Raw genomic sequence first — 55351 nt, 5'->3', positions numbered from 1 at the left:
CCGATGAATTGGTCAAAGTCACCAGCTTGATACCCGATTGCTTGAGAGTTGTAAGGGCTTTTACCACTTCAACATGGGGCTGTAGGTCGCGAAACGGAGTGGCAATGGCTTGTTTAGCTTGCTCGGGTGTGAGGTCTATTTGGTGCTGTTGTGCCACCAGTTGTAGCGCTGCTACACCGATCTCACCAAAGTGGTGGTAGTCACCAATGGCATTGCTGACCAAGGAGTAGTGCAGCATGGTGGTAAACCATGGGCCGACCAAGTCGTCGCGACCGTCCAGTGCACGAGTGACCGACTGAGCTACGTTGCCCAAGTCCAACAAGGTTTCGTTAACGTCGAAAAAGATAACTTTGGGTTGACTGGATGGCTCAATCGCTGCGCTGCTAGGGGTACTTACCAGGCCGGTGGCTAGCAGCAGCGATGCCAGTAGGTTTTTTTTCATGATTCTAATTCCTTAAATGTTGTACATCCATTCGGGCAGCAGCTCCAGCGCCCACATTTCTAACACTCGGTCAAAGCCGCTAAATATGCTCAAGCTCAGTACTATCAGCGATACACCCATGACCTTTTTGGCGATTGCGCCTGTGCTGATCCAGCGACTCAGTGAGTTTTTCATCAGTAAACTAAAGCCCACGAGCGGAATGGCAGTGCCCACACCAAAGGCCAACATCACCACAAACGCACTGCCCATGCTTTGCCCGGTGGAGGCCAGTGCAATGGCTGCGCCTAACGTAGGCCCGACACAGGGAAGCCAAACCAGGCCAAGCGAAGCGCCAACGGTAAACTGTGTGGCCACACCATCGCCCTGAGACTGACCTTGCGGCACTCGACTGGTCAGTTGCGACAGCTTGAACATCAGCCAATCGCCTGCGCTGGGAATCAATAAGGTGGCGGCAATCAATAACAATAAGCTGGCAGAGAAGTAGCGCAGTACATCAGGAGACATACCTGTGCTAATCAGTGCAAACGTCAGTACTGTGCCTGCCAGTGCAAACGACAAACTCAACCCTAGCGCCAAGGTGTAAATACCTTTCTTAGAGCTGCGCACCGCTGAGCTGGCAACTACCGGCACCATGGGCAACACACAGGGTGACAACAAGCTAAGCAGACCGGCGGCAAAGGCCAGTGGTATGGCAAAGGTATCCATTACATCTCCACGGAATTTAGGGCGCTAAACAAAGGTTTCTGACGAGTTTCGGCAACGCTGAACCAGAGTTGCTCGCCGTTTTGGTACAAGTACAAGGTCGACTGACGCGGGGCTTTAAAGTGTTTTACCCACTGCTTTTGATTGTCGTAATCCACCACTAATACCTGCACAGGGCTTAGTGGGTGTTGAGCAAAGTACTCGGCCAACACCTTTTGCTGTTTTTTACAGGTAGGGCACCAAGGGGCGTAAACATCTATCAGCACGGGCGTGCCTTGTGCCTGCAATTTGTCGAACAGGGCTTTGTCGAAGTCTCGCTTATTAAAGTCACCTGCTAACGCGGCAAAACTGAAAACAAAACCGGCGGCCAAAGTGATGGTTGAGCGAATAGTATTGCGAAAAAAGGACATGCTGTTCTCCTGTTGAGTTGTTAGGAAGCAGCATAAAGTCACTGGCTATTTGTTTAAATACCGTTAAAATCGAATTCACTTTCAACGAAATATTGAAAATGATGCTGAAATTTTTCGACGTAAAAGTGTTCGTATTGGCATGTGAGCTTAAAAACTTGTCGGCGGTGGCACGCGAACTGGGGATTACTCCGGCCGCCGCCAGTGCCGCGCTCAAGCGCTTAGAGCTGGCGTTGGATACTCGCCTACTGCAGCGCTCAACTCGAAGCCTGACCCTGACTCAGCAGGGACAGAGTTATCTGCCCCACGCGCTCAAAGCGCTGGAAAGTTTGGAAGTGGGGCGCCAGGCGGTTAGCGGTGAGCAGCTCAAAGGCAACATCACCCTGTCGGTACCATCGGATTTTGGCCGCAACAGTTTGCTGCCAATTCTGCTGGAGTTTCAAAAAGCTCATCCCGACATCGCTTTGAAAGTGCGCTTGAGCGACAAGTACGTGGATTTTTACTCGCAGGCGGTGGATGTGGCGCTGCGCTATGGCGAGCCGGAAGACTCTTCACTGGTTAGCTTGCCCTTGGTCCGCGATGGCGAGCGCGTCTTGTGCGCCTCGCCCGACTACTTGGAACGCTGGGGTACACCGCAGCACCCGCAAGACTTAATCAAGCACAACTGCTTGCACTACAGCGGCGATGACACTTTGGATTTTCACTGGCGCTTTTACAAAGACGGCCAGCGCCTGTCGGTCAAAGTTCAGGGGGATCACCTGTCCGACGACGGTGATTACATTCGCCAGCTGGCGATTGCGGGGGCAGGGATTGCCTATAAAACTGGATACGATGTCAAAAGCGAGTTGGCCGATGGCAGGCTGGTGGCGCTATTGCCGGATTATCAAAAGGAGAAGGCGCCGCTGCACATGGTGGTTGCCCATCGACTCAATTTTGACGCCAGCCTGATGGCGTTGCGGCAACATTTGCTGACAGCGCTGAAGGATGCATAATCTGTTTTTGCAATCAGCTTTATAGATTTAATTAACTTTTTAGAATATAGGGGCGGGCGTATTCTGGATTTATTGCAAAGCCACCAGGAACTGAGCCCATGAAAAAATCACTCACTTTTACTTTGATGCACTTTAGCATCGCCTTTTCGGTGGTTTACCTGCTCACCGGTGACATCATGATTGGCGGTGCAGTGGCCCTGATTGAGCCGGCGATCAACAGTGTTGGCTATGTGATCCACGAGAAACTCTGGGCCAGATTCGACGCCGAACAGGCATCGCTGGCCCCAGCTTAATTCGACTCTATGCTAACGCTTGCGACTGGCCACAAATTGCGAAACTGCAGTATCCATCGAGTGAGTCACCTGATGAATCGATTGGCTGCTGTGCTGAATGGCTTCAACCTGCTGCGCTTGGGTAGCCGCGCTGGCTTCAATGGTGCGCATGTTGTTGTTGATATTACCAATGATCACCGACTGCTCTTCGGTCGCGGTGGCTACCAAGCGACTGATGTCCACAATTCGTTCGTACAGTTCGGCGTTACTTTGTTGAGTGTCGTGCACCGACGACATGCTGTCTGAAGTGACTTTAGCTTGCTCGACAATCGCCTGCATTTCCGAGCGTGCGGTATTTGAAGCGGTTTGCAGGCGCTCCATGATCTGATGAATGTCTTCGGTAGAGGTCACGGTTTTTTGCGCTAGATTGCGTACTTCATCAGCCACCACTGCAAAGCCTCGACCGTGTTCGCCGGCGCGCGCCGCTTCAATGGCGGCGTTGAGCGCCAGTAAGTTGGTTTGCTCGGAAATGGCGTTAATCACGCCTAAGGCATCAACAATGGTGTCGATGTTAGTGTTGAGCGAGTCCACGACTTCAGACACTTTATCGATGCGAGTCCCAAGCCCATCCATGTCGGACTTAGCGGATACAATCACGCGATCCACACTGTTGGCGTTGGTGCTGATGTCCCCGGCCACTTCGGAAGCTTGTACAGCGTTTTCTGCAACCCCTTCTACAGTGACGCTAACCTCCGCCAAGGCTTGCGCCATTTCTTGAGTGCTGTGTTGAGAGCTGGCGACATCACTGCTGGCTTGATCCACTTTGTCACTAAGTTGAGTGGCTACTTGTTTGAGTTGCTCGCTGTCGTGGGCCATTTGATTGAACATGTGTTCTAGCTTGTCGGCAAAGGCATTGTAGCCCTTGGCTACCTTGACCAATTCCGCTTTGCCCGATTCCGGCAGGCGAGTGGATAGGTTAGCTTCGCCTTGTCCCATCTCGCGAAACAGCGCGGCCAATTGCTCAATGGGTTTGGTAATGCCATTGGCAAACATAAACGCCACCAGTACTGCCACGGCGATGACAGCTAAGGTCCACAACAGAATGTAGTTTTGCGCATCGTTCAAGCTGGCAAACAATTCCGCTTGCGGTACTTGGGCAATGACGTACCAATCTAAGCTCTCGATGTAGCTAGAGGCTAACATCATGGTCTGGCCTTGATGCTCGGAGATCGCCCAGCTAAAGCTAGCGCCTTGGAGCAGTTGAGCGGCGGTGGTTTCACCATAGTGTTGCCCCAGCGAAACACTCTGATTTCTGTCTAAGTCCGGGTGGAATTTGAGCAAGTCCTTTTGGTCCACTAGATACACAAATCCCGAGTCGCCGATAGAGAAACTGGCTAAGCGTTTGAGCACCGCGTCAAATGACTTACCACTGCCAGCTAGCGCGCGCCCGTCGAGCTGTTGAGTGTTAACGAACAAGGTGGTGTCTTGAGTTCGAGAAGAGGTGTACAGGCTTACCGAGTCTTGTTGAACACCATCGCGATAGTCGAAATACCAGCCATCGTTTTCTGGGGTCATCACTCGCAAAAAGCCATCGGTGGCGGTCCAAAAACGGGCGGTTTGGCGGTCTGAAAAGGAGAGCTTGTTAACACCGTGCGCCTTGGCGAGGGATTTAAGGTGGGCAATCAAAAGTTGCTCGCCATTGGCGGGCTGGCCGGTTGTGAGCCAGTGTTGAATGAATGCGTCGTTGACCAGATCCTTGGCAATGGCTTTCATCAGCTGAATGTCTTGGTCGATTTGAGCCCCGACCCCTTGAATCAAGTAGGGTAGCTCTGACTCGACAACGCGTTTTTCAATGGTCTCTCTGGCGGTCCACTGGCCTAGAACACTAGTGATAATCGCGCTCAGGAGTACAAACGAAATCAGCACAGCGCTGATTTGTTGCTTGATAGACAAACTTTTCATGTGACGGGTCCGGCAAACTTAGCTGATACAGAAAAACGATTAGTCTGTTTTATCGGCCGCCGATGAGCTAGTTTGAGTACAACTGGCTAGGGTTTGAGCGATCTGGCGCAACTTTTTTTAGACGCTTGTGTAGGTGTCTGAAATTCCCAATAAAGGAGAGAAGTATGAGCAAGTGTATTTTGATCACAGGTGCGACCGATGGCATAGGTTTGGTCACAGCTAAGGCTTTGCATGAGTTGGGCCATCGAGTGTTAGTGCACGGGCGAAATCCAGACAAGCTGGTCAGTGTACAAGAGTCGTTGGGCATAGGTGCTGACGCTTGTTATCAAGCGGATTTGTCGGACTTAGAACAGACCCGCGCGCTTGCTGCCGAGCTTCTTGAGCGAGAACCCCAATTAGATGTGGTGATCAACAACGCCGGGGTGTTCAAAATGGCCGACCCAAGCTTGGCGAGTGGGCTGGATGCCAGATTTGTGGTGAATACTCTCGCGCCTTTGGTGCTAACTCAAGCGCTTGCGAGCCGCTTGGGTAAAAACGGTCGAGTGGTTAATCTATCCTCTGCGGCGCAGGCGCCGGTGAGTTTAGCCGCTCTGCGTGGCCAGCAAGCCCTTAACGACAATCAAGCCTATGCCCAAAGCAAGCTGGCGCTTACCAGCTGGACTCGGACTCTAGGCGAAGCTTGGCGCGAGTCTGGTCCTATGCTGGTGTCGGTAAATCCAGCATCCTTGTTAGGCAGCAAAATGGTCAAAGATGCTTACGGTATGGATGGGGGCGATCTGAGTGTTGGCGCCGATATTCTGGTTCGCGCAGCCGTGAGTGACGAGTTTGCTAATGCCCATGGCGCCTACTACGACAACGATGCCAAACGCTTTGCCAATCCGCACCCTCAGGCGTTGGACCAACGAGCGGCACAAGATCTCTGGAGTGCGCTTCAAGAATTGATATAGCGCGTCGCTCTTGCTTTACATGATGTAAAAGATTTTTGACACAGATGAAAAGTTAGCCTAGGTTTACATGGTGTCTAATATTTTTGACATCAAACCGAGGGTTACCCATGTCATTCAACTACAAAAACACTTGGATACAATTGCTGATCGGCGTCGGAGTACTTGGGTACTACTGGTGGAGTTTGGCACAAGCGCAAGCCAACGGCAGCTTGTCAGATACTTTGCTCACCGGGTTATTGGTGCAGCTGGTAGTGATTTACGTGGGCCTGCAAATAGTATTGGTGGTTGCCGCTGCAGTGTTAAATCCAAAAGATGCCGAACGCGGCGACGATGAGCACGATAAGCTTTTTAATCTTTATGGCGACCAAGCGGCTTACCATGCGCTAGCCGCTCTTGTGACAGTGTGCATGATTTTGGTTTGGAGCGACACACAGCTAGGGCTACCGCTGAGCTTCGACAGTCTGTCGACCACCGGCAACTTGTTGCATCTGTTGATGCTGTCCTTTGTGGTGGCGGAGTTCATTAAGCATTTGCGTCAGTTGTTTCATTACCACAGAGGGTTTTGACAATGGCCAAGGTGTTGACCAATCAAATTCGTCGCTTGAGATTTGATGCCAACGAAATGACCCAGCAGAGTTTGGCGGACGCCATTGGCGTCTCGCGTCAGACCGTGGTGGCGATTGAAAAGGGTAAGTACTCACCCTCGCTAGAAGTCGCGTTTAAAATAGCCGATGTATTTCAAGTAGAGTTAGGGCAAGTGTTTCAGTACCAAGTGAGCGAGGCGGCTCGATGACGCTGTTTGCACAAGGCCCAGTGGTGCTCGACGGCGGGCTTGCCACTCAACTTGAGGCACAAGGGCATAACCTGAATCACTCGCTGTGGTCGGCTAAGTTGCTGTTGAGCGAACCCCAAGCCATCGTTGATGCCCATTTAGCTTACTTGCAAGCCGGCGCCAACTGTATCATTAGTGCCAGCTATCAGGCCTCACTTGACGGTTTCCTAAACATGGGGTTAGCTGAAAGTGAAGCTCGAGATGCCATGGCACTATCTGGGGTATTAGCCCGCCAAGCGCTAGCCTTGGCTCGCGAGCAAGTGGACCAGCCGGTGTTCTTGGCGCACAGCGTCGGGCCTTATGGCGCGATCTTGGCCAACGGAAGCGAATACCATGGTCTATACGGAGTGAGCGACCAGACCCTATTCGATTTCCACAGCCATCGCTTGCCCTTGCTTGCTGCGAAACCCAACGAGTTATTGGCCTGCGAAACCATTCCTTGTCTGCAAGAAGCTCGCGTGTTGGCTCGTGTACTTGAGCAGCAACACAATCCGGCGTGGGTGAGTTTTGCCTGTCAGGATGAGGCCCGCTTGAATGATGGGTCGCCAATTGAAGCGGCAATCGAGCTTTACGGTAAACACGCCAAGGTCGTTGCGCTTGGTATTAACTGCACCCCTATTCAACACGTAAGCGGTTTAATTGCCAGAATCGCTAGAGTGACCGACAAGCCAATTCTGGTTTACCCAAACTCTGGTGAATGTTTTGATGCGTGCACTAAGACCTGGCACACGCCCAACCCATCCCCCAAGCTGGCCGAACTAGCACTTGAATGGCAACAATTAGGTGCAGTCGCGATTGGTGGTTGTTGTCGCGTTGGACCCGAGCAAATCGCCGAGTTGGCTGCAAAGCTCGAGCGTTGAAAAAGGCGCCCAGAGGCATGTAACCCATGGGCGCGCTAACTTATTTCATGATGATTTCGCGGAAGCGATATTCACCGGTCAAGGTTCTCACCTCGGGGTATTTGGCGGATATCTCTTGCGAACGCTTCTGATTAGCCTCACCCCATTTCTTCATAAAGGCCTGATAGCGTTCTTGGTTAGGTTCAAGATCGGCGGCACTGTCAAAGTAGACCACTAGCAACATGTTGAAGTCGCCGCTTTGTGGCAGCTCGCTAGCGAAAATTCGATAATTTTTGATGTAGCCCATCTCCTTTTGAATGGTCACGGCTTTAACCCAACTCTCTTTCAAGCCTGCCAGATACACATCACCCATATTGGCATCAACTTTCACCGTGGTGACCGTGATGATCTCTTTGCCAATGTCGTAGTCGGTATACACTTCTAAACGGTCTTTGGCCTGAGCGGATAGGCTCACCAACACCAAAGCTAAGCCAGCAATCAGCTTTTTCATCTCTCTCTCCTTCGCGTTTCGGAATGTCCTTATGCCACCGCATTCCATGCATAAGGGTGCCGGAAGTATAGTTGAGCACCACAGGCTTGCTCGTTTGTTTCAAAACACTTTGATTTATAACCCTATTTTTATTGAGGTTTTAATGGCTGCTTGCTAATTTAGTGGAGCTATGGTGTTTTTCAAGGAGGAAATATGGCGCGCAGACTGTTACTGAGCTTGGGTTTGGTGCTTGGCTTAGCCGCTTGTTCGGACGATGTTAATGAGTTCGATCGCGTAAGCTTTACTAGCCCAGATATGCAGGCGGCTTATCAACAAATTGTCGATTCCGGCAATTACGAAACTCTAGAGCACATCACCACATTTCGCTGTACTGGCTATTGCGGAGATTTACATGAGCTGGCTCAACTTCCCAATTTAGGCAGCTTATATCTGGACAAGGGTCAGATCAGAAACAGCGATGATTCAAAAGTTGTGGACTTGTCCGAGTTGCCCAATGTGTTCGACTTTCATTCCGATGGATTTCTCTTTGAAGAACTCAAACTTGCCGATGGTAACCGCTTGCATGAGATAGAGTTGGTCGGCACCGGCGTGAATCAAATGGATCTTTCCGAGACGATTAATCTCAGTCGTCTAACCATCCACCAAAGTACTTTGGCTTACTTAGATTTAAGCAAGCAGTTCGACCTGTGGAAAGTTGATATTCAACACAGTGACTTAAAAGTTCTCAAATTCGATATACACCCCGACCTTCTGTATCTGACTGTAACTCATTCGCCCTTGAGCACGCTGAATCTTGAAGGTATGCCCTGGCTGAATTGGGTGGACCTTAGCGATACTCGTATACGCACATTGAACACAGAGTTTAATCTGGAGTTGTCTCGCTTCATTGCCAACAACACTTGGTTAAGAACCATTCGTTTCTACCAAAACAGCTATCTGTACCGTGTCGAAATGAAAAACAGTCGCTTCCTCGACGATGAAACCCTGTTTTACTTGCAAAATGAATTACCTGAGGATGTAGAGGTAATACTCGAGTAGCTCGAACTATTCTTTAAATACAAAAGGTCGGCATCAAGCCGACCTTTTTAGTTGCCAACTCCCTAGGGCAACTCTGCCCCTCGAGCGCTTTCCCACAGTGCGTACCAATGTTCGCGACTCATCTGAACTTGGGTCGCTTGAGCGCAGGCTTTAATGCGCTCCAAATTAGTACTACCAATCACTGGCTGAATTCGCGCCGGGTGACGCATTAGCCAACCCAGTACCACCGCCTCAGGACTAACCCCATACTCTTCGGCTAATTGGCTTACCAAGGCCGCGGTGTTGCGCTGGTCTTGGCTGGCATTGTCCAGCGATGCACCGCTGAACTTACCTTGCGCCAAGCTGCCCCATGCCTGCAGTTGCACGCCGTGCTGGCGGCAATACTCCACAGTGCCTGGCGCGTAGTTGACTGGATTGTGGCCAGAGTTGCCGCTGCTAATCCCTTCTTCGATAAAATCCAGATAACCTAGGCTCAGCTCCACTTGATTAGCCACTAGCGGCGTGGATATAGCGTGTTGTAGGAAAGCCAGTTGTGCCGCTTGCATATTGGATACGCCAAAGTGCTTTACCTTGCCACTGCTTTGCAATCGCTCGAATGCTTGGGCTACTTGCTCGGGTTCGCACAGTGGATCGGGGCGGTGCAGCATGAGTAAATCCAGTTGCTCGACGCCCAACCGAGTTAGAATGCCGTCCACGGAAGACTCAATCCACTCAGGCGAGAAGTCATAGCGCTTAGGACCTTGGTGGTCCTCAAATCGAATCGCGCACTTAGACTGGAGTTGAATTTGCTGGAGTAATTCAGGGCGTTGCTTTAGCACCTCGCCAAACACAGATTCAGCTTTGCCAAAGCAATAAATGTCTGCGTGGTCGAATAGGGTAATTCCCTGCTCGAGCGCAGTATCGATAATTCGACGAGCCTGTTGAATATCGGCTTTGTCGATTGGGTTGTCGTCCCAGCGACTTAACATCATGCAGCCAAATACTAAGGGGCTGGCGTTCGCTAGGTATTGGGTCAGGGGAAATTTTTGAGGCATGGGGCTTGGGTTTTATTTGTTGTAGGCCAACTATCTATTTTTATTGAGCAACTATCTATTCTTCTACGCCCACTATGCTGGCGCTAAAATGCCAGCTTGTCCAGCCCAGCCCCAAAAAGCGTCCGTTTAGGCCTGATACTTTTGCAAGAACATAGCAACCAGCTCGTCGGCTAGTCGGTCACAATGGTCATCGGAGAGCGCGCCGCTGAGCAGTGCCGGCCAGAATAGGTTGCCGCTGACCATGCCGTAAAACAGATCCGATGCCGTTTGAGTGTCACAAGCCACAATTCGATTGTCGGCAATCGCCGCGTCTAGCCATAGGGCCAATGTGTTTTCCATAGTAGCGATCTTTTGCATGGTGGTTTGCGCCACATCCGGTTGGCTTATCAGCACGCCCATGGCGATTTTCATCACCCCCATCATTTGCGGGTCGCGGGTGGCAGCGGCTTTGGCGACGGCAAACTCTTTTAACTGAGGTGCCAGTTCAGCCTCGCTGTCGTAGCCAATTTGCTTGAGCTGACGCATTTCGTCTAAGCAGCGGTCCATCATGGCCTGAAATAAGGCTTCTTTCGACGGGAAGTGATTGTAAACCGTGCGTTTAGAGGCGCCGGCGACTTCTGCGACATAGTCCATCGAAGTGTTATCAAACCCTTTTTGCTGAAAGGCATGAATGGCCGCGTCTAAAATCGAATTACGTTTTCGACTGGTGTCTCTCTTTTTAGGTTCCATATCAACCGCTTAAAAATAAATTACACTACTAGGTGTAATTTACCTTGTTTTCGTGAAAGCTAATAAATACACTATGCAGTGTAATTTAGTCAGCGCTCGAGGTAAAGCGATACCTAAGCTTGCTAGTATTGTCTTGGGCTGGTGTTGTAAAAAGAGCAGTGAAAAGGGTAAAGAAAACATGCGTGTATTAATCACAGGTGCATCGGGAATGGTGGGTCATGGAGTGCTATTGGAATGCCTTGATAGCCAGGCGATTAGCCAAGTGCTGTTGGTCAACCGAAAGCCGCTTGCGATTAGTCACCCCAAACTCGAGCAACTAACCCTCTCCGACTTTACCGATTTTACGTCGCTACAATCGCAACTTAATAACTTAGACGCTGTATTTCACTGTATGGGGGTGAGCTCTATGGGGCTGTCCGAGGCCGAGTTTCACAAACTCACTTTCGATATCACCCAATCCTTGGCCGACGCCGTGCACGCAGTCAGTCCGCAAGCGGTAGTGACCTATGTCTCTGGGGAAGGCACGGATTCGTCCGAGTCGGGTTCTAGCATGTGGGCTCGAGTAAAGGGTAAAACCGAAAACTATCTGCTCAACAAGGGCTTTAAAGATGTCTATTTGTTTCGCGCTAACGCGATTATTCCCGAGCGAGGGGTGAAAAGTAAGACGACATGGGTCAATTGGGTTTACTGGTTAACTCGCCCCTTGTTTCCATTGATGCGTCGGCGCGACAGTATCACCACCAGCCGTCGTCTAGGGCACGCCATGATTCAAGCCGTACTTCAACCACAGCCACTTAAGCATTTAGAAAATCGCGATATTAATGCGCTGGCGCGAAGCTATCGGGGCTAACACTAGTTTTGGAAAAACCCCTTTGGTTACTTTATGCTAAATCAATCGGATAGCATTCGTATCTCCTAGGGCAAGCATGAGTAAAGACTCGCTTCCGCTAGTGTTGGCGGGTCCAATACTGCGACGCACCACTTCAGACAGAATCACTTTTTGGATGGCGACTTCCAAACCGGTCGCTATCGAATTAAGCCTGCATCCTGAAGGCGAAAGCGCCGTTCATCTCAGCACCGAACAAATGGAGTCGCACCTACAGCGAGTCAGTGCCAGCGAGCATCTGTATTTTTATCTGCTGGACATTCAACTCGAGCAAGCGCTACCGCTAAATAGCTGGATAGGTTACGACTTTCAGCTGACCCCCAAGGGTGCTCAACAAAGTCAGGGATTTGAGCTGTGGGCGCCAGATATCTGCTATCCAGAACGCTCGCTGCCCGGATTTGTGATAGCGCCCAAGGTTAGAACCTTGCTCCACGGCAGTTGCCGTAAACCCCACCACGACAGCAAAGATGGGCTGTTAGCCGCAGACCAACACTTAGCTGATACGCCAGTAGCGGAATGGCCGAGCTTGTTAATGCTCAGTGGTGATCAGGTGTACGCCGATGATGTTGCCACTCCAATGCTAGTGGCTATTCATCAAGTGATAGCTCAACTGGATTTGCCGGTAGAGAGCTTTGACGATGCCGACTGGCTAAATTCGGATGATCTGCACGGCGAACGAGCCTACTATTTACGTCGCCAAGAGCTTTTACCCGCATTGAAAGCCGGTGGGGCAGTGGAAGTCTTATTCAGCGGCGCTCGCAAACCCATCTTTACCTCAGATCACGCTCAAAATCACCTGGTGTCAGTTGGCGAGGTGTTGGCCATGTACTTGTTGGTTTGGTCGCCTGCTTTGTGGCAGGCCGAGCAGACCCAGCCTTTACTTGGGCTAGTACCGCCGCCTGGGCTGACAGAGAAGCAACTGCAAGAGTATCACTATCAGTTAGAGGTGATGGGCGAATTCGCCCAGGGACTGGGCTCAGTGCGACGTTTATTGGCCCACATACCCACGGCCATGGTGTTTGATGACCACGATGTGACAGACGATTGGAATTTATCGGCCGCTTGGGAGCAAAGCGCTTATGGTCACCCGTTTTCTAAGCGCATCATAGGCAACGCCCTTTGTGGATATCTGCTTTGCCAGGCTTGGGGCAACGCCCCAGAACATTTTGATAGCGAGCTAATTGACAAGCTAAACACAGCGCTGCAAAACCCAGGTGATACGACTCATCAAGCCTTAATCGAACAGTTGCTGAGTTTCGACCAATGGCACTACCAATGGGATACGCAACCTTGCTTGTTGGTGCTGGATACGCGCACGCACCGCTGGCGCTCCGAGCGGCACCTAGCCTCACCCTCGGGTTTGATGGATTGGGAAGCGCTCACCGACTTGCAACAGTCCTTAATTGGCAAGGATGCCGTGCTTATGGTTTCACCAGCGCCGATTTTTGGGGTCAAAGTGATCGAAATCATTCAGAGAATCTTCACTTGGTTGGGTAAACCTTTGGTGGTGGATGCGGAAAATTGGATGGCCCACTCTGGTGCCGCCAAAACCCTGCTTAATATGTTTTGCCACGGCAAAACGCCACAAAACTTTGTGATTCTCTCGGGCGATGTTCACTACTCGTTTGCTTACCAAGTGAGTTTGCGTCACCGCAAAGGCGGGCCGGATATTTGGCAAATCACCAGTAGTGGCATCAAAAATACCTTTCCCAAACGCTTGTTGGACGTACTCGATCGAGTGAATCGTTGGTTGTACGCGCCGTATTCGCCTTTGAACTGGTTCAATAAGCGTCGGCGGATGAAGATTGTTCCTCACAAACCTATGGGGGCGTCTCCGGGAGAGCGCTTGTTAAACGGTTCGGGAATTGGATTGGTGGAGCTCGATGAGAGTGGGGCGCCAAAAGGGGTGTGGCAGGTGCTCAGTGACGGCCAAATGGTGCGGTTTGACCGCCACCAAGCGGAAGAACATTGGGACTAGAATCCTTGCAAGGCCACTAAGTCAACCAAGCCTGCGACTATGGTCAGTCCGGCAATTCGATTCAGCCAAGGGATGGTGGCGGGATTGGCGTTGGTCATCAAGGAAAAAGCGACGGCCATCAATACCAGTGCTGCGAACAGTAAAATCATTTCAAGATCCCTTCAGTAGATTGCGAGCTGGTGAAAATGATAATTATTATCAATTAAGTTTGCAAGCGTTAATTTTTGAGTGATTTTTATACAAACAAACCGGTTTGTTGTGGTTGTTCCTCAATAGTTCACTTTCAGTGTGGTACAAAAACATGGGTTCTAATGTTGTTAACTAAGCAGGGAAGTTATGCAGAACATCAGCCAGAGTTTGGCGGAGCAACTCCGTATCGGAGAGCTAGAGTTAAGCCGCCGCAAGCGCCTATTGGATTTTGACCACACCGACGCCGCTAATTTGCTGGAGTGCTTGCCCCTCATTGCGCCGCGCATTGGCGAGTTGGTGAACGATTTTTATCTGGCTCAAACGCAGCAACCCGAAATCTCCCTGATCATTGGCGATAAAGACACATTATCTAGACTGCACGGAGCTATGCGCCGCTATGTCACCGAACTCTTCAGTGGTGACTATGATGGCGAGTATGTATCCTCGCGTCTGAAGATTGGACAGGTGCATCACAGAATCGGGGTCAGCCCTAAGCTCTATTTGTCTGGTATCAACCAGCTGACCGGGCTTCTTGAAACCTGCCTACAAGAGTTGCTCGCAGAGCACGAAGAACGCTTTTTGCGTACTCGCCGCTCTTTACAAAAACTGATGTTGTTGGATAACCAACTGGTGTTTGACACCTATATTGCCGCGCTTCAGTCTGAAATCGAGAACGTCAATCACCAGCTTGAGGAGTATGCTTCAAGTCTTGAGCAGACCGTTGCACAGCGCACTCAAGAGCTTACCGACCTGTCGAACCGCGATCCCTTGACTGGCATATTCAATCAGCGCGCCGCGCAAAAGATGTTTGAGCCGCTTAAGCAGTTGGCGGATCAAAGCCTCAAGCCAATTTGTCTTTGGTATCTAGACGTCAATCACTTCAAGATGATCAATGACGGCATGGGGCATTCCCAAGGGGACAAAGTACTGCAGCAGTTGGCCGATACCATCGACCAAACGATAAAGCAGTTACCCAAGGGCGCTCAAGGTTATGCATCTCGCTTTGGCGGCGATGAGTTTTGTGTGGCGATTTTTGGGCTAGGTGACGCGCAGCAACAAGCGCAAATTCAGCAGTTTTTCGGCCGTCTCAAAGCCATCAAAGCAGTGTCACTGAGCGTGAGTCTAGGGGCGGCATTTTACTCGCCGGGGCACGGCATTGAGCCAACCCTTGAGGACTTGATATCCAGAGCTGACTCACTGATGTATATGGCCAAAGCCGTTGCTCATGGCAGTGGTGACAATGAAGTGATGATGGACAATCTGCCTGAAGACACTAAGGTTCAGCGGATCCCCTCGCGAGCCTAGTTTGTGGGTGTGGCTCGTTTTACCAACGGCGAACGGGCCCTGTGTCTACGTGAACAAAGCCACTCGACGGGTAATAACCCACGCCGCCGCCTTGTAATTCAATGGCGGCGTCACGAATCTCCTTTAGCGGTACCCCAGGAATGGCCAAATCGATGGCCATGCCTTTCATGTGGTAACTCTTTTTGGCCACCCCGTTTGAGCGCAATGCTAGCTGAGCGTTGGTTTTCGGCGAGCGGTAGCCAGAGATGATGTGGATTTCGTCGTGGCAATCGAGCGCATCTTGAAGCTGACAAATCAGCTCAAACAAGTTGGGATCCATCATGCCGACTTCTTGTTGGCGATGATCTCTTAGTACTTGGTTCAATTTGGCAATGCCGTCAGCCACCCATTCTCCTTGAAACGCGAACACACTTTGAGCTCGCTCGCCGGTGTGACGATTGAACATTGAAAGCTTTCTCGGTAGGGCTAAATTAGGGGCGGTACTGCTAAGGGCAAAGACGCTCGGAGCAGCAGCTATGCTGGCTCCACAAGCCAAGGCTTGCACAAATTGACGACGACTTATCACGACTACAACTGTCTCACTTCCGAAATCGAGTCAGCAATTTAGCAATGGATAAATCGACAGGTCAATGTCCAAACCTGTTCAAAAAACACACAGGATTGGTTAACTGTTTAATATTTATGCAGAAAGCTTAGGTAAAAAATTAATCATTTTGTGAGCTAGAAACCCAGTTTTGCTGACTATTTTGTTCCAAAGCGTACACATCACGGCGAAACTGAGTCAAACCTTGTGTTTCTTGCCAACTGCGGCGATAGACCATGAACACAGGAATCGGTTGGTCGAGCTTAAGCCACTGATCTGGTGCAGGGGTGGCTTGCTTGCGCGGCCAGTAGCGCCTGGAGATAGGTTGAAAGTCCGCCAATGTCTGCGCTAATTGCATGGCGTTCTCCACTCGCACACAGCCTGATGAAAAAGCGCGCTCTGGTTTGTCAAAAAGCGATTGCTGTGGCGTGTCGTGCAGATAAATCGCGCGCTCGTTGTTGAGGTAAAACTTTACTTGGCCTAAGGCGTTCTTGGGGCCGGCGTTTTGCTTGACTCGTATGGGGAGATCAATATGGGAAAAGTCATTCCAATCGTTATCTATCAATGACAATTTCTGGCCGTTGCGGTCCCTAACTTCGAAGCCGTAACTGCTCAAGTAATTAGGTTGTCGGCGCGCTCGTGGCATGACATCGCGCCACACCAACTTGCCCGGTACATTCCAACTGGGCTTTAACACCAGCGAACGCACACTGGACTGCATCACAGGGGTGGGCCTAGATGGCATACCTACCACGACTCTTGATTGAAACCTAGGTTGACCATCTAATACCAAATTGAGTTGATAGCCGGCCAAATTTATCAGCACATAGTGGCTGGGCAAGTGCGCCTGAAGGTAGGCATCGCTAATCAGATCCGATGCCAGTCGGTGGGCGCGTTGGGCCGGTGAGAAGTTGAGCCATTGGGCGGTTTTAGGGCCTATGACGCCATCGACTGTCAGTCCATGCCTTTGTTGGAAGCGCTCAACCGCATCGAGTAATTGCAAATCAAAGAGTTCATCTGGGTTGGCGTCGGCTTCAAGATCGCCCAGTAGGATCAGGCGTTGTTTGAAGGTTTGGATCTGCTGGTGGTTGTGACCCGCAATAAACCAGCGCGCCAGTTTAACCGGCTGCCAAGGGTAGCGTTGCAACAATCTTAGCTGCTGTAGGCGTTCCACCGTGCCTTCAAGTTGCGGGTGTCGCAGCAATGCCGATGTTAGCGCGGTTGCGTTGACTGGGCCGAAATTAGCTAGGTCTGGAAGTTGCGGGCCAGGCTGGTAGGCTTGCCAAAATGAGTAGACTTGATGCCACTCAAGTTCTTGCTCGAATCCATGGGGTTTTAAGCTGGAGTGTTGATATCTGAGTTCGGCTTGCGGATAGGCGGCCTGTAGCACTGTCATGTGCTGATGGTAATGCTCACGAGAAAAGTGATTAATGGCCTGGGTTGGCTCAGCGTTAAGTTCGGCGCATACAAACAGCAAAGCAAAACAACACAGTAAGCCAGCGCTTCGCATCATCCGCGTCTCCGAGTTGGGGTGTTTTTTGTAAGTATGGCAAGAAACCAGAAATCTGCGCGTTCGATCCCTTTCGTTAGTGGTGATAACAATTGATTATTAATTGAATAAAAAATGATAATTTTTATTTCTCAGAAAGGGTCCATATACTTGCCTCATCGAAACAAAGTTAAGCAACGAATCGCTTATTGGAGCCCGTTATGAAGATGAATCACATTGGTATCATGGTTGGTGATATGGACAAGGCCGTTGAGTTTTACACTCAAGTACTAGGCCTAAAAGTCGTGATGGATAACACCCCTGTGGTTGAGGAGCGCGAAACGGCAATTGGTCGCATGTGTATCGCGGTATTTGGCGAAGGATTCAAAGGGTTCAACATCGCCCACTTGGTGACTTCTGATGGCATCGGCGTTGAGCTGTTTGAAATGAAAGAGCGCCAACAGCGCCACGAAGTGGACTTCTCTCGCATTGGTATCTTCCACTTCTGTCTGCAAACCGACGACTTTGAAGGCGTAATGGAAAAGACCGAGAAATTCGGTGGCAAGGTGCGCATGGACATTATGCGCTACCACCCAGAAGACGACAGTAAGCCTGCGCAAATGGTTTACCTAGAAGACCCATTTGGCAACCTGTTCGAGTTGTACTCGCACACCTACTCAGAGACCTACGCGTCTGACTACGAGTAAGTCATAGAGTGTATAAGGTTGCGCCTTAGCTTCCCCTGCTAGGGCGCGACCTGATTTTTGAACCACCGTTCTAACGAATTGGCTGTAAGCCTCGAGACCTATCTCTTACTGCTTCTGAAACATCAAATCCGGCTTTCTTCCAAGCGCTGGCTTCTTCAGAGGTAAATTTCTCCGCAATCCAATCTTTCGCCGAATCCGTATTAAATCCAGCTTCCTCCCAAGCTTTAGCCTCACTCGCTTTCTGGCCTAATTCGTGCCAGCGATCCGCTTGTTCAGCATTGTAGCCGTTGGTTTTCCAGTCATTGATTTCGGTTTGTGTCATGTTTTCCCAGTTAGGGGCGCTGGCACAACCTGTCAGAATTAACGCAAACGCGCTGGCGACAATAAGAGTTTTCATAGGCTTCCCTTACTCATTGAAATTCAACAGTTCTATCGCTAGTGATAGAACAGAATTTAGTCCGCCTTTTAGCATAGTCGAAGATTCCGTTTTGCCGCGGGGAAACCAGCAAGGATTGCACTAGCTAGCCACCAAATAAGAAATTATCATTGAATCTAATTTCAATAATGATTTGTTATTTGTCGCCATGCTAAATCCCAAATGGTTAAACACCTTTAAAGTCCTGGCCGAGCTTGGCCACTTTGGTCAAACCGCCAAAGCCCTGCACATGACCCAGCCTGGGGTGAGCCAGCATTTGGCCAAGCTTGAGAGCGAACTTGGTGTGCAACTCTTGTTGCGAGACAGCGGCGATATTCGCCTGACTACTGAGGGTCGCCGAGTTTATCAGCACGCTCAGCAACAAGCCCATCAGCACCAAAACCTAATGGCGGAACTCAGCCACGACGATCCTTACTCAGGGCACTGTTACATCAGTTGTTCGGGTGCATTGGCCAACTATTGCTATCCAGATTGGCTCAAATACTTGCTACAACACCCCAATCTCAGCCTTAGTTTAGAAGCGGCGCCGAATCACAGGATTGAGCGGGATCTTCTCAGTGGTGAAATGCAATTGGGGGTGATGAGCAAACCCTGTCAGTCCAACGAACTATCCCAGAGCATTATTGGTGAAGAAGCGCTGGAAGTGTTTGTACCGAAAGACTTCAACCAAAGCTCGGGTCTGCAGGGCTTGTTGGAACTGGGGTTTATCGACCATCCCGACGGCCAGTACTATTGGACCCAAGTGAGTCGCGCCAACTTTGACGCGCCACCGAAAACCCCGCCAATCAGTGGTTACGTCAATCAGCTAGCGCAAATATTGTTGCCAGTGGCCGCAGGGTTAGGGTTTAGCGTACTGCCGGCTTCAGTGGCTCGCCGCTTCGAAGCCAGTGACAAAATCACTTCACTCAAAGTGGCGCAGCCGGTGTACGAGGCTCGCTATCTCACGCAATCGAGCCATCAAGCCTTACCTCAGCGCTACACCTGGTTTGTGGATTACTTGTCGGCACTTTCCTCGGCGGGAGCCTCAAAGTCGTCCAAATAGTCTTTGGGCGGCGGTGTCCAACTGCGCTCGTCTAAGTCGTGTTGGCTGCGGTCCTTGCCCATGTATTTAGACAGAGCTTCCTCCAGCTCGACGAACAGTTTTTGGTAGTGCAGGGTGTAACCAGCCTCGTCATCGCTGTTGGCCCAACTATCAAACAACTTGTCGTCGTAGTTGGCCTCATGTTCGGCGAAGGTGTGTTTGAGGTGATGGCTATGGAAGGGGTGAGTTCCCATCATGTCCAAGGCCTGGCGGCCGACTTCAAGAGCCGAGTGGTAAGTCTCCGAGATAACCATATCGGCGCCGGCTTGACGTAATTGATAACCATGGCCGCGGTCAAATGCGCGGGCTAACACTTTCACTTTGGGGTGATGGCGTTTGACGTGATGGACTATCTCAACCGCCCGCTCTTGATTATCGATGGCCACCACCAACAAGCGCGCGTGCTCGATACCAGCGGTGTGCAGCAAGTCGGGCTCGCTGGCATCGCCATAATAAGCGCGCATGTTGACCAGACGCACTGTGTCTACCTGGCTGTACTGATTGTCCAGCACAGTGGTGGGAACCCCGTTGGCCACCAACAGACGGTTAACTATCTGACCAAAGCGACCAATACCGGCGATGATCACTTGACCGGTTTCTCCGATATCATCAGCTTCACGCTCGTCCTGACCGCCTTGATATCTAGGCACCACCCATTTATCAAAGGCGATGAACAGTGCTGGTGTGAATAGCATAGACAGCGCGACCAGCAAGGATAATGGCGCTGCTAACTCGGCGGATATCACAGCGTTTTGTTGGCCAAAGCTAAGCAGCACAAAACCGAATTCACCGGCCTGGGCCAAACTCAAGGCGAACAGCCAAGCATCCGCGCCTTTAAAGCGGAACACAAACCCAATCACGCCCAAAATCACGCCTTTTAGTAGCATCAAGCCCAGAGTGCCGAGCAATACTTGCCACCAGTACTCGGCGAAAATGCCAAAATCGATACCCGCGCCAACCGTGATAAAAAACAGCCCTAATAACAGCCCCTTGAAAGGCTCGATACTGGCTTCCAGCTCGTGGCGAAACTCACTGTTGGCCAGCACCACCCCGGCTAAGAATGTGCCAAGCGCCGCCGACAATCCTATCAGCCCCATTAAGGCAGCAATGCCTATCACTAGCATCAGTGCTGCGGCGGTGAAAATCTCTCTAAGGCCTGCACTTGAGACAAAGGCAAACAGTGGTCGTGATAGATAGTGTCCACCGACCACCAGACCAGCGATAGCGGCAATGATGACTAAGGTGTAGGCCCAAGTTGGCAGACCAGCCACCAGCGATAGCTCGGGGTGATGTTCGGCAGCCGCGGCAGCGGCCTCGGCGCTCGCCAGTAACTCGGGCAGAGCTAACAGTGGAATCAGCGCCAGCATGGGGATCACGGCGATATCCTGAAACAACAAAACCGAGAAGGCATTGCGCCCGCCCTCGCTTTTGTCCAAGCCTTTTTCGTTAAAGGTCTGCAGCACAATGGCGGTGGATGACAAAGACAGCAACAAACCAACGGTGAGGGCCACAGTCCAAGGCAGTCCTGCCATCCAGGCGATGCCAAAAATTGCTGCTGTGGTGAGCCCAAGTTGCAGGCCGCCCAGTCCCATCAGCTTGTTGCGCATCGACCACAGCATTTTAGGCTCAAGCTCCAAGCCCACTAAAAACAGCATCATCACCACACCAAATTCAGCAAAGTGTTGAATGGTGGTGGTTTCAGAACCCACCAGACCAATCACGGGACCAATCACTATCCCCGCCAGTAGATACCCCAATACCGAGCCTAGGCCCAAACGCTTGGCGATGGGCACGGCAATTACGGCGGCAACCAAATAAATAAACGCCTGAAGTAAGTACTCAGTCATGAGGTGATCTCCTGTGATTGAGTGATCAACTCGTTCAAATGAGTGATGCCGTTGAGAGAGCCTTGGTCCACATCACCGCGCAAGATTCGTTTCAGAAGCAGTTGCCAATGGTCAACATGACGTTGAATGCGACCTTCCTCTTGAGCTGTGCGCGATGAATAAATGGCGTAGGGTGGCCAGTACTCCATGCCGCATAGCTGCGCAGTTTGCTGAAGAGGCTGCAGTAGTTGCTCAAGGGTGAAGTGGTTGTAGCCATCGGCGCGATAAGCTTTTTCCGCACCACCGGCGGTGATCGCGCAAAAAAAGCGCTTGCCGTGCAGCGCTTTACCGTCCCTGCCGTAGGCGAAGCCGTACTCCAACACCAAATCCTGCCATTCTTTTAAAATCGCCGGAGTGGAGTACCAGTACAGCGGAAACATGAAGACTATGGTGTCGTGCTCAAGCAAGCGCCGTTGCTCTTTGTCCACATCGATTCGAAAGGTAGGATACTCGCGGTACAAGTCGACACAGGTCACCTGATCGAATTGCTGGCTAGCGGCATATAAAGGGCGGTTCACTTCCGAGCGAGCTTGATTCGGATGAGCAAACAAAATCAGTAACTTATTTGATTCCATGAGGCTTCCTTTTGGCGCAATAGAGTTTAACTTAGCAGATTAATTAGCGATTGCGACAGTGCTGACTTTTTAACCGGCTACACTTTTAGCCGGGTACACTATTTGCCGGTTGAAGTGAGTAGCCATTGCCATGAAGCCATTACCATAAAAGGAGAGTGTGATGATTAAAGCTTACGCCGCCCCTAGTGCAGGCCAACCTCTTGAACCTTTTGAGTATGACCCGGGCGAGCTTGGTGATTCTCAGGTAGAAATTGCGGTGGAGTATTGCGGTATTTGCCACAGTGATTTGAGCATGATTAACAACGAGTGGGGCTTTAGTCAGTATCCCTTGGTGCCGGGGCACGAAGTGGTGGGCAAAGTCGCAGCTGTGGGCTCAAGCGTGCAAGGCTTTGAAGTCGGACAGCGAGTGGGCCTTGGATGGCACAGTGGTTATTGCAATCACTGCGAGCATTGCGACGATGGCGATCACAATCTTTGCTTTGACGCTGCCGCGACCATTGTGGCGCGCCATGGCGGCTTTGCCGACAAGGTGCGCGCAGACGCTACTGCTGTGGTACCGCTGCCAGATGGCGTGAGCGCCAGCACCGCGGGCCCGCTGTTTTGTGGCGGAATTACCGTATTTAATCCCATGGTTCAATTTGGCTTAAAGCCCACCGACAAGGTCGCTGTGATTGGTATTGGTGGTCTGGGCCACATGGCGCTGAAATTCTTGAACGCCTGGGGTTGTGAGGTCACTGCTTTCACTTCGAGCGAGCACAAGCGCAAGGAGGCATTAGTGCTAGGCGCCCATCACACCCTCAATTCGCGCGATGCGGCAGAGATCGAATCGGCTACCAATCGCTTTGACATGATTATCTCTACGGTTAACGTCAAGCTGGATTGGAACCTGTACCTCTCGACATTGAGAGCGCGCGGACGATTGCATCTGGTGGGTGTCACTTTAGACCCGCTCGACTTGCAGGCCTTTGGTATTTTAGGGCGACAACTGCAAATTTCTGGCTCTCCAGTGGGCAGTCCGAGTACCATATCCAAAATGTTGGATTTTGCCGCGCTGCATCAAATTGAGCCCCAGTGCGAGATGTTTCCCATGTCGCAGGTCAACGATGCCATCGCCCATTTGGAATCGGGCAAAGCCAACTATCGAATTGTGTTGGTTAACGACTAGTCAATAAGGAAGACCAGTGATTACATTTAGCACCAAGTACCACGCCGATATTCCCATGTTTGATGCAGTGGGCAAGCAGTTTTTGACCTTAATGGAGCAGTCCGAGCGAGTGCCTGGTGCGCTCAAGCCTGAGCAAGTAGCAGCGGCAATGCAATCCCTGCAGACGGCTTTGTCGCAGCGAGAAGAAGTAGAGGACAGCGAAGATGAGAAAGTCGCCCTGTCGACTCGAGCTAAACCTCTGCTAGAGCTGTTGCAGTCGGCGCTGGACAACAACGAATACGTTCAGTGGCGCTAAGTCTCCGTAATCCCAAAAAAGACCCGCCAATCGGCGGGTCATTTGCAAGCATTTAATTCCGGCCTGATTACCAGATTTTCACTCGTTGCTCAGGCGGTAGATACAAAGCATCTTCAGGTTTGACGTCAAACGCTTCATAAAATTCCGGAACATTTCGAACAATTCCGTTGACTCGGTATTGCGCCGGCGAATGCGGGTCGGTATTGATTTGAGTACGCAGAAACTCGTCGCGGTACTTGTTAATCCATACCTGTCCATAACCAATCATCACTCGCTGCTCACCGGTGAAGCCATCCAGAACTGGTGCAGGCTGGTCGCCCAAGCTCATTTTGTAGGCCAACAGACCAATGCTCAGGCCGCCCAGATCGCCAATGTTCTCACCAAGGGTGAATTCACCATTGACGTGCAGGTCGTCGCCTTCAAACGGACGGTAACCGTTGTACTGGTCAACAAGCACTGCAGTGCGCTTTTTAAACTCTTCGCGGTCTTGGTCGGTCCACCAGTTGCGCAGTACACCATCGCCGTCGAAGGTTGAGCCTGAGTCGTCAAAGCCGTGGCCAATTTCGTGGCCAATCACCGCGCCAATACCACCATAGTTAACCGCGTCATCCGCATTCAAATCGAAAAACGGCGGTTGCAAAATTGCCGCTGGGAATACGATTTCGTTCAGCGGTGGGCTGTAGTAAGCGTTTACGGTTTGCGGAGTCATGCCCCATTCGGTGCGATCCACATCCTCATTGCGACGGTCCATCTGGCGTTTGTAATCCGCCAGCTTGGCGGCGTGCACGTTGCCCACAAGGTCGTCTTTGCTGATGCTTACCGCAGAGTAGTCACGCCACACATCTGGATAACCAATCTTTGGAGTGAACTTAGACAGCTTGTCTAGTGCTTGTGCGCGAGTTTCCTCGCCCATCCACTCCAGCTCTTTAATTGAGACTTCATAGGCTTTAATTAGGTTGTCGACCAGCTCTTGCATGCGAGCTTTGGCTTGCGGCGGGAAGTGGCGCTTGATGTACACCTTGCCCACGACTTCGCCCAAATTCGCGTTGACCAAGTCAACGCCACGGCGCCACTGAGGCTTCATGGTTTCGGTGCCGCGAAGTTGTTTGCCATAAAAGGCAAATTGCTGCTCATCGATGGCCTTGGTCAACAAGCTTGCGTGAGCGCTTAGATACTTCCACTTGAGGTAGGCGTGCCAGGTACTCATTGGGGTTTCGGTGATGATGGTGTCTAGCGCTTTGCTGTAGTCCACCTGAGGTACCACTAAGAAGCTCAAGTCAGCGGCACCGGCTTCACTCAGATAGGCATTCCAATCAAAGTTGGGCATCAGCTCAGGCAGCTGCTCGATGTCGAAGCGGTTATAAATCGCCACCATGTTACGCGCTTGCTCTTTGAGCATGTGCTCCGAGGCGATGCGAGTTTCTAGCGCCATAATTGTCTCGGCCTTAGCCGCTGCATCGTCGATTTTAGCCAGCTCAAGCATGGCTTGAATATGGGCTAGATATTGCTTGCGCAGCTCAACCGATTTTTCGTCTTCTTCAAAGTAGTACTCACGATCTGGCAAGCCCAAGCCTCCTTGCCATGTGTAGGTCATGTACTTGGTGGGATCTTTAAAGTCAGCGTATTGGCCCAACACCATAGGCACGTTAACCCCAATTTTGTTGACCTTGGCGAAGTAGCTCGCTAGCTGTTGTTGATTTTCAAGCGCGTCGATTTCATCGAAACCAGCTTTGAGTGGAGTTAGTCCGGCTTGTTCGCGAGCCTCTGCATTTATATAGGAGGCGAATAAGTCCCCCACTTTTTGCTCGTCGCTGCCTGGTGCAGGGTTACTAGAAGCGGACTCCTCGATGATCTTGCGGACATTCTCTTCAGCGGCATCTGCAAGAATGCCAAAGGCCCCGTAACGGCCTTTGTCACCGGGAATTTCAGTGCGGTCGATCCATTTTCCGTTGACGTAACGGTTGAAGTCTTCACCTGGTCGAACTGAGGTGTCCATGTTTTCCAGGTAGATTCCGGATTTAATTTCTGCAGCAGCTGGCGCCGTTGCTTGCGTGTTTGGAGCTTGGGTTTGGCTACAGGCAGCCAAACTCAAACCTGCAACAGCCAGCATAACCTTGGCTTTTGTAATGCTCATCATGCAATAGTCCCTTGGTCGTTCTTGTCGGAATATTAGGTGCGGTTGAATTGCGCAAAATTTATTCGCAAACAATAACCTAGTAGACAAGTGGGGCAGGGCGCAACGGCAAACGCACAAATGTTACAAATTAGCCCAACACAGAGTGTGGGCTAATTTGGAATGATGAAAGGCTTATTGAGGACAGTTAACTTCAGTCACGCTGTTGATGGTCACAGGCGTTACCGGCACGTTGCGATAGCCGCAAACCGCATAAGTGCTGCGGGTGTTAAGCATATCAACGACTTCAATGCCTTGGACGATTTGACCAAATACTGCGTAACCCCAGTTATCACCGCTGACGTAATCCAACATGGGATTATCGACCGTGTTGAAATAGAACTGGCTGGTGGCTGAGTGTGGATCTGAGGTACGTGCCATGGCGATAGTACCGCGCTCGTTTTTCAGACCGTTGTTGGCTTCGTTTTCAATAGGCGCTTCGGTGTCTTTGAGTTTCAAACCTGAAACCAAACCGCCACCTTGAACCACAAAGTCTTTCTCGATGCGGTGAATGAGCGTGCCCTCGTAAAAGCCGCTGTTGGCGTATTGAGCAAAATTGGTGGTCGTGATAGGCGCATTGGTTTGATCCAGTGCGACTGTGATATCACCTTCGCTGGTGGCAATGGTGAAACAGACATCCTGGCTGAACTCGTTTTTAGATAGCTCGGGGTTACTCAATGAGTCAAAGTAGGCCCCTGCATCTGGATTGGGAATGGATGTTAGCGAGGGTTGCATGCTTTGTGGTGCATAATCACAAACACTTGGATCTGGGGTGTCGGACTTGTCCGAGCCACAACCTGCCAAGCTGGCTACAGCCAGCGCGATGACGATTTTTTTCATTGTTATTGTCCTTGGAATACTGCCAAAATTTCCGCGGACCAGACTATCACAGCACAAACTTTGCTCAAGTTTGAAAGGCGTGGCGAGTTACAGATAGTCCACCGGCAGCGCTGTGGTGTATTTGATTTGCTCCATGGCAAAGCTTGAGCTGATGTCTGAAAAGTCGGCTTGCTGAATCAATTTTTTGTAGAAAGCGTCGTAGGCTTTCATGTCTGGCACCATTACTTTAAGCAGATAATCCACAGTACCGCTGAGTCGATAAAATTCGATAACTTCGTCCATATCTGCAGCAAATTGTGAGAACTTCGCCAGCCAGTCGGGATTGTGTTGATTGGTTCTCACCGTCACAAATACACACAAACCGGCATTAAGCTTCTGTGCATCGGCGAGCGCGACTCGCTTGGTCAACACGCCGTTGGATTCCAAGGTTTGGATTCTGCGCCAACAGGGCGTACTTGAAAGCCCTACTTTTTCGGCTAACTCATTGATAGATAGGCTTGAGTCCTGTTGTAACAACTTAAGGATCTGCTTGTCGTACTTATCTATTTTCATATATCTGGATTGATTGGAAAGATTTTTTCTATTTTTAACCTATATGAGAAATATATTCTAGTTACGGCGCGAAATAGCGAATACTTAGCAAACCTATCCCTGTTAATCGCTGGCACAATTTATTCATATCTCGAATAAAACTTAACAAAAACAAGGAAGCCAGCATGTCTCTAGCCCCTGACTTATCCAATCGCTCATTTGTGGAAAGCCGCGGCCGTATTTTCGACGATATTACTCAAACTGTGGGTTGCACTCCGCTTGTGCGTTTGAGTCGTTTTAAAGATCACTATGATCTGCATGCTAATGTCCTTGCCAAAGTCGAGTCGTTCAATCCGGCGGGTTCTATTAAAGACCGCCCGGCGATGGCGATGATCGAAGCCATGATTGAAGATGGCCGCATAGGCCCTGACAGCGAAATCATCGAAGCCACCTCGGGTAACAATGGCGTCGCTTGTGCATGGATCTGTGCCATGAAGAAGATCCCACTGACAATCGTCATTCCAGAGCACATGTCGATTGAGCGGCGCAAGCTGATTCAACTTTATGGCGCAAAGTTAGAGCTAACCCCTAAAGCTCTAGGCACCAAAGGTGCGATTGACCGTGCTAAACAGATGATTTCTGAGCGTCCTAATGCTGTGATGCTGGATCAATTTGCCAACCCGGCTAACCTGCAGATGCACGCCAAAACCACCGCCGAAGAAATTTGGGCGGATACTCAAGGTAAGGTGGATGTGCTGATTGCTGGAGTAGGCACCGGCGGTACGGTTTCTGGGATTGCCGAAGCGCTGAAAGCTCGCAAGCCTGATATCAAAGTGATTGCGGTAGAGCCTGCCTCCTGTCCGGTACTGTCAGAAGGCCGCTCAGGCGTTCACAAACTACAAGGGCTGTCATCAGGCCACGTGCCTGACATTCTGCGCTTAGACTTGATTGATGAAATCATGACGGTTGAAAACGAAGCGGCTATTGAGCACGCGCGTGAAATCGCTCAGCTAGAAGGCCTGCCGGTAGGTATTAGTTCAGGTGCTGCGCTTAATGCGTGCCGTCGCGTGGCTGCCCGTTTGGACCTCAAAGGCAAAAACGTGGTGACTATTTTGGCGGACAATGCCGAGCGTTACATCAGCACCGAGCTATTCGACCTGGATTAATGCATGCCAATGCTCAGCAGCGCGCCTTTGGTGGCGCTGCTGTAGCCCAAGCCCAGAACTAGTCCAAACGGAAACGCGTAGCGCACGCCTGCCTCTGCGCCCCAGCGATTATTAGTTCGCTCGTCCCAAATAGGGTCTTGCCCCTCAATCATTGGCTGAACTTCTGCCATGTTGCGATTGACGTTCTGAAAGTACACAGCGCCGCCATACAGGCTGAAACTGTCGCTTAGCGAGTAGCTCAAGCCGAAGCGGGTTTGGCGGTTGTACTCTTCATGAGGTAAGTCGTTGACTTCAAATTTGCGCCGTTTGCTTTGCGCATAACCCAAGTAGTAACCCCAATTGGCGTAGTCCCAATCGTAGTGATGAGGTGCAATCGTTATCCCGTACATTGGGGTATCCGCGTGCACATAATCTGCCATCAAGGCGACAAATTGCGGGCGTTCAGGTTGGGCCTGAACCGGCTGAATGTTGGCTTGGACTGAGGCGCTGGCGACTAGGGTCAAGCCGGCGCAAAGTAGGGCTACTTGTTTCACAAATTTTTCCGACTTGAGTGATGGCAAATCTATCGACAGCGATAGGGATGGTCGATTATTCGTGATCTGCTAATTCTCAGGCAAGCACTATCCGCAAATAGCTGAGCTAGCTCAAATCGAAGTGAAAATCCGGTTATCAGAGTGATCCATGCGAGTTGCAAACTGGGCAAAACTGGTCGAATCAGTAACAAAAACCCTGATCGAGATCATTTAAGTGCTATCTGCCCTCGGCTGGCACACAATCCGCGCCGCGAAGCTTGCTAGAATGCGCTGTTTGTCAGTTTCCCAACAGTTGTTAAGGGGTTTTTAATGGCGCAGATTCAAATTAATGGCCAGCAGTGTTCAATCGAGCCAGGACAGTCGATTCTGGCGGTGGCTAAGCGACATAATGTCGAGTTGCCACACTTGTGTGAACACCAGTTAGACCAGCTCGAACACGCCAATCCCCACGTTTGCCAGCTCACCCAAGTCGACCTGACTCATCAGGGCGAAACCAAGTCGGTATTGGCCTGCCGAACCTTAGCCGAGGACGGAATGGTCGTGAACAGCCAAACCACGGCTTTGCAGGCACAACGCAAACAAATTCTGGAGCAGGTGCTCAGTGACCATTTCGCCGACTGTGAGGCGCCATGTCAAAGCGCCTGTCCCGCTGGGGTCGACGTGCAATCTTATCTGCACCACATCGCTCGTGGCGATCACCAACAGGCGGTCAAAGTCATCAAGCAAACTCTGCCAATGCCACTGTCGATTGGTCGAGTATGTCCGGCATTTTGTGAAGCCGAATGTCGCCGTGGCGCAGTGGACGAGCCGGTGGCTATTCGCCAACTCAAACGCCACGCCGCCGATATCGACTTAAACGCCCTTGAGGCTTATGTGCCACCGAAAGCACCAGACAATGGCCGTTCTGTGATGATTGTCGGTTCGGGCCCCGCCGGATTGACAGCCGGTTATTACCTGTCGAACCAAGGCTATCGCGTCGACATTATTGAGTCTATGCCGAAAGCCGGTGGCTGGCTGCGCTATGGTATTCCTGAGTATCGTCTGCCTAAGGACATCCTCGACAAAGAGATCGAGTTGATGTGTCGCAACGGCATGAAAATTCATACCAATACTCGCGTGGGCCAAGAGCGCAACCTCAACGAATTAGTCGAAGAATACGATGCGGTGTGCTTAGCCGTAGGTGCCCAAAAAGCGGTACCGCTTGATTACCCGGGCAGCGATCTGGCCGGTTGCTACTTAGGAGTCGACTATCTGCGCGACCGCGCTCAGCAGTCAAAACTCTCGGTTGGCCGTAAAGTGGCGGTCATCGGTGGCGGTAACACGGCTATCGACTGTGCTCGTACTGCGGTGCGTGAAGGCGCTGAGGTCACCTTGATCTATCGCCGCGATAAGGCCTCGATGCCAGCCGAACCCTACGAAATTGAAGAAGCGGAGCAAGAAGGAGTGAATTTCCACTTCCTGACCAACCCGCTGAAAAACCAAGCTGACGCCAACGGTCGAGTATCTCAGGTGACCTTTGAGGTGATGGCGCTCGGGGAACCGGACGCCTCGGGTCGTCGCTCGCCAAAAGCGACTGGCGAAGAGTTTACTCAAGAATTCGATACCGTGATTGCGGCGGTATCCCAGCAAACGGACCTAGATTTTCTGTACCAGCCAGGTCACCACCTGACTCAAGGCGAGTTGTCACTAAGCCGTTGGCAAACCTTCATTGGCTGCGAGCAGACCATGTCATCGGGCGTCGAAAAGCTGTTTGTAATTGGTGACTCTCGTCGCGGCCCTTCCACCGCGGTAGAAGCTGTGGCTGATGGGCGCGTGGCGGCGGATGCAATTGACCGCTATCTGACTCAGGGGTTGAGCTGCGAGCTGTATCGCCGTCCATACAACAGTCGCAAAGCCCGTAAGTTAAAAGACTTGAGCACTGAAATTTACGCCGGTACTGCTGTTGAGTCGCGCATCAAGATGCCGCACCTAGAACTTGGTCAACGTTTGGCCAGCTTTAACGAAGTGGAGCTGGGCTTTAGTGACGACACCGCGATGGCCGAGGCTAAACGCTGTCTTGAGTGCGCCTGCCAAGTCAACCGCGAGTGTTCGCTGCGCGACTATGCTACTTCGCACCAAGTGGACTGGCAGACCCTAGAGGTACAAGAGGCCCGTCAGCACGTCAAAGACGACAGCGCGCCATTTATCGAGTTCGATGCCAACCGTTGCATCAGTTGTGGCGCTTGTGTGCAGGCTTGTCATGGCCAAGCCGGGCACCAAGCCATCAGCTTTGAAGCTGGTAGTTTCAACGCCGATCCCGATGGCGGCCAACGCTTTGCACCAAGAGCGGGTTTCTCGGCCAGCATGGCGGATTCTGACTGTGTGCAGTGCGGTACCTGTGTTCAGGTGTGTCCGACCGGCGCTTTAGTTGCCTCACGGCACAAACGCCAAGGCCTGACACCGACACCAAACAAGGCCGAAACCGTCTGCAGCTACTGTGGTGTGGGTTGTCGCATCGAATTGGAAGTTGACCAGCACACCAATCAAATCATTCAGGTGCACGGCGTTGAAGATAAAGGCGTCAATGGTCATAGCCTGTGTGTCAAAGGACGCTACGGTTTTGATTTTGTCGGCAGTGACCAGCGTTTAACCCACCCGCTGATACGTAAGGACGGCGAGTTGGTGCCCGTGTCTTGGGGTGAGGCCATTAATGCCGCAAGCCAAGGTTTGGCCGATCTCAAAGCCAAACACGGCGGTCGCGCTTTGGCGGCGTTTGCCTCAGCAAAAGCCACCAATGAAGACAATTATCTGATTCAAAAGCTAGTGCGCAGCGTTTTGGGCAGCAACAACATCGACCATTGTGCGCGCTTGTGCCATGCCAGCACAGTCTCTGGCTTGTACGACAGTCTGGGCAGTGGCGCGATGACCAATGACATTGCCGACATAGTGAATGCCGATTTGGTATTTGTGATTGGCTCAGACACTACGGTGGCGCATCCAATTATTGCCGCCAAGATCCGCGAGGCAGTGCGCCGTCACAACACTCGCCTAGTGGTTGCCGATCCGAAAAACGTCGACATTATGTTGGATGCTCACTTGAGCCTGCGTCACGCGCCAGGCTCAGATGTATTGTTACTCAATGGCCTGATGCAGGAGTTGATCAAGCGCAATGCGCTGGATCAGGACTATCTGGATAGTAAGGCCGAAGGCTTGCAAGCGACCTTGGCGGAGCTCACCAGTGACGCCTATTCACTGGATGTGGTGGCCAAAGACACGGGTTTGAGCCTTGAGCAACTTACCGCCTTGGCCGATGAGTTTGAGCGCTCAGAGCGAGTCATGCTGGTGTACGCCATGGGAATAACCCAGCACACCACAGGTCACGACAATGTATTGAGTCTGGCGAATCTGGCTATCTTAACCGGAAATATCGGCCGCTCTGGCAGTGGCATTTTGCCACTGCGCGGTCAGTCTAACGTGCAAGGTGCATGCGATGTGGGTGGCTTGCCTGACTATTACCCCGGTTATCAGAAGGTCAATAATCCAGACATTAAAGCTAAGTTTGAGGCCCTGTGGGACTGTCAGCTAGACGATAAGCCAGGGCTTACCGTGACCGAAGTCATTCCAGCCTTGGCCAAGGGCGAGGTGAAAGGCCTGTACGTCATGGGCGAGAATCCTGTGCTGTCAGACCCCGACCAAGCGCACGTTATCGAAGCGCTGCAAAAGGCTGAGCTGCTGATTGTGCAGGACATCTTCCTCACCGAAACCGCGCAAATGGCGGATATCGTGCTGCCGGCCTATGCCTTTGCTGAGAAATGCGGCCATGTGACTAATACTGAGCGCAGAGTACAGCCACTATCCGCCGCCGTTAAAGCGCCGGGTAGTGCTTTACCGGATTGGCAGATCGTACAATTGATTGCCAATGGTTTGGGCGCTGATTGGCGCTACGCCGACGAGCGCCAAATCTGGTCTGAGATCAATCAAGTAACGCCAAGCTACCGCGGTATTGAATGGCAGCGTCTACGCGAGGGGGGTGATAGTCAGAAAGGCATTCAGTGGCCTTGTCCAGACGCGCAGCACCCCGGCACTCCGATATTGCATGTGGGCGGGGTTGTGCGCGGGAAAGCCAAGCTCCACCCAGTGAATTACCGTTTGCCGGCCGAGCTGCCTTGTGAGGAGTACCCGCTGGTCTTATCGACTCACAGACAGTTGCAGCAGTTCCACACAGGTACCATGACGCGCAAGACAGAAGGGTTAGATCAGTTGGCGCAGGCGCAAGTGATGGTATCGGTACAAGACGCTGAGCGTTTGGGCCTTAAAAACAGTCAGTCGGTTCGTCTGGTGAGTCGTCGCGGCGCTATCGAGACCAAGGCGTTTGTGACCAAGCGGGCTCAGCCTGGGGTGGTGTTTGTACCATTTCACTTCGTTGAGGCTGCGGCAAATGCGCTGACCCATGCAGAAGTGGACCCCGTGGCTAAGATCCCTGAGTTCAAAGTGAGCTCGGTGCGAATCGAACCTTTGTAAGCGAATTGACCAGTTTCGGTTAGCGGAGAGTTAGCGGCTAAAAATCGAAGAAAATTCTTTCAAATCCCTGCACCATTGGCTTTTGCCAGTGATAGCAGGGGCTTAGCCACTTTATTTATCTAGGATTGATTAAAAAGAGTTCGATTGGAGCGATTCGACAAAAATTCGCGAAAAAAAGCGTTGACCTTGTCATGTCGAATTAGCATAATACGCCCCGCTCCCAACGAGGAGCAGACAGAAATGTCGACGGCTATGTAGCTCAGCTGGTTAGAGCACAGCACTCATAATGCTGGGGTCGCAGGTTCAAGTCCCGCCATAGCCACCATCTCGTTTAGATGTAAAATAAACAACAGTGCGGGAGTGGCGGAATTGGTAGACGCACCAGATTTAGGTTCTGGCGCCGCAAGGTGTGAGAGTTCAAGTCTCTCCTCCCGCACCACTTTTTTGGGGTATCGCCAAGCGGTAAGGCACCGGGTTTTGATCTCGGCATTCATAGGTTCAAATCCTATTACCCCAGCCAAATTTGATGCTTAGGCATCGGTTAATGCGAAAGCGTTAACATGTGAGCGGGCAAGAAACCCCAATGCTCAAAACGAACAACTGGGGTATCGCCAAGCGGTAAGGCACCGGGTTTTGATCTCGGCATTCATAGGTTCAAATCCTATTACCCCAGCCATTTCAAATGGCTATGTAGCTCAGCTGGTTAGAGCACAGCACTCATAATGCTGGGGTCGCAGGTTCAAGTCCCGCCATAGCCACCATCTATGCTAGGATGTAAAACAGAGCAGTGCGGGAGTGGCGGAATTGGTAGACGCACCAGATTTAGGTTCTGGCGCCGCAAGGTGTGAGAGTTCAAGTCTCTCCTCCCGCACCATTTACTTGGGGTATCGCCAAGCGGTAAGGCACCGGGTTTTGATCTCGGCATTCATAGGTTCAAATCCTATTACCCCAGCCACAAGTTAAGAAAACCACCCTTCTGGGTGGTTTTTTTATGCCTGCACGCAACCCCATGACTTTTTCCATTTCTGCTAGAGTCAGGGGTTCATTCACCAAATTTGGTATCCCTGTGCATATTCGACTCCCTCAGACTCATGAGCTGGACACCATCAACGCCATCATACTGGCGGCGAAATCTCATTGGGGTTACCCCAAGGCCTGGATAGCCCAGTGGATGCCAGAGCTCGAAGTGACTGCGCAGCGGCTTGAACAGCAGCGCTTGTGGGTCGCATCGAGACAAAATGAGCTGGTTGGTGTGGTTGCTTTGACCGAGGTCGATGAGTTGGGGCAGATCGAGTTATGCGATTGTTGGGTGGAGCCAAACCACATGCGCCAGGGCATAGGCGCAGCGCTGCTGAGGTTTGCTTGCGAGCAGGCGACAAAAATGACGGCAACTCGTTTGGTACTGGCGGCTGATCCTAACGCAGAAGACTTTTATCTGCGCATGGGCGCTGTCAAAGTAGGGGAACGGGCGTCACTACCACAGGGGCGCAAATTGCCCCTGATGGCGATAGAGCTTGAAGCTTAAGCCGCTTTTGCAGGCTCACGCCATTGCTCGACAAACGCTTCGAAGTCGCTCCACTTAGGTAGAGGACGATTGGCGCAGGCCAACAATTGAGCAATGGCGTAGCCAAATTGTTCAAACGCTTTGGCGTTGTCCAGCGGGCGAGGGTAGTCGACACAGTTAATCCGACATCCCAGCAGGTAGTTGGTCAGCAACTCGACGCGATTGTAGCCATGGTTGAGGTCAAAACCGGCTAGTTGAGCCAAGTTCCACTGGTCGTATTCGTGGCGTAGCTTGCGATAATCTTTAGTGGTGGATGGACATGCGCTCGCTAAAATCTCTTCGTTGACCATCAACTTGGCGGCGGCAAACTTCTTTTGCTGCTGCATATCGTACAGGTACCAGTAGTGGTGCATGATGAATCGAAACAAAGGCGGTACGTCAACGCGGTTGAGCACCTCTAGATTGGCCAGACATTCTCTTAGCTCTTCGTTGGCGACCGCCACCATCAAGGCTTCTTCGCTGGGGAAGTGATTGTAAATCGTGCCACGGGATATGCCGCTGGCTTCCACTAAATCACAGCGGTGAATGTTGAAGCTGGATTGCCCGCGCAGCAGGCCTCTGGCGGTTTTTGCAAGGTATATTTCGCGTTGCTGTCGAGTTGCCATGATAGTCTGTCACCCTCAATGCTAGTTAGCTCACAAATACAGAGTACCAAGCTTATTGCCTACTCAGAATTGAGTAATAATGATGAGGTTATTAGTTAAGGCAATAGCTATGCTAAAACTCGAACTTCTCCAAAGCTTCATCGCGGTATGCGAAACAGGTAATGTTTCAAAGGCTGCTGAACAAGTTTGCCGCAGCCAGTCGGCAATCAGTTTACAAATCAAAAAGCTCGAAGCCAGCGTAGGTCAAACTCTGCTGGAGCGAAACCACGCGGGTGTTACTGTGACGCCTGCGGGCAGTACTTTGCTGGAATACGCATACAAGTTGGTTCAACTTAATCAAGATGCGCTAGATGACCTAAACGGTGCGCCAGAGTCCACTCGTATTCGTTTAGGGGTGCCCACCGACTACGTGAATCACTACTTAGATTCTTGCTTACTCGAGTTTATTCGCGAGTTCACCGACATCGATTTGGTGCTTGAAACCGACGTTAGCGGTAATTTGCTCAAAAAGATCGACAACGGCGATCTGGACGTGGCGGTAGCGACTCATTGGCGCGAGCCTGACAACGGCGAGTTGCTATTTACGCGCCGCTTTCAATGGGTCTCGGCCAAAAACAGCAAGGTGCTACAGCTCGAGCATTTGCCCGTGGTGCTGTACCCTGAAAACTGTCCAATTCGCGTGCAAGTGTTTGCCAATCAGTCGTTGGCGCACAAGCCGTTACGAGTCTTGATGTCGTCACCCTCGCCACAGGCGCTGTGCATGGCGGTGGAAAATGACCTGGCCGTGGCGCCCATTGCTGAGTTTCGCATCAATGACAAAATGCAGGTATTAGATGCAAATGAGCACGGCTTGCCTGAGTTGCCTGAGTTTAACGAGTCGATTTACGTTAATCCGGCGAGTCAGTGTCACGCCCAAGAGCAACTGATTCACCTGCTCATGTCGAGCAAGCAGTCTCTATGTCACTGACAATTGGTTGAGCAATAGGCATGAAAAATCCGGCGTTAATAGCCGGATTTTTTGTACTTGCAGGATGTGCTCTGGAAAAGCGCATCCCTGCGCTCTTTTGGGCTGACTACTTCTTAAATTTGGGGTAGTCGAAGGTGTGGCAATCGCTACACAATGGCTCTTTGCTGGTGTGCTCGCCATGACATTCAACACAAGGCACGTCTTTGCCGTAGTGTAGGTTGTCGTGCGGGTTTTGCAGCTTTTCGTCGCCTTGGCGCTCTGTCTTGGCGGCCAGCTTGTCTACCTTGTGGCACTTAACACAGGCGTCGTCAGCAGGATAGCTCGTAGGTGCTTTAACCCCGTGGCAGGTTTTACAGTTTTGCTTGTCGTACATCTTTTGGTGGTAAGTACGACCATCCACCTGGCCTTGGTCGACCAAGGTATCGCCGGCGTATGCTGCCCCTGCGCTCAAGGCAAAGGATAAAAGAGCCGCCAAAGTGATTTGCGTTTTCATCAGTTGTTCTCCCGAATTCGATTAAGCCAGAATGGTGCGTGCAGCTGTCATACCCATCACCATGCACTCAGGGATAGAGCAGCTACCTAAGCGACTCACACCATGGGTACCACCTGTCACTTCGCCTGCCGCAAATAGCTTGCTAATCGGCTTGCCAGTCATGCTGTTGAGCACCTCGGCTCTTGGGTTGATTTGCACGCCGCCTTGGCAGTAGTGCACTTTTGGCCACAAGCGAACCACGGTGAATGGGGCTTCTAGATACTTGCCCTTGGCCTTGGCCATGTTTTTGCCAAACTGCTTATCGACCCCGGTTTTCACGTAACCGTTGTACTCTTCAATTTGTTGCTTAAGTGGCGCAAGTGGCACACCAAAGTGCTCAGCTAATGCTTCAACGCTGTCAAACTTCCAGCCAACGCCGTACTTGAGTACTTTCTTGGCGGTCGGGTGTTGCTTGGATTGCTTGTAGCTGGTGATCATCAGTGGTGGGTTGGGATTGCCTTGCTCGTCGCGGCGCTCAAGTTGAGCATCGGCACGAGTCTTACGGTCGGCAATCTCATCCATAAAGCGCAAACCGGTACGACGGTCCACCGCAATCGAGTGAGGGAAGTTGTAAATCGAGTAGTTAGACACGTAACCAAAGCCACCTTCATCCGGTGACGCCCACGGGCCAGATTGAATGTGAGCCATGTGCACAGGAACTGCGCCGACGCGGAACATTTCTAGCATCGCCTCACCGGTAGCACCCTTGGCATTGGTGCAACCCACTTCAGAGGTCAAAGTTGGGTCTTGAGCCATACGCAAGTTGATGTTCTGGGCAAAGCCGCCAGTGGCAACAATCACACCTTTGCCAACTTTGATGTGCTCCAAATTGCCGCCATCTTCCTTGCCAAAGTAGTAACCGCGGCGAACTTTGATACCTTCAACGCCGCCTTGCTCATCCAGCAAGAAGCCTTCGAACTTAGTGCGGTTAGACAGGGTAACGCCCAACTTCTTACACTCTTTCAACAGAGGCTGAGTGATGCCACCACCACAGCTAACCGTGGTTTGGTAAGTACGAGGCACAGAGTGGCCGCCGAGCTGTTGCAAGTACGGGTGGTACTCAGCACCAGCGTCTAAAGTCATTTGCAGCGCTTCCATGGCATGCTCAGCCACGTGACGCAGAATCTTCTCATCGGCAATACCGCGACCGGCTTTGAGCTGGTCTGCCACCATGGTGTCTGGCGAGTCTTTGCGGCCTTCTTTGGCTTGCAGCGGAGTATTAGGCGCGGCGAACAAGCCGCCGTTGATGGCAGAGTTGCCGCCATACACGGCCATTTTTTCAAAGATTTCGATGTTGTTACCGCCCAAGCGCTTGGCTTCAATAGCGGCGGCCAGACCGGCAAAGCCAGAGCCAATGATGGCGATATCGACTTGCTTGTCCCATTTAATGCCTTTAGCTGGCTCGGATAGTGCTAAGGCCGGTGTTGCTACGGCAGCGGACGCAGCCGCCATGCCTTTGATAAAGTTTCGGCGTCCCATTAACTTGCTGTGTGTCATGATTTCAGCCCTGTTTAGTGAATTAACAGGGGTCATACTAGGGATGGAATTGATTCCAAACTGAGAAGCGCTAGAAAGCTTGTGGCGAATAGGTGGAACAATGTGTCGAACTTTTAGGTACGCCATTGTTTAGAATTGGAACGATTTCCAAAGTGCTGCAGCAATCGCTAATTCAGGATTAACCACGCAATTCACAAGGGGATTCACACATACGCAAGCGGATGATGACTCTAACATGGCAGCATTCATCCATGTCAGAGTTTTGTCTCATGCGCGTTTTATTGAACACCATCTCTATTGTTTTGTTTGGCTTTGTATTGGCGGCATGCCAATCGGATAGTGCCGACAAGCAGGCTGCCAATTGGGCGCAAACTGGCGATGTCATTTGGCATGATTTAGCGACACCAAATATGGCTAAGACTCAAGCGTTTTACGCCAAGCTGTTTGGCTGGCAGTTTGAAGAAGAAATGAAGGGCTACGCGATCATCAAAGCCAATGGACGCGAGATTGGCGGTATCGAAGAGCTCGGCAAAGTAGGCGCACGCTCTTATTGGTTGCCAACCCTTGCCGTAGACGATGTTGACGAAATCGCTGAGCTTGCTGAACGCCAAGGTGGCTCGCAAATCATGGCGCCAGTGGACATTCCTCATCGCGGTCGAGTGGCGATTTTGGCGGATCCAGAACTGGCAGCGTTTGCCATTGGCGAAGCTCAGCCTTACATGCGCGATAAATCTGAGCAGGACAATGTTCACGCTTGGCAAAGTATGATCTGGAGCGACAACGTAGTCGCTACCCTAGATTTCCTGCAAGACTTATTGGCTTACCAAATCGAATTACAGCAGCCGGATTCGGCAGCGGTGAGCTTGCATCACGGCACTCAAACGCAACTCGAGGTCGAAGAGACTAGTAACCTTTACCTGGCAGATAATTGGGCAGTGTTCATTCAAGTGGAAGACGTGCAGACAACTCGTCGTATGGCGCTACAGTTGGGTGCAGAAGAGCTAAAGTGGGAGCGTGCTGATAACCATCAAGTGCTTCTGAGAGACGTTACTGGCTCTTTGTTTGTGATTCACTCTTATCCTGCGACGAGCGAGCAATCCGCCAAGCCAAACGACCCTGTTGCACAGCGAATTTCGGTAGACCAAGCAGCGCACGGCACTGCAAGCGAAACACAGGTATTGCGCTAACCCAGGCGTTTAACCAAAGCGATACCGTCATTTCCGAAATAATGGTCGCGTAAGCCGCTCCTAGCACTCCATACTTGGGGATCAGCCATAAGTTCAGTCCCAAATTCATCACAGCTGCAATTAAGGTTTTAGCCAGACAGAATTTGTATAGCCCATGAACCACCAATACTCGGTAGCTAGCCGCGCCAATCGCGGCAAAAATCGAACCGAACACATAGACCTGTAAAATCTGCGCCGATACGGCAAACTGCTCGCCAAAGATGATAGCGATAATCCAGTCGCTCAGCAGATACACCATTAATCCCACCGCGATTGCCACACCCCATACCATGCTGAAAAGGTGTTTAATGGTGTCGTGGTGCTCCATCGATTGCTTACTTTGGGACACCTTTTTCATCAGGGTCAAGGTAATGGCCCCAGGAATAAACAGCCAACCAATCGAAATGTGCAACGCCGCTGCGTATAGTCCAACCGCCTGATCCCCAAGCAGTTGGCCAAGCATCACTCTATCCATCGCTGTGTACAAAATGATGGACAGGGCAGAGAAGGCCAAATAGCCACCTCGGCTTAGCAGTACTCGCACCAAACGCCAGCGCAAATAGCGCATTTTAGGGAAGGGCATAGGGGCGACTTTGGGGTACTTAAACACCCACACCAACAGCGCTTGGAGCAAATAGGCCAAACCGAAATAGAGCAGGCCTAGCTTAAGCCACACCGCGGTAATCTTGGCCAGCAGAGTGATAAATGCCGCTTTGAATGCCGCCAGTGAGTTGATTTTAGAACGATGGCCGGCGTCGAAGTACACTTTGAGAATGTCACAGCCGTTGATCAGCACTGAGGCTATCAAGGCCATCGCAAGGTAAGTGTATTCGTCGCTGTAATCGCCAACGGCCAGGTATAGCCATGCGGCTAAGGCCAAACTCGCCGCGCAAATCACCCGCAAATAAAAGGCGGCATTGACTAGAATTTTGGGGTTTCTGCGGGCTACGCAATCGTAGATGATGGTGTCAGAACCCAAGGTGACAAAGGGCAACAGAAAGCTGGCAAGCGCTAGCAAGTAGGCGATAGTGCCGTATTGCTCAGGCCCGAGGTAACGCGCCACAATGGCGTTTGAAATAATCCCGACTGTAAGCCCTAGAATCCTGTCCAAATAGAGCCAGCCGATGTTGATCAGCGCTTTCATCTAATTCCCGTAACGGGCTGATTTAATTATCGTGTTTTACTTCATTCAGTAAAGCTCACAACTGCCATCGACGCCAATCTAACTGAAATTTTATTCAACAAAAAAGCCGGCAATTGCCGGCTCTTTTTCAACGGGATGTCAGCTTAGTGCTGGAACATCGCAGAGATAGACTCTTCATTGCTCACGCGGCGAATCGCTTCGGCCAGCATGGTTGATAGAGTCAACTGAGAGACTTTGCCAATCGCAGCGATTTCATCGCTCAGAGGAATCGTGTCGGTAACGATAACTTCGTCGATTACTGATTCGCGAATGTTTTGCGGCGCGTTGCCAGAGAATACAGGGTGCGTGGCGTAGGCGAATACGCGGTTAGCACCGTGCTCTTTTAGCGCTTCGGCGGCTTTACACAGAGTGCCACCGGTGTCGATCATGTCATCAACGATGATGCAGTCGCGACCTTCAACGTCACCAATGATGTGCATCACCTGAGATACGTTGGCTTTTGGACGACGCTTATCGATGATGGCCAAGTCAGTGTCGTGCAGTAGTTTGGCAACCGCGCGAGCACGTACAACACCGCCGATGTCTGGAGATACAACCACTGGGTTTGGCAGCTCTTTAGCCAGCATGTCTTCAAGTAGCACAGGGCTTCCGAATACGTTGTCTACTGGTACGTCGAAGAAGCCTTGGATTTGCTCAGCGTGCAAGTCACAGGTCAGAACGCGGTCAACACCAACGCTTGATAGGAAGTCAGCCACTACCTTAGCGGTAATTGGCACACGAGCTGAACGAACACGACGGTCTTGACGAGCGTAACCGAAGTAAGGGATTACGGCAGTGATACGGCCTGCAGATGCGCGACGTAGAGCGTCGACCATCACAATCAGTTCCACTAGATTATCGTTGGTTGGCGCGCAGGTAGACTGAATGATGAATACATCAGCACCACGTACGTTTTCGTTAATCTGAACACTAATCTCACCATCGCTAAAGCGACCAACTTCACAGTCACCTAGTTTGCAAAAAAGACGGTCGGCGATTTTTTGGGCAAGATCAGGAGTAGCGTTTCCAGCAAACAACTTAATGTCAGGCACGGTATAAACCTCGGGCAGTGGCAAATTGTGGGCCGAACGGGTCGGCCAGTCAGACCAAATTGGTCTTGGCGTATTGAGTCGAGCCGTTAATGCTCGCCTTGTTCGAACCGTTCTAAACGCTCGAGAAGCGTAGAGCGGTTACAGGCTTTGGCAACAAAGCCATGAAATTCTTTGCTTTTTTCTTGTAGCGCAGCCAGGGCTTGCGACTCATTATCGAACACCCCGAACAGACAAGCGCCAGTTCCGGTCATTCGAGACGGCGCGTATTTTACCAGCCAGCTTAATGCCTTGGCAACTTGCGGATACAGTTCGCACACCAATGCCTCACAATCGTTGCGGTAATTCACCCAATGCTCTGGCTGTCCTTGAATTTTGGGAGTGTCACGAGGTAAGTCGGGATGGGTAAATACAGCGGCGGTACTCACCTCGACCTCAGGGTGCAGCACCAGAACATACGGCTCGTCTAGGGTGACGCTTTGCAGACGCTCGCCAACCCCTTCGGCGTAGGCCGATTGCCCGCGCACAAACACAGGGACATCGGCGCCTAGCTGCAATCCTAAATCTGCCATCACGTCTTGGTTGATGTTCAGACCCCAAAGGGCGTTAAGCGCCACAAGCGTGGTAGCAGCATCCGAGCTACCACCGCCTAAGCCACCGCCCATAGGCAGTCGCTTGTCGAGCCAAATATCCGCCCCCAGTGGGGTTTGGCCGTGCTGTTGCAAAATACGCGCAGCGCGCACAATCAGATTTTGCTCCGGGTCGACACCTTCAAGCTCACTATGCAATTGAATCTCGCCATCACTGCGAACTCGAAAATCTAAGCTGTCGCCAAAACTCAATATTTGAAATAAGGTCTGCAGCTCGTGATATCCGTCATCGCGACGGCCATTGATGTGCAGGAATAAGTTGAGTTTGGCCGGCGCTGGCCAGCCGCGAGAAATTGGATGAGACATGGTCATGCTTTAATTGCTGGGCGGCGATAATGCCAGCCATTGGTTAATTTGAAGTTTAATGCGCACGTCTTTGTGCTGAATCCGAATCATGCGTGGTACTGTGGCACCGGATAGGGTCTGCCAGCTTTGATACTCGGCTTGCCACAATTGGCCGTTGTCAAAGCGGCGTTGCACTATCTTGGGGCGATTTTGCTCATCTATCGCCAGAACAATATCGCCGTCGACGGTTTCACCTTTTACCCATTGGCTCAATGCCGACAGTGGCAAGGGCAATTGAGTCACTTGAGCGATAAGCGCCTGCGGATCTTTGTCGCGATACTCTTTGCCGTCCACTTTTAAGCGTGCGCCGTTCTTGTCAGCATCCAGGCTCATCACAGTGATACCCAAGGCTGTGGTAAGTTTAAGTTGCTGATTTGGTGGGCGATGGTTCCAAAACAGGTTTGCGCTAAACTTATCTTTGGGAGTGAAAACGGCGATGCGACCATTAAGTTGCCAATCAGGAACTTTGGCGGCGTCGTCCACTTGGTAAACTTTTGGCGCCGAGGCACAGGCGCCAAGCAAGAAAAGACTAATTAGTACAGTGGTTAAGCGTGCCAATGAGAACTGGATCAAGGGGCTAGCCAGGTTGAGAGAGTACACAGGCAACATGATACGGCTTAATCGGCAAAAGTTGAACCTCTGTCAGGTTTTGTTAAGTGTCTGCTTTTTTTCATTTGGGGCAGTGGTTAGAATTAGCCGCAGATAAAGCAATAAGCAATCGACGCCAGGTAACGAATGAGCCTAATCGCAATCGGTATTAACCATAAAACAGCCACAGTGGCATTGCGCGAGAAGCTGGCCTTTGGTCCAGACAAAATCGCTGATGCCCTGAAGAGTTTGGCTGGACAAAGCAAAACCGGCGAAGCGGTAATCCTATCGACCTGCAACCGTACCGAGCTGTACACCAATACCGCCGAGATGGAGCAGTTGATCGACTGGTTGGAAACCTACCAGGGTTTGCCCCGCGAAGAATTAGAACCTTGCCTATACCGCCACGAAGGACTCGAGGCCGTTCAACACTTGATGCGCGTATCTTGTGGATTGGACTCATTGGTATTGGGCGAGCCCCAGATTTTGGGCCAAATTAAGCAAGCCTTTGGCACCGCCAAAGACGCCGGCACCATGGCCGCCACTTTGGATAAGCTGTTCCAACGCACCTTCTCTGTGGCTAAGAAAGTCCGCACTGAGACCGAAATTGGCGCCTCAGCGGTTTCCGTGGCCTTTGCCGCGGTAAACATGGCCAAGCACATCTTCTCGTCACTGGCGAAGACCAACGTCTTGTTGGTAGGCGCAGGTGAGACGGTTGAGCTTGTGGCACGTCACTTAAAAGAAAATGGCGTAGAGAACGTTGTGGTAGCTAACCGTACCGTGTCTCGCGCACAGGCGGTGGCCAATGAGTTCAACGCCGAAGCCGTGACTCTAGAAGCCATTCCAGAGTATCTGCCCAACGCGGATATTGTGATTTCTTCAACTGCCAGCCCTCTGCCTATCTTGGGTAAAGGTATGGTTGAGAATGCGCTGCGTCAGCGTCGCCACCGCCCTATGTTGCTAGTGGACATCGCAGTTCCTCGTGACATTGAAGCGGAAGTGGCCGACTTAGACGATGCCTTCTTGTACACAGTGGACGACCTGCAGAGCATTGTTGAGCAAAACATTGCCTCACGTCAGGAAGCGGCCCAGCAAGCCGAAGCCATTGCGCGCGACCAAGCACAGCAATTTATGTCTTGGTTGAAGCAACTTGAGTCGGTGGATCACATCCGTGAATACCGCTCAAATGCCAACGTTGTGAAGGACGAATTGGTAGAACGTGCCAAAAATCGTCTCGAGCAGGGTATGGATGCGGACAAAGTTCTTGTAGAATTAGCCAACAAACTGACAAACCGCTTGATCCACTCGCCAACGCAAGCCTTGACCGAGGCGTCCCGCAATGGCGATCTTGAGGCTTTACGCCAATTGCGTCTAACCTTAGGGATCGACAAAGACTAAAGGTTAATTCATTCCGATGAAGGAATCCGTACTTCGCAAACTCGAAGGTTTGCAGGAGCGCTATGAAGAAGTTCAAGCGCTCCTTGGCGATCCTGACACTATCAGTGATCAGGACAAATTTCGCGCCCTCTCCAAAGAATACTCCCAGCTAGAAAGCGTGGTGAAAGCCTTTTTGAGCTACCAACAAGGCTTGGAAGACTTAGAGACTGCCCAAGAGATGCTCGAAGAGGACGACCCGGACCTCAAAGAAATGGCGCAGCAAGAGCTCAAAGAAACCAAAGCGGCGCTTGAGGAGCTCGAAGACGAGTTGCAGATTCTGCTTCTGCCAAAAGATCCCAACGACGACAACAACTGCTTTGTGGAAATTCGCGCCGGTGCCGGTGGCGATGAAGCGGCGATTTTTGCCGGTGACCTGTTCCGTTTGTACTCGCGCTACGCCGAGACCAAGGGGTGGCGTCTAGAGATGATGAGCTCAAACATCGGTGAGCACGGCGGCTTTAAAGAAGTCATTGCCAAGATCAACGGTGAAGGCGTTTACGGCGAGATGAAGTTCGAGTCGGGCGGTCACCGTGTGCAGCGTGTACCAGAGACCGAATCGCAAGGTCGTGTGCATACCTCAGCTTGTACCGTGGCGGTGATGCCTGAAGTGCCAGAAGCCGAAGCGATCGAGATTAATCCGTCGGACTTGAAAATTGATACCTTCCGCGCCTCGGGTGCTGGTGGTCAGCACGTCAACAAAACCGACTCGGCGATTCGTATTACTCACTTGCCAACCAATACCGTGGTTGAGTGTCAGGACGAACGTTCGCAGCACAAGAACAAAGCCAAAGCGATGAGCGTGCTGTCGGCGCGTATTCAAGCAGCGGAAGACGAAAAGCGTCGCCTTGAAGAAGAGTCGACCCGTCGTAACCTGGTGGGTAGCGGCGACCGCTCAGAGCGAATTCGTACCTACAACTACCCTCAAGGTCGCGTATCAGACCACCGCATCAACCTGACCCTGTATCGCCTTAACGAGGTGATGGAAGGGGACCTCGGCGCGCTGATCCAACCGATTCAGCAAGAACACCAAGCAGACATGCTGGCTGCGCTGGCTGATGAGCAAAGCTAAGCTTGCCACTTTGGCCGACGCCTTGGCGTGGGCCACTCCCCAACTTCAACACAGCGACTCGGCCAAACTAGACGCCGAGGTGCTGTTGTTGCATCTGCTCGACAAGCCTCGCAGTTACCTATTTACCTGGCCCGAAGCCGCGCTCGATGAAACCCAGCAAGCGGCCTACGCCGAGCTGGTTGAGCGACGCGCTCAAGGGGAGCCGGTGGCTTACCTGACCGGTACTCGCGAGTTTTGGTCCTTGCCATTGGCGGTATCGCCGCAAGTGCTGATCCCGCGTCCGGATACCGAAGCCTTGGTGGAAGCGGCGTTAGGTCTTGGTCTAGCGGATGACGCTCGTGTGGTGGATTTAGGCACTGGCAGTGGCGCGATTGCGTTGGCGCTAGCCTATGAAAACCCCAACTGGCAAGTCAGCGCGGTGGATGCCAGCGCTGGTGCCCTTGAAGTGGCTAAAGCCAACGCCGAGCGCCTAGGGTTAGAACGAGTTCAATGTTTGCTGGGCAGTTGGTTTGAGCCTTTGCCCCAAAAGCCGTGCTTTGATCTTGTGGTGAGTAACCCACCGTATATCGATGGTGACGACCCGCACTTATCCCAAGGGGATGTGCGCTTTGAGCCGGATTCAGCGCTGGTGGCCAAGCAACAAGGCTATCGCGACCTGTTTGATATCGCCGAGCAAGCCAGGCAGTACCTAAAACCTGGTGGCATCTTGATGATGGAGCACGGATTCGAGCAAGCGCCAACTACTTGTAATTATCTTCGCGAGTTAGGTTATCAAGATGTCGACTTTGGCCGAGATCTTGCGGGACAACCCAGATTTTCGTTCGGTGTTTGGCCGGGCAACGACGCTGGGGTATGATAACCCGTCAACTCGCACAAACGAGCTTTTAACAAGGACAGGTTATGCAATCACTTGCAGCATATTACGTAGAATTAAAGCACTTACACACCACTCTGATTGCCATCAGCGTACTGTTTTTTATCACGCGTTTAGTGTGGAACCTGCGCGCCATGCCGATAGGCCAACAAAAATGGGCGCGAATTTCTCCGCATGTGATTGATACCTTTCTGTTGCTAAGCGGCTTCGCGCTGGCGATGGCGTTGGGTTTCACGCCTGGTAACAGTCCTTGGTTAGCTGAAAAGCTAATCGCTATCGTGGCCTACATTGCACTGGCCGTGATTGCGATGAAATCGCAACGTGGTGCTGGGTTTAAGATTTTTGCCGGCGTCGGTGCAATTGCTTGGGTTCTGTATGCCTCGCACCTAGCGATGACCAAGCAGGCCCTACTGCTCGGTTAATCTGACAGGACAAATTTGGCGTGCCACGAGAGACGCTGGGGCTAGTTGCTTCAGCGTAAGCAGTTGTAAATAAGTGGCTTCATAGCAAAAGAATTTAGAAAGGCGAACATGCACCACAATTGGCAGTTTGATTTCAGCTTGGATTCGGCCGAGGGCCTATTAGAGCTGGGTCAACAATTGGAGCTTTCTTCAAAGCAAACCAGTCACTGGAAACTGATCGAGCTACAAGGCGCGGTATTGGGTCAGTATCTGATTCGACATCGGCAGCGATTAGATGCGCTGCTGAACTGGTTTTATCACTTGCAGGGCTTTGGCGCTGCGCGCGAGCGCTACTTTACCGCCGCCAGCGCCGACTTAGGTGCGACCCTTATTTCCCGTCAGGGCAACGCCACCAGTTTGGCGCTGTTGTTGCGCTACCTCGCCAGTGAAATTAGCCTCAACCTCGATATTCTGCTGCTGCCTAGCCATTGCGTATTGCGCTACATGGACAACGACAAGCCGCTGTATATTGACGCACTGACCGGCGAGTACATGGCCCGAGAGCAGATCCACGCCTTTGTTCGTGGCGAACTGGGGAATCAGGCGCAACTCAAGCCCAAGCACTTACAGCCGGCCAAAGACGAGCGAATTGCGACCCGTTTGCTCAACGAAATTAAAGCTGGGTTCGTGGTCGAGCAGCAGTTTGGCAAGGCGTTGATTTGCTTAAACTGGTTACTGGCTCGCTACCCTAAGCAAGTGCAGTACTTGCGCGAGCGTGCCTACATGGCGCAACAACTCGGTGCCAGCAAAGCTGCCGCTCAAGATTTACAAGCCTTCGTGGACAGTCGCCCCAAGGACCCCATGTTGGATTTGATGAAGATGCAAATTCGCGAACTCAAACAAGACGACGCGGTTTACCACTAAGCCAGAAACTGGCTAACCAATAATTATAAAAATAAGGATGTGACCATGGCCGTTTCGGCTGCTGACGCCGCGCAAAGCACGGCGTTGATTACCAATGACGCAACTGTGTTGGGCTTACTGGCGATTATGCTGGGCGCGGTGTTTTACACCCATCAAAGCCAACACCCGTTTTGGCAAAAGTTCTATCGTTTTGTGCCAGCGCTGTTGCTGTGCTACTTCCTACCATCCCTGCTGAACACCTTTAACATTGTCGATGGCAATGCCTCCCAGGTGTACTACGTGGCGTCGCGCTACTTGCTACCGGCTTGTTTGGTGCTGCTGATTTTAAGCGTGGATCTGAAAGCCATCATTGGCCTAGGCTCCAAAGCGGTAATCATGTTCTTAACCGGTACTCTGGGTATTGTTCTTGGTGGGCCTATCGCCTTGCTGGCGCTTTCAGCAATTGCCCCTGAGTTGGTGGGCGGCAATGGTCCTGATGCGGTATGGCGCGGTATGACAACTCTTGCTGGTAGTTGGATTGGCGGTGGTGCTAACCAGGCCTCGATGAAAGAAATCTACGATGTGGGTGGTGGCATCTTCTCTGTGATGGTCACAGTAGACGTTATTGTGGCCAACATTTGGATGGCAGTACTGTTGTTCTTGGCCTCTCGCGCCAAGCAAATCGATACGGCTACCGGAGCTGACACCAGCGCGATTGAGCGTTTGAAAGACAAGGTAGAGGAGTATCAGTCAAAGCATGCGCGTATTCCCAATCTCACCGACTTGATGCTGATTTGCGCGGTAGGCTTTGGTATCACTGGGTTTGCTCACATTGGTGCCGATTTCTTAGGTCCATTTTTTAGCGAAAATTACCCACAAACCGCACAGTACAGCCTGACCTCTAAGTTCTTCTGGCTGGTGGTGATTGTGACCACCGTGGGTTTGATTTTGTCCTTCACTAAGGCGCGTCAACTGGAAGCGGCGGGCGCCTCAAAAGTGGGTTCGGCCTTCTTGTACATTTTGGTGGCCAGTATTGGCCTGCACATGGACGTTAGCCAAATCGTCGATGCCCCGATTTACTTCATCGTGGGTCTGATTTGGATGTTGGTACACGCCAGCTTGATGCTGATTGTGGCCAAGTTAATTCGCGCACCACTGTTCTACATGGCAGTGGGTAGCCAAGCCAACGTCGGCGGTGCTGCCTCTGCACCAGTCGTGGCGTCGGCCTTCCACCCAGCGCTAGCCCCTGTGGGTGTACTACTGGCGGTTTTGGGCTATGGTGTAGGAACTTATGCGGCCTGGTTCTGCGGTCAATTACTGCAGATGGTCAACCCTTAAGAGAGATAGTAAACAATGCAAAAGACCATTGATGTGAATGGCATTTCCGTCGCTAACGACAAGCCGTTTGTGCTGTTTGGCGGAATGAACGTCCTAGAATCCCGTGACTTGGCGATGCAAATTGCCGAGCACTACGTAGAAGTGACCAGCAAGCTGGGGATCCCGTACGTATTTAAGGCGTCATTCGACAAAGCCAACCGCTCGTCGGTGCACTCGTTCCGCGGTCCTGGTATGGAGCAAGGACTTAAGATCTTTGAAGAGATCAAGAGTCAGTTCGACGTGCCAATTATCACCGACGTTCATGAACCACATCAGGCGGCACCTGTGGCCGAAGTGGTTGATGTGATTCAACTGCCAGCCTTCTTGGCCCGCCAAACCGATTTGGTGGTAGCTATGGCCGAGACTCAAGCGGTGATCAACGTTAAGAAACCTCAGTTCTTAGCACCCCACGAGATGCGTCATATCATCAAGAAGTTCAACGAAGCCGGTAACGACAAGGTAATGTTGTGCGAGCGCGGCAGCTGTTTTGGCTACAACAACCTAGTGGTAGATATGTTGGGTATGGACGAGATGAAGCGCTCGGGCTATCCGGTGATCTTTGACGCTACTCATGCACTACAACGTCCAGGCGGTCGCGAAGACAGTGCCGGTGGTCGTCGCCAGCAAGCCACTGAGTTGGCTCGCAGTGGTATGGCTTTAGGTATTGCCGGTTTGTTTATCGAAGCGCACCCAGATCCAAGCCAAGCCAAGTGCGATGGCCCGTGTGCATTGCCTTTGGATAAGCTAGAAGCTTACCTGAGTCAGATGTTGGCGGTGGATAATATGGTGAAAAGCTTCCCGGATCTACAGATCGACTAGTTAGCTCACCGGCGCCTCGTCCGCAGTGCCTCGCTGGTCATTCCCATGGCTGCACTGCACGTCATTCCCAACTTGATTGGGAATCCAGCCACTTGCTAAGTCCCAAAGGGATACCCAAACCATCCAAGTAGGATGCAAACGGTATCCCTTTTGCTATTCTGGCCTCAAACAAACTCGAGCCATCATCATGAAGATAACCAAGCTAACCCCAGACAATAACCTCTGCCCAATCTGCGGAAAGTCTAACGCCTGTGGCAGCGTGCAGATGAAACAAGAGGGCAAGCCTTGCTGGTGTAATGACCCAAAAATTGTTTTTACCGACACTTTGCTGGCTCAAGTTCCACAAGAGCTAAGAGGCAAGGCTTGTGTTTGTCGGTCTTGTGCGCTTAAGTACCAGTGAACCTGGGTAAACTGTTGAATTTAATCTCACTTATGGACTCAGTTTCGGTTTAAGCGCGAAGGAGAAATCAGTGCCAAGACTAAACAACAAAATAGCCCTTATTACGGGAGCAGCTAGAGGAATTGGCGAAGCTACCGCTGAACTTTTCGCGGCTGAAGGTGCAACAGTCATCATTTCAGATATCCAAGACGATTTAGGACAAGCTGTTGCGTCAAGAGTACTGAAAAATAGTGAGTACCTTCACCTAGACGTTTCTGACGAGCGGGACTGGGCTGATGCTGAAAATCATATTCAAATTAAATATGGTCGTCTCGATATTTTGGTCAACAATGCTGGTATCACGGGTTTTCTGGAAACAAATGGCCCTCACGACCCCGAGAGTTTTGATATTGAAAGCTGGAGGAAAGTTCACGAGGTCAATTCTGTAGGTGTTGCACTTGGCTGCAGAACGGCGATCAAGCTTATGAAATCGTCCAAGGCTGGCAGCATTGTCAATCTGTCATCTCGCTCAGGAATTGTCGGCATTCCAGGCGCGGCTGCTTATGCATCAAGTAAGGCGTCTGTAAGAAACCATTCGAAAACTGTTGCGCTATATTGCGCAGAAAAAGGCTATCAGATTCGATGTAATTCTATTCACCCTGGGGCAATTCTCACACCAATGTGGGACGCGATGCTCGGTGAGGGCAAGGCAAAGGAAGAAGCCATAAACGCGATTGCGGCGGATATACCTTTGGGAACTATGGGGAGCACCATGGATGTCGCTTATGCGGCACTTTATCTAGCTTCTGATGAGTCTAAATATGTGACAGGCATAGAGTTGAATATTGATGGTGGCATTTTGGCTGGAAGCGCTGCTTCACCAAATAAGAAATGATGCTTTCTGGTTCTTTGGGCCAGATATAAACAAAAAAGCTCGAGCAAATTACTCTGCTCGAGCTTTTATTTTCATAACCTTCGGTTACTTACACTGACTCCAAGTGATGCTCTCACCGGCGCGTGCTTGTTGGAACATATCGGCACACATAGTAGTGGTAAAGCCTTTGGTGTCTGCAAAGCTGATGTTCAGCTGTGAGCCGTTACCTTCGTTGTAGTAGGTAGTGTCACCAGTTTCTAGGTTGTAGATAAAGGTTTCCCAAGTGGCGTATGACTCATCGTTAGTTGGGTCAATCAAGTCTTGTGGAACCTTGTTACCGAAGTCGAAGATACCTTTCATTTTACCGCGAGTGTCAACCCAGTCAGCTTTAGGGTCTAGCTTAGCGTGGGTGGTTACGTGGTAACCGCGCAGGTAACGAGAGGCAGAGCTAATATCGCTTGGTAGTGACTCGGCTTTGTCTAGGTCGAATTTCTCAGCGTGAGCCAAGATGTCCTGACGTAGCGGCATGTTAGCCATTACGCGAAGGTCGCTGTTGATGTCACCGCGGTGAACAACCATTTTGCCACCTTCGTTCAACTGGAATAGTGCGATTTCGCCAGACTTGTCTTGAACAGAGAAGTGGAAACCGTGCTGGTGACCGCCGATGCCGGTTTTCCATGCAGTTTGGAATTCACCAGCTTCAAAGGCCTTAACCGCTTCGTCAACAGTGGCAAATTGAGTCACCAAGAAGGTCACGATTTGAGACATGTGTACCGCAGGTGCACCGTTGTCCGCTGCATCCTTTACAAACTCAACCGACGGCGCTTGATATAGCAGTGACGCTGCCAAACCTTTGTCGTTGATGGCTTCACCAGAGGTGCCGTGGAAAGTTTCCACTTCAACATAGTCTACGGTGTGGTGTTTAACCGTCCATGACGCAGGGTTTTTGTACTCAGGTACATCGTAAGCTTTGATAGCCGCGCCAACTGGGTAGGCTTTTGCGATAGATTGTAGTTCAGAACCACCCCAGTCAAATGAACGTGCAACGGTAACACCGTGAGTTTCGCCACCGTCCATAATCAGGCGTGAGCAGGCGTTTGCAGTGGTTGCTACTGATGCGATAGATGCTGCTGCAAGAGCGGCTACGGCTAGTTTGTTCAGTTTGAAGTTTTTCATGTGATGTACCCTTGTGTTGGATAGTCGGTTGAGTGTGTGTCGAAGTGTTCACCTCGATTGATGGGTCTAGTTTGCACCAGCTTATTGCGTTCTTTAAATGTGCCAAGAGCGGTGTTTTCCCTTTCTTATGCTAAAGTAGCTCGATTACCTTTGAATGAGCTGGAGAGTGGGAATGGCTGTTACGCTTGAACAGTTGTTGGCGTTTGTTGAAACCGTTGATAAGGGCAGCTTTAAGCAGGCCAGCATAAAACTTGGCAAACACACCTCTACCGTGAGTGGACTTATCGCCAATTTAGAGGCGGAGCTTGGCATGGAGCTGTTTGTGCGAAAGCCGCGCTCGCTGGAGATTACTCCGCAGGCCTCAGAAATGTATCGCTACGCTCAGTCGGTGATTCGAGAGTGCGATTTGTTGGATGTAAAGGCTAACAGCATTATCGAAGGGCATCCTTCTAGCTTCACCATTGCGGTTGATAGCGACCTAATGGGCCCTGACATCGGTGCGATTTGTGCTAGGTTGCTAACGAAGTATCCGACTCTGGATCTAAAGCTCGTGAGCACGGATCCCATGCAAGTGCGCAGCCAGGTATTAACCGAGCAAGCGGATATTGGTTTTGGGGTAGCCCTGTTTAGTGGCCATCACGAACTGACTCTGGCCGACGGGTACTCGTTTGATGTGGTTTTCGCTGCATCGCCCGAGCTTGGGCTAAATAAGAAGTTGATAGACCTAACTCAAATACGCGGTCAGCTACAAATATCGGCGCTGTTCATGAAGCAAACCGGCCGAGAAGATACTCACAATTTGAGTTCGAGAGTGGTTTATAGCAACTCGCTGCACAGCACACTAGATCTGCTAAAGCAAATACCTGGGTGGGCTATGCTCCCAGGTTTTATGTGCAGAGAAGCTTTTAAGAATGGCACTCTGGATGAAATCTACCTTTCTCCCACCGCAACGGAAAAGCCGAATCAGTGGGCTACCGAAATCTGTTGGTTAACCGCTAAACCACGCCATGAGGTGATGGACTTTGTGATTCAGGAGTTGGGTAAGTTGGAGAGCCCGAATAGGTAGCACCCGCGTCATTCCCAATTCCCTCATCATTCCCAGTTCCCTCGTCATTCTCACGAAAGTGAGAATCTAGCCAGTGGCTAGTAGCACTCATTGGCCCGACTAGGCACGTTATTCCCAGCTTGACTGGGAATCCAGCGAGTAGCCACCGGCTTCAGTTGGCCCTTAGCCGCCGGTCGCTTTGCGGAACCTTGCTGTCAAATGCACTCAAAAAGATTAGAAAGTTTGGATCACTTTTCAATGCAAATGGTGGATCATTTTTCGGTGCAAATTAACAGTCCGATTTAAGCTGCAAAATTATTCTTCTTTTCTATACACAACTATTTACTTATATCGTTCACAGTTCCTGTGAATAGAATGTGCCCACTTGCAGGCCAGCAAGCTGGACCCCGTGGTGCTCTAGAGAAGGTTGCTCATTTCCTAGCTTTCGCTAGGGGGCAACCGACAGGCACTGCAGGTACCTTTTGCCTACGGCCGTCTACCTATCATGAATCGGATAGTCCGCAACCCTGCGGGGCTGTCGCTTCGCGACGGTCTGGCAGGAATGATAGGAGAGTTTGAACGAGAGGAGGAAGCTGTATCGCGGCATTCGTAGAATGTGCTGAGTAGAAAGTCTCTTTGAAAAAAACAATGTGTTACAGCGAGTAATCTGGACTTTTAGTGCTGTACAAAAAATGCGCTAATTAATTTTGACAAAACCCATAACGTGAACTTTATTTGGTTACTCCATTAACTTAGAAAGGATTTTGTTATGCTTAGAAACATATGCCTTTCGATTCTCTCTCTCCTCTCATTCTCGGCTTATTCTGCGGGGCTCACTGATACTTATTCATGTGATACATGTGATTACAATGACGCCGTAAATATAGCCAAGCAAGAGTACACACCAATATCCTGTACTATGCAAAATACAAACGGTGGTCAACCAATATTTGGCGTAACTACTTATGCGTGTAACACAACCTATCGAACAATCATCGTCGCAAACCCACTTACTGAGACGGCTCATAAGTTCAAAGTGACTGCGACCAACTATAACCCTTACACAGACGCAGTGAATGCAACAACTAGTAACTTGTCGCTTACTTCTGTAGAGCAACAGGCGCTTTCTGAATTTTACGACATTGACGCAGACTTTAGAGACGAAGTGCCGAATTTCGTAATTGGTACTTCTAATGTTACTAATCCTGACGTTACATACTCAACGGCAAATGTAACCTCTAATTGCGAAGACCACCCATCTCATTACTTTACAAGCGAGAATGCTAAGCGAAATATCCGAGCGGAGCTAATAGACTCTCTGGTCCAGCGCCTTGGGAGCCAAAGCTGGAATCAGTTTTATACCGACACCAAAATAAATGGCTTTGGTGTGGACATTTCGGGTTCAGGCGGCGGTATTACGCTGAATTGGCAATACAATCAGCTCGAAGCATTTATTACTAAATCTTATGGCAATACTTCAAACAAGTTAGTTTTCAAGGCTGTGTATAAAGGCGAGTCAACCATAGGAGGCGTTCGCGACTTAAACATAGCGTTGCGTCTAGAGGAAGGTGCTTCGCTTATGGATGGAATTCCTGTTGCTACCCTTAGGGGCCCAACCGTAGACCTAACAACTACTCTGGTATCAGCATGTTTGATTGAAAATATAGAAAAAATAGCTATCAGTGATACGGTAATCCTCCCATTTTTAACCGAAGTTAAAAGTAGAAGTTAGGCCGCCAGTAATGGCGGTCTGCCATTGTTCGCTG

The 55351-nt window shown here is 51.1% G+C and carries 54 protein-coding genes, 7 tRNA genes and 1 pseudogene (1 of these 62 cut by a window edge); 37 read left to right on the top strand and 25 right to left on the bottom strand.

The annotated features are described in order from the left end of the window. The 3 genes in view from CLC93_RS08300 to CLC93_RS08290 are tightly spaced (at most 12 nt apart) and all read right to left on the bottom strand, a layout consistent with a single transcriptional unit that may run on beyond the window. Positions 1 to 442, bottom strand: the 5' portion of a protein-coding gene (locus tag CLC93_RS08300) for a haloacid dehalogenase type II (protein ID WP_095505501.1). The gene continues 320 nt to the left of window position 1, outside the view; 442 of the gene's 762 nt are visible here — the first part of the coding sequence; the start codon lies at positions 440 to 442; its stop codon lies off the left edge, out of view. Positions 443 to 454: 12 nt separating this feature from the next. Then, positions 455 to 1147: a cytochrome c biogenesis CcdA family protein gene (locus tag CLC93_RS08295; protein ID WP_095505500.1), complete on the bottom strand. Its 693-nt coding sequence runs from the start codon at positions 1145 to 1147 to the stop codon at positions 455 to 457. Then, a complete protein-coding gene (locus tag CLC93_RS08290) occupies positions 1147 to 1554 on the bottom strand; it encodes a thioredoxin family protein (protein WP_095505499.1) in 408 nt (135 codons plus the stop codon). Before CLC93_RS08290 ends, CLC93_RS08295 begins: the two co-directional genes overlap by 1 nt. A gap of 98 nt (positions 1555 to 1652) precedes the next feature. Between CLC93_RS08290 and CLC93_RS08285 the strand changes: the two genes are divergently transcribed. Continuing rightward, the gene (locus tag CLC93_RS08285) at positions 1653 to 2543 is read left to right on the top strand and encodes a LysR family transcriptional regulator (protein ID WP_211286840.1); all 891 of its coding nucleotides are present in this window, start codon (positions 1653 to 1655) and stop codon (positions 2541 to 2543) included. A gap of 98 nt (positions 2544 to 2641) precedes the next feature. Next, on the top strand, positions 2642 to 2836 hold the full coding sequence (locus CLC93_RS08280) for a DUF2061 domain-containing protein (RefSeq protein WP_095505498.1): 195 nt from the start codon (positions 2642 to 2644) through the stop codon (positions 2834 to 2836). Between the two features lie 12 nt (positions 2837 to 2848). Here the strand turns inward: CLC93_RS08280 and CLC93_RS08275 are convergent, their stop codons facing one another. Next, positions 2849 to 4777, bottom strand: coding sequence for a methyl-accepting chemotaxis protein (locus CLC93_RS08275; protein WP_095505497.1), 1929 nt, complete (start codon positions 4775 to 4777; stop codon positions 2849 to 2851). Between the two features lie 164 nt (positions 4778 to 4941). On the opposite strand from CLC93_RS08275, the gene CLC93_RS08270 reads away from it, so the two are divergent. The 4 genes from CLC93_RS08270 to mmuM all read left to right on the top strand — a co-directional run bounded on the left by CLC93_RS08270 (position 4942) and on the right by mmuM (position 7416). Then, the gene (locus tag CLC93_RS08270) at positions 4942 to 5724 is read left to right on the top strand and encodes an SDR family NAD(P)-dependent oxidoreductase (RefSeq protein WP_095505496.1); all 783 of its coding nucleotides are present in this window, start codon (positions 4942 to 4944) and stop codon (positions 5722 to 5724) included. Positions 5725 to 5831: 107 nt separating this feature from the next. Beyond that, a complete protein-coding gene (locus CLC93_RS08265; protein ID WP_095505495.1) occupies positions 5832 to 6290 on the top strand; it encodes a hypothetical protein in 459 nt (152 codons plus the stop codon). A 2-nt stretch (positions 6291 to 6292) separates the two neighbouring features. Then, a complete protein-coding gene (locus CLC93_RS08260) occupies positions 6293 to 6517 on the top strand; it encodes a helix-turn-helix transcriptional regulator (protein ID WP_095505494.1) in 225 nt (74 codons plus the stop codon). Then, positions 6514 to 7416, top strand: coding sequence for a homocysteine S-methyltransferase (mmuM, locus tag CLC93_RS08255; RefSeq protein WP_095505493.1), 903 nt, complete (start codon positions 6514 to 6516; stop codon positions 7414 to 7416). Before CLC93_RS08260 ends, mmuM begins: the two co-directional genes overlap by 4 nt. 40 nt (positions 7417 to 7456) lie before the next feature. On the opposite strand, the gene CLC93_RS08250 is transcribed toward mmuM, so the two are convergent. Beyond that, positions 7457 to 7906 (bottom strand): hypothetical protein, encoded by a 450-nt coding sequence (locus CLC93_RS08250; protein WP_095505492.1) that lies wholly within the window; start codon positions 7904 to 7906, stop codon positions 7457 to 7459. A gap of 192 nt (positions 7907 to 8098) precedes the next feature. Here CLC93_RS08250 and CLC93_RS08245 point away from each other — a divergent pair, with 192 nt between their 5' ends. Continuing rightward, entirely contained in the window at positions 8099 to 8944 is an 846-nt protein-coding gene (locus CLC93_RS08245; protein WP_095505491.1) for a hypothetical protein, read from the top strand. 62 nt (positions 8945 to 9006) lie between these two features. Here CLC93_RS08245 and CLC93_RS08240 read toward each other — a convergent pair whose 3' ends face one another. Both CLC93_RS08240 and CLC93_RS08235 read right to left on the bottom strand, forming a co-directional pair. Further along, positions 9007 to 9978, bottom strand: coding sequence for an aldo/keto reductase (locus tag CLC93_RS08240; protein WP_095505490.1), 972 nt, complete (start codon positions 9976 to 9978; stop codon positions 9007 to 9009). A gap of 126 nt (positions 9979 to 10104) precedes the next feature. Next, positions 10105 to 10707 carry a TetR/AcrR family transcriptional regulator gene (locus CLC93_RS08235; protein WP_095505489.1) on the bottom strand — a complete coding sequence of 201 codons (603 nt, stop codon included), beginning with the start codon at positions 10705 to 10707 and terminating at the stop codon, positions 10105 to 10107. Between the two features lie 178 nt (positions 10708 to 10885). Here CLC93_RS08235 and CLC93_RS08230 point away from each other — a divergent pair, with 178 nt between their 5' ends. Together CLC93_RS08230 and CLC93_RS08225 are read left to right on the top strand one after the other, a co-directional pair. Continuing rightward, positions 10886 to 11557 (top strand): NAD-dependent epimerase/dehydratase family protein, encoded by a 672-nt coding sequence (locus CLC93_RS08230; RefSeq protein WP_095505488.1) that lies wholly within the window; start codon positions 10886 to 10888, stop codon positions 11555 to 11557. 76 nt (positions 11558 to 11633) lie between these two features. Continuing rightward, entirely contained in the window at positions 11634 to 13571 is a 1938-nt protein-coding gene (locus tag CLC93_RS08225; RefSeq protein WP_095505487.1) for an alkaline phosphatase D family protein, read from the top strand. Here CLC93_RS08225 and CLC93_RS17715 read toward each other — a convergent pair. Further along, positions 13568 to 13720, bottom strand: a complete 153-nt coding sequence (locus CLC93_RS17715) for a hypothetical protein (protein ID WP_169902903.1) — start codon at positions 13718 to 13720, stop codon at positions 13568 to 13570. The genes CLC93_RS08225 and CLC93_RS17715 overlap by 4 nt on opposite strands. A gap of 187 nt (positions 13721 to 13907) precedes the next feature. Between CLC93_RS17715 and CLC93_RS08220 the strand changes: the two genes are divergently transcribed. Continuing rightward, entirely contained in the window at positions 13908 to 15065 is a 1158-nt protein-coding gene (locus CLC93_RS08220; RefSeq protein WP_095505486.1) for a GGDEF domain-containing protein, read from the top strand. Between the two features lie 19 nt (positions 15066 to 15084). Here the strand turns inward: CLC93_RS08220 and mepK are convergent, their stop codons facing one another. Beyond that, positions 15085 to 15630, bottom strand: coding sequence for a peptidoglycan L,D-endopeptidase MepK (gene mepK / locus CLC93_RS08215; RefSeq protein ID WP_425439842.1), 546 nt, complete (start codon positions 15628 to 15630; stop codon positions 15085 to 15087). Positions 15631 to 15769: 139 nt separating this feature from the next. After that, positions 15770 to 17161: a L,D-transpeptidase family protein gene (locus CLC93_RS08210; protein ID WP_095505484.1), complete on the bottom strand. Its 1392-nt coding sequence runs from the start codon at positions 17159 to 17161 to the stop codon at positions 15770 to 15772. Between the two features lie 197 nt (positions 17162 to 17358). Between CLC93_RS08210 and CLC93_RS08205 the strand changes: the two genes are divergently transcribed. Next, entirely contained in the window at positions 17359 to 17844 is a 486-nt protein-coding gene (locus CLC93_RS08205) for a VOC family protein (RefSeq protein WP_095505483.1), read from the top strand. Positions 17845 to 17914: 70 nt separating this feature from the next. On the opposite strand, the gene CLC93_RS08200 is transcribed toward CLC93_RS08205, so the two are convergent. Further along, a complete protein-coding gene (locus CLC93_RS08200; RefSeq protein WP_095505482.1) occupies positions 17915 to 18241 on the bottom strand; it encodes a hypothetical protein in 327 nt (108 codons plus the stop codon). A gap of 187 nt (positions 18242 to 18428) precedes the next feature. Here CLC93_RS08200 and CLC93_RS08195 point away from each other — a divergent pair, with 187 nt between their 5' ends. Beyond that, a complete protein-coding gene (locus CLC93_RS08195; RefSeq protein WP_095505481.1) occupies positions 18429 to 19322 on the top strand; it encodes a LysR family transcriptional regulator in 894 nt (297 codons plus the stop codon). Here the strand turns inward: CLC93_RS08195 and CLC93_RS08190 are convergent. After that, positions 19274 to 21208, bottom strand: a complete 1935-nt coding sequence (locus CLC93_RS08190) for a monovalent cation:proton antiporter-2 (CPA2) family protein (RefSeq protein WP_095505480.1) — start codon at positions 21206 to 21208, stop codon at positions 19274 to 19276. The genes CLC93_RS08195 and CLC93_RS08190 overlap by 49 nt on opposite strands. Next, a complete protein-coding gene (locus CLC93_RS08185) occupies positions 21205 to 21822 on the bottom strand; it encodes an NAD(P)H-dependent oxidoreductase (protein WP_095505479.1) in 618 nt (205 codons plus the stop codon). Before CLC93_RS08185 ends, CLC93_RS08190 begins: the two co-directional genes overlap by 4 nt. Before the next feature lie 160 nt (positions 21823 to 21982). Between CLC93_RS08185 and ahr the strand changes: the two genes are divergently transcribed. Next, the gene (gene ahr / locus CLC93_RS08180) at positions 21983 to 22987 is read left to right on the top strand and encodes an NADPH-dependent aldehyde reductase Ahr (protein ID WP_095505478.1); all 1005 of its coding nucleotides are present in this window, start codon (positions 21983 to 21985) and stop codon (positions 22985 to 22987) included. A 16-nt stretch (positions 22988 to 23003) separates the two neighbouring features. Then, complete coding sequence (locus CLC93_RS08175) at positions 23004 to 23282, top strand: DUF1840 family protein (RefSeq protein ID WP_095505477.1); 279 nt, start codon at positions 23004 to 23006, stop codon at positions 23280 to 23282. A 67-nt stretch (positions 23283 to 23349) separates the two neighbouring features. On the opposite strand, the gene CLC93_RS08170 is transcribed toward CLC93_RS08175, so the two are convergent. The 3 genes from CLC93_RS08170 to CLC93_RS08160 all read right to left on the bottom strand — a co-directional run bounded on the left by CLC93_RS08170 (position 23350) and on the right by CLC93_RS08160 (position 26841). Beyond that, on the bottom strand, positions 23350 to 25419 hold the full coding sequence (locus CLC93_RS08170; RefSeq protein ID WP_211286838.1) for a M13 family metallopeptidase: 2070 nt from the start codon (positions 25417 to 25419) through the stop codon (positions 23350 to 23352). Between the two features lie 171 nt (positions 25420 to 25590). Continuing rightward, positions 25591 to 26295: a peptidylprolyl isomerase gene (locus tag CLC93_RS08165; RefSeq protein ID WP_095505476.1), complete on the bottom strand. Its 705-nt coding sequence runs from the start codon at positions 26293 to 26295 to the stop codon at positions 25591 to 25593. An 87-nt stretch (positions 26296 to 26382) separates the two neighbouring features. Further along, positions 26383 to 26841, bottom strand: a complete 459-nt coding sequence (locus CLC93_RS08160) for an Lrp/AsnC family transcriptional regulator (RefSeq protein ID WP_095505737.1) — start codon at positions 26839 to 26841, stop codon at positions 26383 to 26385. A gap of 170 nt (positions 26842 to 27011) precedes the next feature. Here CLC93_RS08160 and cysK point away from each other — a divergent pair, with 170 nt between their 5' ends. Then, positions 27012 to 27992, top strand: a complete 981-nt coding sequence (gene cysK / locus CLC93_RS08155) for a cysteine synthase A (protein WP_095505475.1) — start codon at positions 27012 to 27014, stop codon at positions 27990 to 27992. Here cysK and CLC93_RS08150 read toward each other — a convergent pair. Next, positions 27989 to 28525, bottom strand: a complete 537-nt coding sequence (locus CLC93_RS08150; RefSeq protein WP_095505474.1) for a hypothetical protein — start codon at positions 28523 to 28525, stop codon at positions 27989 to 27991. The genes cysK and CLC93_RS08150 overlap by 4 nt on opposite strands. Positions 28526 to 28834: 309 nt before the next feature. Here CLC93_RS08150 and fdhF point away from each other — a divergent pair, with 309 nt between their 5' ends. The 9 genes from fdhF to CLC93_RS08105 all read left to right on the top strand — a co-directional run bounded on the left by fdhF (position 28835) and on the right by CLC93_RS08105 (position 34550). Then, positions 28835 to 33025, top strand: a complete 4191-nt coding sequence (gene fdhF / locus CLC93_RS08145) for a formate dehydrogenase subunit alpha (RefSeq protein ID WP_095505473.1) — start codon at positions 28835 to 28837, stop codon at positions 33023 to 33025. Positions 33026 to 33273: 248 nt separating this feature from the next. Beyond that, positions 33274 to 33350, top strand: a tRNA-Met gene (locus CLC93_RS08140). A 29-nt stretch (positions 33351 to 33379) separates the two neighbouring features. Further along, a tRNA-Leu gene (locus CLC93_RS08135) sits at positions 33380 to 33464 on the top strand. Positions 33465 to 33470: 6 nt separating this feature from the next. Then, positions 33471 to 33545: transfer RNA gene (locus tag CLC93_RS08130), tRNA-Gln, on the top strand. Positions 33546 to 33626: 81 nt separating this feature from the next. Beyond that, positions 33627 to 33701 (top strand) — tRNA-Gln (locus CLC93_RS08125). A gap of 8 nt (positions 33702 to 33709) precedes the next feature. Further along, positions 33710 to 33786: transfer RNA gene (locus CLC93_RS08120), tRNA-Met, on the top strand. 28 nt (positions 33787 to 33814) lie between these two features. Next, a tRNA-Leu gene (locus CLC93_RS08115) sits at positions 33815 to 33899 on the top strand. A gap of 6 nt (positions 33900 to 33905) precedes the next feature. Continuing rightward, a tRNA-Gln gene (locus CLC93_RS08110) sits at positions 33906 to 33980 on the top strand. Between the two features lie 111 nt (positions 33981 to 34091). After that, a complete protein-coding gene (locus CLC93_RS08105) occupies positions 34092 to 34550 on the top strand; it encodes a GNAT family N-acetyltransferase (RefSeq protein WP_169902901.1) in 459 nt (152 codons plus the stop codon). Here CLC93_RS08105 and CLC93_RS08100 read toward each other — a convergent pair. Continuing rightward, positions 34547 to 35194 carry a TetR/AcrR family transcriptional regulator gene (locus CLC93_RS08100; RefSeq protein WP_095505471.1) on the bottom strand — a complete coding sequence of 216 codons (648 nt, stop codon included), beginning with the start codon at positions 35192 to 35194 and terminating at the stop codon, positions 34547 to 34549. The two genes, CLC93_RS08105 and CLC93_RS08100, sit on opposite strands and share 4 nt — an antisense overlap. Positions 35195 to 35303: 109 nt before the next feature. Between CLC93_RS08100 and CLC93_RS08095 the strand changes: the two genes are divergently transcribed. Next, positions 35304 to 36161 carry a LysR family transcriptional regulator gene (locus CLC93_RS08095; protein WP_095505470.1) on the top strand — a complete coding sequence of 286 codons (858 nt, stop codon included), beginning with the start codon at positions 35304 to 35306 and terminating at the stop codon, positions 36159 to 36161. A 106-nt stretch (positions 36162 to 36267) separates the two neighbouring features. Here the strand turns inward: CLC93_RS08095 and CLC93_RS08090 are convergent, their stop codons facing one another. Together CLC93_RS08090 and ardA are read right to left on the bottom strand one after the other, a co-directional pair. Continuing rightward, the gene (locus CLC93_RS08090; RefSeq protein WP_095505469.1) at positions 36268 to 36654 is read right to left on the bottom strand and encodes a cytochrome c3 family protein; all 387 of its coding nucleotides are present in this window, start codon (positions 36652 to 36654) and stop codon (positions 36268 to 36270) included. A gap of 21 nt (positions 36655 to 36675) precedes the next feature. Then, positions 36676 to 38190 (bottom strand): acrylate reductase flavoprotein subunit ArdA, encoded by a 1515-nt coding sequence (ardA, locus tag CLC93_RS08085; protein WP_095505468.1) that lies wholly within the window; start codon positions 38188 to 38190, stop codon positions 36676 to 36678. Positions 38191 to 38411: 221 nt separating this feature from the next. Between ardA and CLC93_RS18020 the strand changes: the two are divergent. After that, positions 38412 to 38858, top strand: a pseudogene (locus CLC93_RS18020) (VOC family protein); the annotation flags it as partial. A gap of 379 nt (positions 38859 to 39237) precedes the next feature. Here the strand turns inward: CLC93_RS18020 and CLC93_RS08075 are convergent. The 4 genes from CLC93_RS08075 to lolB form a co-directional block, all read right to left on the bottom strand. Continuing rightward, positions 39238 to 40560 (bottom strand): flippase, encoded by a 1323-nt coding sequence (locus CLC93_RS08075; protein ID WP_095505466.1) that lies wholly within the window; start codon positions 40558 to 40560, stop codon positions 39238 to 39240. 143 nt (positions 40561 to 40703) lie between these two features. Further along, the gene (locus CLC93_RS08070) at positions 40704 to 41651 is read right to left on the bottom strand and encodes a ribose-phosphate pyrophosphokinase (protein WP_095505465.1); all 948 of its coding nucleotides are present in this window, start codon (positions 41649 to 41651) and stop codon (positions 40704 to 40706) included. 86 nt (positions 41652 to 41737) lie between these two features. Further along, positions 41738 to 42604, bottom strand: a complete 867-nt coding sequence (ispE, locus tag CLC93_RS08065; protein WP_095505736.1) for a 4-(cytidine 5'-diphospho)-2-C-methyl-D-erythritol kinase — start codon at positions 42602 to 42604, stop codon at positions 41738 to 41740. 9 nt (positions 42605 to 42613) lie between these two features. After that, positions 42614 to 43252: a lipoprotein insertase outer membrane protein LolB gene (gene lolB / locus CLC93_RS08060; protein ID WP_095505464.1), complete on the bottom strand. Its 639-nt coding sequence runs from the start codon at positions 43250 to 43252 to the stop codon at positions 42614 to 42616. Positions 43253 to 43378: 126 nt separating this feature from the next. Between lolB and hemA the strand changes: the two genes are divergently transcribed. The 9 genes from hemA (at position 43379) to CLC93_RS08015 (ending at position 51385) form a co-directional block, all read left to right on the top strand. Continuing rightward, on the top strand, positions 43379 to 44629 hold the full coding sequence (hemA, locus tag CLC93_RS08055) for a glutamyl-tRNA reductase (protein WP_095505463.1): 1251 nt from the start codon (positions 43379 to 43381) through the stop codon (positions 44627 to 44629). A 16-nt stretch (positions 44630 to 44645) separates the two neighbouring features. Then, positions 44646 to 45737 carry a peptide chain release factor 1 gene (prfA, locus tag CLC93_RS08050; RefSeq protein WP_095505462.1) on the top strand — a complete coding sequence of 364 codons (1092 nt, stop codon included), beginning with the start codon at positions 44646 to 44648 and terminating at the stop codon, positions 45735 to 45737. Beyond that, positions 45724 to 46593 (top strand): peptide chain release factor N(5)-glutamine methyltransferase, encoded by an 870-nt coding sequence (prmC, locus tag CLC93_RS08045; RefSeq protein ID WP_095505461.1) that lies wholly within the window; start codon positions 45724 to 45726, stop codon positions 46591 to 46593. The genes prfA and prmC overlap by 14 nt, the downstream gene beginning before the upstream one ends. Before the next feature lie 44 nt (positions 46594 to 46637). Then, positions 46638 to 47033, top strand: a complete 396-nt coding sequence (locus CLC93_RS08040; protein WP_095505460.1) for a SirB2 family protein — start codon at positions 46638 to 46640, stop codon at positions 47031 to 47033. Between the two features lie 108 nt (positions 47034 to 47141). Continuing rightward, positions 47142 to 47936 carry a transglutaminase family protein gene (locus CLC93_RS08035; protein WP_095505459.1) on the top strand — a complete coding sequence of 265 codons (795 nt, stop codon included), beginning with the start codon at positions 47142 to 47144 and terminating at the stop codon, positions 47934 to 47936. A 45-nt stretch (positions 47937 to 47981) separates the two neighbouring features. Next, on the top strand, positions 47982 to 49253 hold the full coding sequence (locus tag CLC93_RS08030) for a DUF819 family protein (RefSeq protein WP_095505458.1): 1272 nt from the start codon (positions 47982 to 47984) through the stop codon (positions 49251 to 49253). 15 nt (positions 49254 to 49268) lie between these two features. Continuing rightward, on the top strand, positions 49269 to 50111 hold the full coding sequence (gene kdsA, locus CLC93_RS08025; RefSeq protein WP_095505457.1) for a 3-deoxy-8-phosphooctulonate synthase: 843 nt from the start codon (positions 49269 to 49271) through the stop codon (positions 50109 to 50111). A 187-nt stretch (positions 50112 to 50298) separates the two neighbouring features. Beyond that, complete coding sequence (locus tag CLC93_RS17905) at positions 50299 to 50511, top strand: cysteine-rich CWC family protein (protein WP_095505456.1); 213 nt, start codon at positions 50299 to 50301, stop codon at positions 50509 to 50511. A gap of 70 nt (positions 50512 to 50581) precedes the next feature. Beyond that, positions 50582 to 51385 (top strand): SDR family oxidoreductase, encoded by an 804-nt coding sequence (locus CLC93_RS08015; RefSeq protein ID WP_095505455.1) that lies wholly within the window; start codon positions 50582 to 50584, stop codon positions 51383 to 51385. Between the two features lie 84 nt (positions 51386 to 51469). Here CLC93_RS08015 and CLC93_RS08010 read toward each other — a convergent pair whose 3' ends face one another. Then, entirely contained in the window at positions 51470 to 52540 is a 1071-nt protein-coding gene (locus tag CLC93_RS08010) for a linear amide C-N hydrolase (RefSeq protein ID WP_095505454.1), read from the bottom strand. A gap of 172 nt (positions 52541 to 52712) precedes the next feature. Here CLC93_RS08010 and CLC93_RS08005 point away from each other — a divergent pair, with 172 nt between their 5' ends. Continuing rightward, positions 52713 to 53606, top strand: coding sequence for a LysR family transcriptional regulator (locus tag CLC93_RS08005; RefSeq protein ID WP_169902899.1), 894 nt, complete (start codon positions 52713 to 52715; stop codon positions 53604 to 53606). Between the two features lie 748 nt (positions 53607 to 54354). Next, complete coding sequence (locus CLC93_RS08000; protein WP_141237366.1) at positions 54355 to 55317, top strand: hypothetical protein; 963 nt, start codon at positions 54355 to 54357, stop codon at positions 55315 to 55317. Positions 55318 to 55351: the final 34 nt, after the last annotated feature.

It is taken from the genome of Paraferrimonas sedimenticola, from assembly GCF_002282855.1.
In the GTDB taxonomy this organism is placed as follows: Bacteria; Pseudomonadota; Gammaproteobacteria; order Enterobacterales; family Shewanellaceae; genus Paraferrimonas; species Paraferrimonas sedimenticola.
This window is presented reverse-complemented; position numbering and strand designations above follow the sequence as displayed.

What these genes read in the sequence shown, in the direction of transcription:
- ispE (WP_095505736.1), bottom strand. Translation starts at nt 42,604, where the DNA reads ATGTCTCATCCAATTTCTCGCGGCTGGCCAGCGCCGGCCAAACTCAAC.
- CLC93_RS08200 (WP_095505482.1), bottom strand. Translation starts at nt 18,241, where the DNA reads ATGAAAACTCTTATTGTCGCCAGCGCGTTTGCGTTAATTCTGACAGGT.
- CLC93_RS08270 (WP_095505496.1), top strand. Translation starts at nt 4,942, where the DNA reads ATGAGCAAGTGTATTTTGATCACAGGTGCGACCGATGGCATAGGTTTG.
- CLC93_RS08260 (WP_095505494.1), top strand. Translation starts at nt 6,293, where the DNA reads ATGGCCAAGGTGTTGACCAATCAAATTCGTCGCTTGAGATTTGATGCC.
- prfA (WP_095505462.1), top strand. Translation starts at nt 44,646, where the DNA reads ATGAAGGAATCCGTACTTCGCAAACTCGAAGGTTTGCAGGAGCGCTAT.
- CLC93_RS08245 (WP_095505491.1), top strand. Translation starts at nt 8,099, where the DNA reads ATGGCGCGCAGACTGTTACTGAGCTTGGGTTTGGTGCTTGGCTTAGCC.
- CLC93_RS08170 (WP_211286838.1), bottom strand. Translation starts at nt 25,419, where the DNA reads ATGATGAGCATTACAAAAGCCAAGGTTATGCTGGCTGTTGCAGGTTTG.
- CLC93_RS17905 (WP_095505456.1), top strand. Translation starts at nt 50,299, where the DNA reads ATGAAGATAACCAAGCTAACCCCAGACAATAACCTCTGCCCAATCTGC.
- fdhF (WP_095505473.1), top strand. Translation starts at nt 28,835, where the DNA reads ATGGCGCAGATTCAAATTAATGGCCAGCAGTGTTCAATCGAGCCAGGA.
- CLC93_RS08210 (WP_095505484.1), bottom strand. Translation starts at nt 17,161, where the DNA reads ATGATGCGAAGCGCTGGCTTACTGTGTTGTTTTGCTTTGCTGTTTGTA.
- CLC93_RS08000 (WP_141237366.1), top strand. Translation starts at nt 54,355, where the DNA reads ATGCTTAGAAACATATGCCTTTCGATTCTCTCTCTCCTCTCATTCTCG.
- mmuM (WP_095505493.1), top strand. Translation starts at nt 6,514, where the DNA reads ATGACGCTGTTTGCACAAGGCCCAGTGGTGCTCGACGGCGGGCTTGCC.
- CLC93_RS08190 (WP_095505480.1), bottom strand. Translation starts at nt 21,208, where the DNA reads ATGACTGAGTACTTACTTCAGGCGTTTATTTATTTGGTTGCCGCCGTA.
- CLC93_RS17715 (WP_169902903.1), bottom strand. Translation starts at nt 13,720, where the DNA reads ATGATTTTACTGTTCGCAGCACTGGTATTGATGGCCGTCGCTTTTTCC.
- CLC93_RS08280 (WP_095505498.1), top strand. Translation starts at nt 2,642, where the DNA reads ATGAAAAAATCACTCACTTTTACTTTGATGCACTTTAGCATCGCCTTT.
- ardA (WP_095505468.1), bottom strand. Translation starts at nt 38,190, where the DNA reads ATGACACACAGCAAGTTAATGGGACGCCGAAACTTTATCAAAGGCATG.
- CLC93_RS08235 (WP_095505489.1), bottom strand. Translation starts at nt 10,707, where the DNA reads ATGGAACCTAAAAAGAGAGACACCAGTCGAAAACGTAATTCGATTTTA.
- CLC93_RS08230 (WP_095505488.1), top strand. Translation starts at nt 10,886, where the DNA reads ATGCGTGTATTAATCACAGGTGCATCGGGAATGGTGGGTCATGGAGTG.
- CLC93_RS08005 (WP_169902899.1), top strand. Translation starts at nt 52,713, where the DNA reads ATGGCTGTTACGCTTGAACAGTTGTTGGCGTTTGTTGAAACCGTTGAT.
- CLC93_RS08195 (WP_095505481.1), top strand. Translation starts at nt 18,429, where the DNA reads ATGCTAAATCCCAAATGGTTAAACACCTTTAAAGTCCTGGCCGAGCTT.
- CLC93_RS08165 (WP_095505476.1), bottom strand. Translation starts at nt 26,295, where the DNA reads ATGAAAAAAATCGTCATCGCGCTGGCTGTAGCCAGCTTGGCAGGTTGT.
- CLC93_RS08240 (WP_095505490.1), bottom strand. Translation starts at nt 9,978, where the DNA reads ATGCCTCAAAAATTTCCCCTGACCCAATACCTAGCGAACGCCAGCCCC.
- lolB (WP_095505464.1), bottom strand. Translation starts at nt 43,252, where the DNA reads ATGTTGCCTGTGTACTCTCTCAACCTGGCTAGCCCCTTGATCCAGTTC.
- CLC93_RS08030 (WP_095505458.1), top strand. Translation starts at nt 47,982, where the DNA reads ATGGCCGTTTCGGCTGCTGACGCCGCGCAAAGCACGGCGTTGATTACC.
- CLC93_RS08250 (WP_095505492.1), bottom strand. Translation starts at nt 7,906, where the DNA reads ATGAAAAAGCTGATTGCTGGCTTAGCTTTGGTGTTGGTGAGCCTATCC.
- hemA (WP_095505463.1), top strand. Translation starts at nt 43,379, where the DNA reads ATGAGCCTAATCGCAATCGGTATTAACCATAAAACAGCCACAGTGGCA.
- CLC93_RS08095 (WP_095505470.1), top strand. Translation starts at nt 35,304, where the DNA reads ATGCTAAAACTCGAACTTCTCCAAAGCTTCATCGCGGTATGCGAAACA.
- CLC93_RS08275 (WP_095505497.1), bottom strand. Translation starts at nt 4,777, where the DNA reads ATGAAAAGTTTGTCTATCAAGCAACAAATCAGCGCTGTGCTGATTTCG.
- CLC93_RS08185 (WP_095505479.1), bottom strand. Translation starts at nt 21,822, where the DNA reads ATGGAATCAAATAAGTTACTGATTTTGTTTGCTCATCCGAATCAAGCT.
- CLC93_RS08040 (WP_095505460.1), top strand. Translation starts at nt 46,638, where the DNA reads ATGCAATCACTTGCAGCATATTACGTAGAATTAAAGCACTTACACACC.
- CLC93_RS08220 (WP_095505486.1), top strand. Translation starts at nt 13,908, where the DNA reads ATGCAGAACATCAGCCAGAGTTTGGCGGAGCAACTCCGTATCGGAGAG.
- CLC93_RS08225 (WP_095505487.1), top strand. Translation starts at nt 11,634, where the DNA reads ATGAGTAAAGACTCGCTTCCGCTAGTGTTGGCGGGTCCAATACTGCGA.
- CLC93_RS08090 (WP_095505469.1), bottom strand. Translation starts at nt 36,654, where the DNA reads ATGAAAACGCAAATCACTTTGGCGGCTCTTTTATCCTTTGCCTTGAGC.
- ahr (WP_095505478.1), top strand. Translation starts at nt 21,983, where the DNA reads ATGATTAAAGCTTACGCCGCCCCTAGTGCAGGCCAACCTCTTGAACCT.
- CLC93_RS08010 (WP_095505454.1), bottom strand. Translation starts at nt 52,540, where the DNA reads ATGAAAAACTTCAAACTGAACAAACTAGCCGTAGCCGCTCTTGCAGCA.
- CLC93_RS08035 (WP_095505459.1), top strand. Translation starts at nt 47,142, where the DNA reads ATGCACCACAATTGGCAGTTTGATTTCAGCTTGGATTCGGCCGAGGGC.
- CLC93_RS08285 (WP_211286840.1), top strand. Translation starts at nt 1,653, where the DNA reads ATGATGCTGAAATTTTTCGACGTAAAAGTGTTCGTATTGGCATGTGAG.
- CLC93_RS08100 (WP_095505471.1), bottom strand. Translation starts at nt 35,194, where the DNA reads ATGGCAACTCGACAGCAACGCGAAATATACCTTGCAAAAACCGCCAGA.
- CLC93_RS08205 (WP_095505483.1), top strand. Translation starts at nt 17,359, where the DNA reads ATGAAGATGAATCACATTGGTATCATGGTTGGTGATATGGACAAGGCC.
- CLC93_RS08075 (WP_095505466.1), bottom strand. Translation starts at nt 40,560, where the DNA reads ATGAAAGCGCTGATCAACATCGGCTGGCTCTATTTGGACAGGATTCTA.
- prmC (WP_095505461.1), top strand. Translation starts at nt 45,724, where the DNA reads ATGAGCAAAGCTAAGCTTGCCACTTTGGCCGACGCCTTGGCGTGGGCC.
- CLC93_RS08290 (WP_095505499.1), bottom strand. Translation starts at nt 1,554, where the DNA reads ATGTCCTTTTTTCGCAATACTATTCGCTCAACCATCACTTTGGCCGCC.
- CLC93_RS08265 (WP_095505495.1), top strand. Translation starts at nt 5,832, where the DNA reads ATGTCATTCAACTACAAAAACACTTGGATACAATTGCTGATCGGCGTC.
- cysK (WP_095505475.1), top strand. Translation starts at nt 27,012, where the DNA reads ATGTCTCTAGCCCCTGACTTATCCAATCGCTCATTTGTGGAAAGCCGC.
- CLC93_RS08295 (WP_095505500.1), bottom strand. Translation starts at nt 1,147, where the DNA reads ATGGATACCTTTGCCATACCACTGGCCTTTGCCGCCGGTCTGCTTAGC.
- kdsA (WP_095505457.1), top strand. Translation starts at nt 49,269, where the DNA reads ATGCAAAAGACCATTGATGTGAATGGCATTTCCGTCGCTAACGACAAG.